Genomic DNA, 57,671 nt, shown 5'->3' with positions numbered 1-57,671 from the left:
TGTTGAGGAAGTAGCTGGTGTAGGAGGTCCAGCAGGAGTTGACGTCGCGGCAAGTGGTCATGGAGACGGTGTTGCCGCGGGCGTCCTGGCCGCTGACGGTGGAGTGGCCGTTGGGGTCGGTGACGGTGTGGACGAAGCCGCCGGTGTCGTAGGTGTAGCTGGTGGTGTTGCCGGCCTCGTCGGTGCGCGAGATGAGGCGGTTTCCGCGGGTGGCGTCGTAGATGTCGGTGCTGGTGCTGCCGGCCGGGTCGGTGAGGGTGACGCGGGAGGCGAGCTCGGTGGCCGAGGAGGCGGAGCGCGCCTGGTAGTGGGCGGCGACACGCTCGGCACTCAACGGGTGCTGGTAGAACGCGACTTCGTCGATCTGGCCGTTCAGCCAGGACCACCCGCCTTTGCCCGCGGGCCAGTTGCCGAGGTAGCCGCCGCCTACGGTGACGCGGTCCATGTCGAGGTGGTTGACGGTGCCGGAGACGGTGCCCACCAGGGTGCCGTCGAGGTACAGCGACTGGGTGCCCTGGGACGCGCTGATCACGACGTGGTGCCAGGAGCCGTCGGTGACGGTGCTGGTCGTGGTGATCGGGCCTCCGCTGGCGCCGAAGAACATGCCGCGCAGCTTGCCGTCGGTGCCGACGTACAGGTCGGGCACCGTGTTGCCGCTGGTGTTGTTGGACTGGTCCAGGAGGACGCCGGTTCCGCCGGTGCGGAACCACAGTTCGGCGGCGAGGTCGGTCTGGCTGCGCAGGATCTGGGCGGGGACGTCGATGTAGGAGGTGTTGGTGCCGTTGAACTGGGCGGCGTGTCCGTCGCCGGGGCCGAACACGCCGGTGGTGCCGGGCTTGACGGCGGGGGCGTAGGTGCCGTTGCCCTTGACCGCGGCGACCTCGCTGGCGGCGGTGGTGCCGCCGGTCTCGTCCAGGCGCCAGTAGCCGCCGGGGGAGTCGGCGACGACGGAGCCGCGGTAGCCGGTGCCCTGGCCGCTGACCTGGGCGCTGCGGGCGCGGTAGTGGGCGACGACATCGCGGTCGCTCAGCGGGTGCTGGTAGAGGGCGACTTCGTCGATCGTTCCGGTGAAGTGGCTGATGTCGCCGGGAGATCCGGGCCAGGAGCGGGCGAATCCGGCGCCGATGTAGGTGTGGCTGTTCTGCTGGAAATCGACGGTGCCGTTCTGGACGCCGACGACCTGGCCGTCGAGGTAGATGGTCTGGGTGGTGCCCTGGACGGAGAAGACGGCGTGGTGCCAGGTGCCGTCGGTGACGGCGTTCGGGGAGGCAATGGTGGTGTCGGCGCTGCCGTAGAAGCGGTTGCGCAGCTTGCCGTCGGTACCGATGTACATCACGGGTGTCCAGGTGCCGCCGACGCCGTTGGGGTCGTCGATGGTGCGGCTCTGGTCTCCGATCAGCACGCCGGGGGTGGTGGTGTTGAACCACAGTTCGACGGCGAGGTCGGTCTTGGCGTGCAGGACGTCCTGAGGTATCTCGATCTGGGACTTGGCGGAGCCGTCGAAGCGGGCGGCGGTGTCGTCGGTGGGGGCGAAGACGCCGGGGGCCTTCTTGGTGACGGCGTCGCCGTAGGTGCCGGCCAGTCCGTTGCCGACCTCGCTGGTGGCACTGGCGCCGTCGCGTTCACCCAGGCGCCAGTAGGCGGCTGGGTCGGAGGCCTTGACGGCGTTGGTGTAGAGGAAGGAGCCGCCGCTGTAGGTGGGTTCGGCGATCTTCCACTCCCCGAGGGCGGCGTCGGTGACCTTGGTGACGCGTTCGGTGGTGGCGTCGTAGGTCACCTGGGCGCTGACGCGGCCGCTGGGCAGGGTGGTCTTGGTGAGCTGGGCGCTGCCGGTGCGCAGGGCGTAGTGCTCGGCGACGGTCTGCTCGGTGAGCGGGTAGTCGTAGACCGCGGCCTCGTCGATCTGGCCGGTGAACCAGGACCATCCGCCGTTGCTGGCGGGCCAGTTGCCGGCCCAGTTGCCGGTGTAGCCGCCGCCGAGGTAGGCGCGGTCCATGTTGAGGTGATCGATGACGCCTGGGGTGGTGCCGACCAGGGCGCCGTCGAGGAACATCGCGGTGTTGTCGCGGGCACCGGCCAGCACGACGTGGTGCCATGCGTTGTCGGTGACGTCCGTGGTGCTGGTGACGGGGGCGCCGGGGCTGTTGAACTTGCCGCGCAGTTTGTTGTCGGTGCCGACGTACAGGGCCGGGACGACGTTGTAGGGGTCCTCGCCCATGGCGCGGTTCTGGTAGGTGAGGATGACGCCGGGCCCGGCGGTGCGGAACCAGAGCTCGACGCTGCGGTTGACGGAGGAGCTGATGGCGCGGTTCGGCAGTTCGACGTAGCTGGTGGAGCGGCCGTTGAAGGTGACGGCCCGGCTGCCGCTGGCGCTCAGTGCGCCGTCCGCGCCCCAGGTGACGTCCTGGGCCTCGGCCGGGGAGCGGTCGCTGACCTGGGCGTCGTTGGTGAGGGAGCTGCCGTCGGCCTGGCCGAGGCGCCAATAGGCGGAGGGGCCGGCGTCGCGGACGGCGGTGCGGTAGCGCGAGCCGGTGCCGTACTCGTATTGGGTGCAGCCGGTGGTGGCGGTGAGGGCGACGCCGGGCGGGCAGACTTTGGTGAGCCGGTCACCGTCGTACTGGTAGGCCCACCCGCCCGTGGAGCCGGCGGCGGCGACGGCGGTGACGTGGTTGCCGGTCCAGTTGAGATTGAGGTAGCGGCCGGAGGCGGTGTCCTCGACCTGGACGAGGCGGCCGGAGGCGTACACGAGGTCCTGGGTGTGGCCGGCGGTGTCGGTGACGCGGGTGAGCTTGCCATCGGCGCCGAAGGTGTGGACGGTGCCGCTGCGGTCGGTGAGAGTCCAGCCGCCGCCGTCGTTCTTGCGCAGGTCGGCAGCCATGCCGCTGCCGGGTACGTAGGCGTTCTTGCCCGGGTCCCAGCCGAACCTGGCGCGCGAGCCGTTGGCGGCGGTGAGCAGCACGTTGCCGGGCAGGGTGAGCCAGTTGCTGGATTCGACCTGGATGCGCATGTCCCAGGGGGTGGACCAGCCGGAGCCGAAGGCGCCGTCGGTGCGCGGGTCGAGGGAGTTGTAGCTGCGGGTGACGGAGAGTTCGGGGCCTACGGCGGGCAGGGCGGCATCGGTGGCGGCCGTGGTGTAGTTGCCGACCGCGGTGTTGACGCTGCGCCCGGTGTCAGCGGTGGTGGTGTACTGGTTGGGCTGGGGAAGGACGGTGCGGATGTAGGAGGCTTGGGTCTGCGGGCTGGAGGCGGCTCCGTCGCCGACCTCCGCATACCAGGCGTACTGCTCGTTCCAGGTCAGCCATCCCTGGGGCACGACGAATCTGGACGGCTGGTGCCAGGAGGACTTGTGGCAGTCCACGCGTGCGTCCCCGCCCACGACCCGGCAGACCTCGAACCGGTAGTCCACGTCGGATGCCGGGGCCCGGTCGGGGTCGACGCCTTCGGCGGTGAGGGTGGGCTGGAGCTGGTAGACGATCGCGCCCGAGGGCGGGGCGAGGCGGGTGATGTACGGGGGGACGTTGACGGAGGAGATCTGGATGTTGATCGTCGGCACGCCTGCGTCGGCGTAGAAGTTGCTGACCTGGTACTGGTCCATGGTGAACGCGACGGTGTACGCGCCCTGCGGGAGGGAGCGGATGTGCGCGTCGACCACGGCGCTGCCGCCCGGCGGGACGTCGTTCGGCATCGACGTCCAGGCGATGTTGGTGCCGTAGTTGGTGATGTTGTTGCCCCACTGGTCGAACAGCAGGTAGGACATCTTGTAGTTGTTGGTGGGGGTCCAGGTGTCCATGCCGCGGTTCCACACGCGCAGGCGGACGATGCCTTCCTGGGTGGCAGTCACCGGCTGCTGGAGGCCCCAGAGTTCGTAGTCGGCGCCGTAGCGGGACCAGGTGACGTCCAGGGACGGCTGGCCGCCGGACATGTTGGCGCTGCCGAACTGCTTCCAGGAGTAGTTATCCCAGGCGTCCGTCTTGATGGCCAGGCCGTAGTTCGCGGTCCAGTGGTGGGTCCAGGAGTTGACCAGGTTGCGTCCGTCTGCGCCCAGGTCGATCGACTCCCAGGCCTCCGGGCAGGCCCAGGGGCTGGTGGAGCTGGGCCGCCAGCCGTGGGCGAAGGAGGGGGCGGCCAGCGCGGGCCCCGTGGACGGCGCGGACGAAGCCCGCAGGGAGCCGGGCGACCACCAGGAGGTGACCTGGTGGATGGTGATGGTGCGCGGGGTGCAGCTGTAGGACCACCCGTTGTACAGGCTCAGGCGGGCGCCGAGGACGGTCGCGTTGCTGAGGGAGTCCTCGATGCCGGTGAACTTGACGAACGACGTGGCCTGGTTCTTGCCGCCGTTGTTGGTACCGACCTTGAGAACGGTGTCGCCGGAGAAGTCCTGCTCGTGACCGGAGTAGGCGTAGGTGGTCTCCAGGGCTTGAACGGAGGAGACCGACGGGTCGACCTTGACCGGGTAGACACGCTCGGGAGCATGCAGCCAGGCCTCGTCGAGCTTGACCTTGAGGGCCTGGCCTGCGCCGGGCAGCTGGACGAGCTCGTAGGTGACGCCGCCGGTGATCACGCCTTCCTCGGTGTTGGGCGCGGAGTTGGAGTCCTGCATCCAGCCGGCGGGCATGCGCCCGCGCAGGGTGCCGGAAGCGTCGGTGAAGTGGACGGATCCGTCGGCGTCCAGGGAGGCGCTCACACCCTGCAGGCGCAGCGGGAAGACCCACTCGGTGGGGGCGGTGGCGTCCTTGAGGACCAGGTTCTCCTTGAAGGAGGAGTTTCCGGCCTGGATCGTCAGGTCGGCCTTGGGGCGGGCCTCGGGGTAGGTGACGGTGCTGTTCTGCGCGGTGCCCTGGGCGGCGGCTGCGTCCTGGAGGGTGTAGCCGACGGAGATGCCGTCGGCGAGTTGGAGCTGGACCAGGGGGTCGGCGTCGGCGGTGAGGCCGAGCTTGAGCTGCTGCTCGGTGGAGGTGGTGGTCCAGCCGTTCTGGACGGGGGCGGCGCGGCCTGCGGTGGCGGTGCCGGAGGGTATCAGGGTGGTGTCGATGGAGGCCCAGGAGCCGTCGCGGCGGCGGAAGTTGACGGGCTCGACGTAATTGCGGGTCGTGAAGGTCCCGTCGGTGTTCTGGAAGGTCCGCTGCTGTGCGGTGCGCTTTTCGGGGAGTCGGGACGACGTCGGTCTCGCTGCGGTAGGAGTTGGCCTGGCGCGGCGGTGGAGAGGTTCCTTGCCGGGGTGGGGTTGAGGCTCTTGTCGGGGTCGATTCTGCCGGCGGGCTGGGTCGCCGGCTTGTCGGCGGCCTTGGCGTCGGTGGGGGCAGCTCGGTGCTCCGGGGTGGCGCCACGGCCTGGGCGGGCGCGTCGGCGGTCTTGTCCTCGGGCAGCTCGCCTGGAGCGGGGGCCGTGACGGGGTGGCCGGAGCCCTCGTTCGCGCCGGCGGCGGCCGTGGCGGCGTGACCGCGGCCGCCGCCGTTGCCCTGGTGGCATGCGGGCGCGGGCCGGGATCGGCGCGGCGCCGCGGCGTTGCCGTGCCGGGGGTGCGGTCGCGGACTCGCCGGGTGATGGCCGCTCGGCGCGCGGTGGTGCTCGCTAGGCTCGGCGGGGACGGGTTCTGCTGTGGAAGGGCGGGGTGGCGCATGCTCGGGTACGACGCGGACGGGTTCGTGCGAGGCGGGGTGGCGCACCGGGTGGTGGCGGGGGCGGTGCACTACTTCCGGGTGCATCCGCAGCTGTGGGAGGACCGGCTGCGGCGGGTGCGGGCGCTGGGGGTGAACACGGTGGACACGTACGTGCCGTGGAACTTCCACGAACTGCGGCCCGGGCAGGCGGACTTCACCGGGTGGCGCGATGTGGGGCGGTTCGTGCGGCTGGCCGGGGAGCTGGGCATGGACGTGATCCTGCGCCCGGGCCCCTACATCTGCGCGGAGTGGGAGTTCGGCGGCCTGCCCGCCCGGCTGCTGGCGGTGGAGGGGCTGCGGCTGCGGTGCGCGGACCCGGCGTACCTGGCCGAGGTGGACGGCTGGTTCGACGCGCTGGTGCCCGAGGTGCTGCCGCTGCTGGCCAGCCGGGGCGGGCCGGTGGTGGCGGTGCAGGTGGAGAACGAGTACGGCAGTTACGGCGACGACGCGGCGTACCTGCGCCACCTGCGCGACGGCCTGGTGCGGCGCGGTGTGGACTGCCTGCTGTTCACCACCGACGGCGCCCACGACACCATGCAGCAGGGCGGCTCGATCCCCGGGCACCTGGCCACCGCGACGTTCGGCTCCCGCGCGCCCGAACGCCTGGCGCTGCTGCGCCGCCACCAGGCGGACGGGCCGCTGGCGGCGATGGAGTTCTGGATCGGCTGGTTCGACCAGTGGGGGCAGCCGCACCACGTCCGCGATCCGAAGGAGACGGCCGCCTCGCTGGACGAACTGCTGGCCACCGGCGCCTCCGTGAACCTGTACATGGCGCACGGCGGCACCAACTTCGGCCTGTGGGCGGGCGCCAACCACTCCGGCGCCCACCCGTACGACGCCGGGTACGAGCCGACCGTCACCAGCTACGACTACGACGCGCCGATCGGCGAGGCGGGCGAGCTGACCGACAAGTTCCACGCGCTGCGCGAGGTCATCGGCCGCTACCTGGACCTGCCCGAGGACGAACTGCCGCCCCTACTGCCCCGGGTGGCGCCGCAGCGGCTGGAGCGCGCCGAGGGGCGGGCGGCGCTGCTGGCGGCCCTGGACGCGCTGTCGCAGCCGGTGCAGCGGGCGGCGCCGCTGCCGATGGAGGCCCTCGGGCAGGACCTGGGCTTGATCCACTACCGCACCCGCGTGCCCGGCCCGCGTCCCGAACTGCCTTTGCGCATCGACGGATTGGCCGACCGGGCGCAGGTGTTCGCGGACGGGCGCCCGCTGGGGACGCTGGAGCGCAACGACCCCGGTGCCACGCTGGCGCTGGCCACCGGCGAGGACGGGGTGCAGCTGGACATCCTGGTCGAGGCGCTGGGCCGGGTGAACTACGGGCCGCAGATGGACGACCGCAAGGGCATCACCCGCGGCGTCTCGCACGGGGACCAGCGGCTGTTCGGCTGGCAGATCCATCCGCTGCCGCTGACCGAAGCCGCCCTCGCCGCCCTCGACTTCACCGACGACGTGGCCCCCGCGGACGGCGAGCCGGTGTTCCACCGCTTCACGGCCCGGCTCGACTCCCCCGCCGACGCGTTCCTCGCCCTGCCCGGCTGGGGCCGCGGCCTGCTGTGGGTCAACGGGTTCCTCCTCGGCCGCTACCGCGCCGACGGCCCCCAGCGCACCCTCTACGCCCCCGCGCCGCTGTGGCGTGCCGGGGACAACGAGGTGCTGGTGCTCGAACTCGAACTCCACGGCGAGGCGTTGGAGTTGCGCGACGAGCCGGACCTGGGCCCGACCACGGCGGCGCCCAGCGCCGAGTACTGACGGACGGGGGCAGGGCACGGCCCCGCCGCGGAGCCGGCTGGCTCCGGGGCGGGGCGGTGGTCAGGCGCAGGTGCAGGCCGGTCTCGCAGACCGAGGTCCTCGACGACGGAGGCGGCCTCGCGCCGCTGCTCTGCGGTGTCGCGGGAAAGGGCGGAGGACATCACTGCTCCCCCGGTTCGCGGGCCGGCCCGCCTGCGTGCTCGCCGAGGACGGCCCCGGCGAGGCAGCGCGGGTGGAAGCAGGTCCTGGTGTCCGCCGCCGGCCGGGCCGCCTGGAGTTCCGCTGGAGCCGACGCTCTCCGTTCGATCGGCGGGGTTGACTGGACCGGGGACGGTGCTGCGTTGACCGCATGGAGCCCGCTGCCCCGAACGCGTCGGCCAGGACCGACCCCGGAGACACCCCGTTGTCAGCGGCGCGAGTTGAGCGACTGCACCGGTCCTGGGTCCACCTCCCGCCGCACGCCGGCCGGCCTCCGTCACGCCCGGCGGACGGCCCGGCAGCACCCCACCCAGCAGCGGGGCGCACCGGGCCGCCCACCTCGCGAACCGGTGGGTGCGGCGGTCGAGGACGGTCTCGACGATCCCGTTCGGTCCCGACGGCGAACGGTCGTGTTCCCGCCAGCCGCCGCAGCGGTGCGGGTCGGGGGCCGTCGGCTCGGGACGCTGCCGGCCGGCGCGTTCACACGGCGCGGCGTGCGCGCACCCCGCTGCCTCGTTCCAGTTGCTCGGCGAAGTTCAGCCAGCGTTCTCCGCAGGTCCGGGCCGCGCGGGCGATGTCGGCGTAGCGGTGGGCCGGCACCCCGCTCATCATCCACCTCCACCGCGTGTCGTCGACCCCGTTCGCCGCGAGGAGCTGCAACAGCGCCCGACCCGACTCGGAGAAGCGCAGCGAGGGATCCTTGCGCAGGCTCGCGAACTGGTCGGGCCCGGCGACCACGACGGCCTCCACCCGGGCGCCGCGCCCCGCGGTCTCCGCGACGACCTTTTCGCGCCCCCTGCGCCCGCCCGCCTCGCCGTCGGCCTGCGCGGCGTTGCGGAGCTTGGCCGGAACCGGGTCCTTGCCCTCGCGGATGCGCTGGCGGACGTCCCTGGCCGTCGCCGGGGCTATCCCCGCCTCCTGTGCGATCTCACGCAACGAGGCGTCCGGGCGGGCCGCGATGACCTGGACGGCGCGACGCCGGCCGACCTCGCTGTTGACCGGTCTGGAACGCCCGTCGCGGCCGGTGCGGACCTTCGCCTGGTCGGTGTCGGCGGTCGTTCGTTTGCGCAGCGCGGAGATCGTGACCGGCGAGAGACCCGTCACCTCAGCGATGCGGCGGTCCGACCACTGGCCATGGCTGCCGATGATGCGTTCGGCCGCCGCTACCCGGTCCCGGCGCGACAGCGGCATGCCGTGTTCGGCGTTGAGTCGGACGGCCAGCACGAAGGCGTCGTCGGCCGTGCCGTCCACGAATTGAACCCGGACGTAGTCCTCTCCTCGGAGCACCGCCGCCTGAACCCGGTGCATGCCATCGACGATCCGCATGGTCGGCCGGTGGACGACGATGGGCGGCAGCGGGGTCTGCACTTCGGCCAGCATTTCGGCGTGAGCTGCGCTCTCGCCGGCCGTTCGCGGTGAGTCGGACGCTACCAGTGAGTTGATGGGGACCAGTTCCGTGACTGGCTGCTGCTGAGACATGTCCGGCGCTGGCGGCGTGGCCCCGTCTGCCGTTGACGCGTCGAGCATCAACGCCTCCCTCAGGCATCGTCGGTTCAACGTTTGGCGCACTGACGCTACCAAGAAACTAAACCGACTGTCCCAGATTCTTCTGAACCGATCCCCGGGGCGAGAACCGCACAACCATGCGACGTGGCAAAGCGGTTGACGGTCGGCGGGGCATGACCAGCGGACGCGGCTGAGTGGGGGTCAGGTGCGGCGATCCCCCGTCGCACCGCCCGGAGGACGCGGTTCCGGCTGCCGCTGCGAGGGCCCCGCCCGTCCGGTGCATCGGACGGGCGACCGGGCGGGCCCCGACCCGACCGACGCCAGCCGGCGAGGCGGGCTGCCCCGAGCCGGACCGCGGCCGCGTCGATCACTTGGTGCGGTCCCGTGCCCGACGCCCCGCGCCGCCGATCGCGCGGGGCGTCGACATCGGCCGCGGCGGCAACCATGCGCACGGCAATGAGCCTTGACACTCAGTCAGCGACCGGAGCCATCATGGGTCCGCTATCCACCGAATTCCTTCCGCGGAGATTTCCATGCCGAAGAAGAGAAAAGCGATCCCGCTGAGCGGGCTCGTCGAACGGCATTCCATCGATTTCATCCCCGATAACGAGCGGCACGGCAGACCGTTCACCCTGTTCACCCTGTGGTTCCCCGCCAATCTGCAAATCAGCGCGGTGGTCACCGGATCGCTCGCCGTGGTGTTCGGACTCGATGCGCTGTGGTCGCTGGTGGCGCTCCTGGCCGGAAACCTTCTGGGCGGAGCGGTCATGGCCCTGCACGCCGCCCAGGGCCCGCGACTCGGGCTGCCGCAAATGGTCTCCTCCCGGGCCCAGTTCGGGGTCAAAGGGGCGGCGGTCCCGTTGGTCTGCTCGATCGTGATGTACATCGGGTTCTTCGCGAGCGGCAGCGTGCTGGCCGGGCAGGCCGTCGGGCACCTCGCGCACACGGGCGAGAGCGCCGGCATCGTGATCTTCGCGCTCGCCACCGCGGTGACGGCCGCGGTCGGCTACCGGCTGATCCATCGCGTCGGGAAGCTCGCCGCAGCGGTCGGCGCTCTCGCCTTCCTCTACCTGAGCGTCGAGCTGGTGCGCACCGCGCCGCTCGGATCGCTCCTCGGACACCACCACTTCTCGGTGCCGCTGTTCCTGCTCGCGATGTCCCTGTCCGCTTCCTGGCAGCTGGGGTTCGGCCCGTACGTCGCGGACTCCTCCCGCTATCTGCCGCGCGACACCGCGCCGCGCTCGGTGTTCTGGGCGACCATGGGCGGCAGCGTGCTCGGCGCGCAGTGGGCGATGGGTTTCGGAGCGCTCACGGCGGCCTGGCACGGAGGCGGGCAGGGCGACGAGGTCGGGAACATCGTCGGCATGAGCGGCTCGGCCGCCGTCACGGTGCTGCTGTATTTCTCCATCGCCTTCGGGAAACTGACGGTCAACGTACTGAACACCTACGGCGGATTCATGTCCGTCGTCACCGGGATCAGCGGATTCCGTCCGATCGGCCCGGTCGGGCCGCTCGCCCGCAGCCTTTATGTCGGTGGCATCATGCTCGCCGGAACAACACTCGCACTACTCGGCCGGGGGAACTTCCTCGAGTCCTTCTCGACCTTCCTGCTGTGCCTCCTGACGTTCTTCACGCCATGGAGCGCGATCAACCTGGTCGACTTCTACCTGCTGTCCGACGAGCGTTACGACATCGAGGCCCTGGCCGACCCCCGCGGCCGCTACGGCGCCTGGAACCTACCGGCGCTGACGACGTACGCGGTCGGCATCCTCGTCCAGCTGCCCTTCCTGTCCACCGAGTTGTACACCGGACCGCTGGTCGCCCGGCTCGGCGGCGCCGACATCTCGTGGATCGTCGGCCTGGTCCTGCCCGCGGTCATGTACTGGCTGCTCGCCCGCCGGGGCCAGGGCGCCGTCTCCGGGGGTGAGGACGGCGCCCTGGGGTCCGGTGTGCCGACCCCCGTCGAGCTCAGGAGTCGGTAGGGGTGTACCGGGTGCGCAGCCAGGCGGCGAGCACGGTCAGGGGCACCGCGGTGACCGCCGCGAGGGCGAACAGCTCCTGGTAGTGCCCGTGCTCGGTCAGCGGACCGCCGAGGCCCGAACCGATCGAGCTGCCGACGAACAGGGCGGACACGAACAGCGCGACGGCGGTGCCGCGGGCGGCCGGCACCAAGGTGGTGGCCCAGGTCTGGAGCGAGGAGTGGAAGAAGGACCAGCCGCCTCCCAGCAGGACCGCGGCCACCCCGATGCCCACCACGGACAGGCTCAGGGAGGCGATCAGGAAGCCACCCGCCATCATCACGCCGCCCGCGGCCAGCAGCGTCCACGGGGGCCGCGTCGCCACCGTCTTGAGCAGGCGCGAGAAGCCCAGGGTGCCGACCCCGTAGAGGGCGGTCACCCCGCCCGCGCCGATCGTGCCGACCCCGTGGTCCTGCAGGGCCGGGGCCAGGAAGGTGAAGCAGCCGAGCAGCACCGCTCCCTCGACCAGGCCGAAGGCCATGACCACCCAGGACCACCTCAGCCGCAGCACCGAGCCGAGCTGTTCGGTGGGACGCCGCAGGGTGGTCGAGGTCCGGGACTCCGACAGGCCGCGCGTGGCGACCACCGTGATCGCCGCCAGCACCGCGGAGAGCGCGAGCATCGCCCGCCAGCTGAGCAGCTCGGCCACCCCGCCGGCGACCAGGGTGGCCGCTGCGGTGCCGATGGCGAGGGCCACCTGGAGGTCCGACAGGGCGCGCTGGCGCACCGCGGGGGAGACGGTGTCCCCGACGTACGTCAGCGAGGTGGGGACCACGGCCCCGAAGAAGGCTCCGGTGGCGATCCGCAGCACCACCAGGACGGTCAGGTTCGGCGCGATCGCGGAAGCCAGCCCGCACACCGCCGCGGCGGCGAGCGAGAAGCGGATGATGCGCATGCGCCCGTACCGGTCGGACAGCATGCCCCACACCGGCTGGGCGCACCCGTACGCGAAGAAGTAGCCGCTCGCGACCAGCACGACCTCGTCGAGCCGGACGTGGAATCCGGCGGCGACGGCCACCAGGAGGGGCGTGATCGCGAACCGGTCGAAGTTGCTGAGGAAGCAGGCCACTCGCAGGACCGGCGGCACACTCCCGGCCTCCGCCGGCCGCGGTACCGACCCGGTCTGCACGCTCGACGGCGGTTCGGGGCCGGTCCTGCCGAGCCGGGTGTCTTGGGACATCTGACGGCCTTTCTGCGACGCGCTGATGCTGGTCGCTCCAGCGTCCGACGGGTGCGTGGTGGGAGCCAGGAGACAAGAAGTCCTAGCATCAGCGCTCCCCCTCACGAGGTGGCGGACCGCGCGGGCTGCCGGGATATGTTGGTGGAGTTCGATGGGCGGAGATCCCAGGAGTTCCCCGGCGACGGCGACGTGCCGGGAACGGCTGGAGAGCGATTGCGGACAGGAAAGAGAAGGCTGTGTTCGAGGACGTCGAGCTCTCATCGTTGACCCGCCGCCCGGGGGTGAAGTGGAACCGGGCCGAACCGGATGTGCTTCCGGCGTGGATCGCGGAGATGGATTTCGCGCCGGCGCCCGCCGTACGGGAGGCGCTCGTCCGCTGTGCGCAGGAGGACGTGGGATACCCCGCATGGGACGGGCGCCCCGAGGAGATCCCGCTGCGCGCCGCGTTCGCCGAGCGCATGCGCGAACGCTACGGCTGGGTGCTCGACCCCGCTCACGTACGGGAGTTCACCGACATCAACCAGGGCCTCCAGGCCGTCCTGGCGGTCACCACCGGGCCGGGTGACGGCGTCGCCGTGCACACTCCGACGTATCCGCCCTTCCTGGCGACGGTGACGGGCATGGAACGGCGTCTGATCTCCGTCCCGTACGTCCGCCGGGACGACGGCTGGGTCTTCGACGCCGACCGGCTCGAGCGCGAGCTCGCCGACCGCGGCTGCCGGGTGTTGCTGCTGGTCAATCCGCACAACCCGACCGGACGGGTGCTCAGCCGGCCCGAGCTGGAAGGGCTCGCCGAACTCGCCTGCCGGTACGACCTCCTGGTGATCGCCGACGAGATCCACGCCGACCTCGTGCACGGCTCGCACCGGCACATTCCGTTCGGCTCCCTCTCGCCGGAGGTGGCGGCGCGGACGGTGACGCTGACGTCGGCGACCAAGGCGTTCAACGTGCCGGGGGTCCGCTGCGCGGTCGCCCACGTCGGTGCGGCCGAGGTGCGCGCGGCGCTGGCCTCCCCGACCCACCTGTACGGGGAGCCCAACACCTTCGGTGTGGCCGCCACCCTGGCGGCGTGGCGGGAGGGTGACTCCTGGTTGGCCCAGCTGCGGCCGGTCCTGGAGCGCAACGCCGAGCTGGTCCGGGCGGAGCTGCCCTCCGGCATCGGGTACACGCCCCCGCAGGGCTCGTTCCTGGCCTGGCTGGACTGCCGGTCCCTGGACCTGCCCACCGACCCGTACACCTTCTTCCTGGAGAAGGCCCGTGTCCTCCTGAACGACGGCCGCACCTTCGGGCCCGGTGGCGAGGGCTTCGTCCGGCTCAACTTCGGCACGTCCCCCACTGTGCTGCGGGAGATCCTGGAGCGGATGCGCTCCGCCGTGGGCTGACCCCGCGGCCACCCCTTCCGCCCGGCGGCCGCCCCGGCTACCCCGCGCCGGCCGGGCGACGGCCGCCCGGGAGGGACGGCTCGACCTCCAGCCGTCGCCGGTTCGCGACGGCGGACGGTACGGTCCGCGTCGGAACGGGCGCGGCCACCAGGTCCGGGTCCACGATCAGCCGGGTCACCCCCAGCGGCTCCACCAGCTCCCGCAGGATCGGCTCGGCGAGCTCGACGCAGGCCTGGTCGTCGCCCAGCGCCGTGGCCAGCCGTGCCCGCGAGGTGAAACCGACGACGGTGCGGGTGCCCAGCGGGGTGCGGAAGAGCCTGATGAGATGGACGCGCCCGCGCTCGCGGACCGGGACGAACAGGCCCTTGGCAGCGGGGCTTTGACCGCCTGAGGCGTCTGTGGGTTCCATGGGTTCCTCCATAGGGTGGCCGGTGAGCACCTCGTGGGCACGTCGTCCGGAGTCACTGGTGCGAGCGCGGACCCTCGGGGCGGCCGCTCAGTGCGCGACGCCGGCCAGGCATCTGGTCGTCGGTGTGTCGGCGGGCGCGGGACGCGACGGCGGCTGGGCCGGCGCCAGCCGGCTCAGCCGGTCGAGGGCCTCCTGGCGGCGGGCCGCCGGCTCGTGCTCGGCGCACTCGGCGGCGTAGAGGCCCACGAGGGTGTGGAAGCGGTACAGGTGGTCCGGCCTCTCCTCCAGCAGGTGGTTGGCGACCAGGACCGAGAGCAGGCGGCGGGCGGTGGCCCGGTCCGTTCCCGCGAGCGCGGCGGCGATCTCCTCCGTGAACGTCCCGCTGTGCAGGCCCAGGTGACGGAACATCCGGGCCGCGTCCGCAGGCAGCGCCTGGTACGACGCGTCGAACGCGCCGCGCATGCTGGCCGCGGCGTCACCGTTCACCATCAGCCAGTCGAGTCGGCCGCGCTCCGCCGCGAAGGGCTCGATCAGGGCGTCCAGCGGCATCCCGGGGTTGGCCGCCAGGCGCTCGGCGACGATGCGCAAGGCCAACGGCAGTCCGCCGCACTGCGCCACCAGGCGCGCGGTGACCGGGCCCTGCCCGCGCAGTCGGCCCCCGCTGAGGTCGGTCAGGAGCCGCGCCGACTCCTCCTCGTGCAGGGGGCCGATCGTGACCAGGTGCGCACCGTCGCGCGCCGCGAGCCCGCTGAACCGCTGCCGGCTCGTCGCCAGGACGCAGGAGGATCCGCGCGGTATCAACGGACGCAGCTGGTGGGGGCTGTGCGCGTCGTCGAGCACCACCAGCATCTTCCGGCCGTGCAGCAGGCTGCGGTAGAGGGCGGCTCGGGCGGCCAGGCCCGGGGGCATCCGCGCGCCGTCCACGCCCAGGCTCCCCAGCAGTTGCCCCAGGGCGTCGACGGCGCTGACGGTGCGGCCCTCCGGTCCGGTTCCGCGCAGGTCCACGTACAACTGCCCGTCGGGGAAGTGGTCGAGGAGTCGGTGCGCCAGTTGCAGGACGAACGCCGACTTGCCCACCCCGGCCGGTCCGTCGACCACCGCCACGGGTGTCGTCGCGCCGCCGCTGCTCTCGCCGGTGACGACCCCCTCCAGCCACCCCAGCTCTCTGTCCCGGCCTACGAATCCCCTTGCCAGTGGCGGGAGTTGGGCTGGCTTGGGGATGCCCTGGAGCATCGGCCGCGGGCTCGTGGACGGGAGGGGCCCGGTGTCCGCGCCGGGCGAGCGCGGCTGCGGGCGCCCGGACAGGATCTGCTGGTAGAGCCGGCGCAGGTCGGCGCCCGGCTCGATGCCCAGGTCCCGGCGCAGCAGTTCCCGGGTCTGTTCGTACACCTGCAGCGCGTGGGCCTGCCGGCCCCCGCGGTACAGCGCCGAGATCAGGAGCCAGCGCAGCTTCTCGCGCAGCGGCTCCTCGGCAACCGCGCCGGTCAGCTCGGTGACCAGTTCGGCGTGTCGCCCCGCCGCCAGCATGTCCAGGGCCCATTCCTCGACGGCCGTCAACCGCAGGTCCCGCAGCCGGTCCCGCTCCAGTACGGCGAAGGGCCCGGGAACCGAGTAGAGCGCCTCGCCCTGCCACAGGGACAGGGCCTTCTCGTACAACCGCGCGGTCACCTCGGAGGGGGCCTCGCCCCGTGACTTCCGCGCCTCGCCGAGGCGTCGGACGAAGAGCGTGGCGTCCACGTCCGCGGGGTCCACGCGCAGGCAGTACCCGCCGGACTGGAAGCCGAGCACCGCGCTCGCCGCTCTGCGGCCGCGATACGGATCCAGGACGCGACGCAGTCCGGCCACGTACGTGTGCACGCCGTTGGCGGCCGTGCGCGGGACGACGCTGCCCCACACCGCGTCCGCGATGTCCTCGACGCCCACGACGTCGCCGGCGCGGCAGGCGAGCAGGGCGAGGACGGCTCGTTGCTTGGGCGGGCCCAGCGCCACCTCCACCCCGCCGCGCCACGCGCGCACCGGCCCCAGGAGCTGTATGCGCAGGGATGCCTCAGCGGTCGCCATGGGTGATTCGCCTCCTGAAGTACTATTCCGGCCGCTTCTCGGCCGGCTCACCCCGCAGGGGGGACGGCCTTCGCAGGAAGGGTCTGCACCAACAAGAAGAAGAGGGGGAAGCAGCGTCGCGTCTCGGCATTGAGACGGCGTCCCGGGAGATCGCTCCTGCGAAGGCGTGCCAACGAACCGGAGATATTCGGCGGGCCGGGGATCCGCTCGTCCGACCCGAATCGTCTTCGGCGGGAGGGATTCACCGAATGAACGCCTCACGGGCCGCCGAGCACGTTTCCGTCTCTTCATTACCGAAAGACGTACGCGAAAATTACGGTAACGGAGCCTCAGCTCGATGTCACCCCCGTCCCACCGGGGCGGAGTCCTCGGCGGAACGGGCGTCGGCCCGGATTCCGCCGACGGGTGCGGGGGGCGATCCGCCGGCCCGGGTGGCGGCCGCCGGCCGAGGCGTCGTCCGGGTCCCGCCCGGCCTCGGCGGGTGTTCAAGTGCTCCGTTCCGAACAGTTGAACACCGGCGGCGAACCGCCTTGCTCCGCCGCCCCTTGCGCCGCCGGGGCGGGCGAGGCCTGGCTGTTAGGGTTGCGCGGGTGGTAGCGAGGACACCTTCCGGCAACCCCGGCCGCCGTGCGCTCGGGGCCTTCCTGCGCTCGCGGCGCGAGCGCCTGTCCCCCGACGACATGGGGATCTGCGACTCGTCGCGCCGCCGCACTCCGGGGCTGCGCCGCGAGGAGGTGGCCGCGCTCTCCGGGGTGAGCCTCAGCTGGTACACGTGGCTGGAGCAGGGCCGCGACATCAAGGTCTCCCGCCAGGTTCTGGCCGCCCTCGCGCGGTCCCTCAGGCTCTCCCCGCCGGAAGTCCGGCACCTGTACCGGCTCTGCGACGAACTGCCCCCGGAGCTCGGGGACCCGCACAGCTGCCCCGGCTCCGACGGGCAGCTCGACGCCATGCTGCGGGCGCTGGAACCCAACCCGGCGGTGCTCCTCGACCAGCACTGGGACGTCCTGGCCTGGAACCGCGCCGAGGCCGCTCTCTTCACGGGCTACGCCGCGCTGCCCGTCGAGCGGCGCAACATGCTCTGGGTCATCTTCGGCTGGCCACCCGCGCGCTTCCTGATGGCGGATTGGGAGGCCCAGGCCAGCCAGGTGCTCGCCCAGTTCCGCGTGCGCGCCGACGAGGAGCCCGGCGACCCGCGGTTCGCGGCGGTCGTCGCCGATCTGCTGGCCGCCGTACCAGACTTCGCCCGCTTCTGGCAGCGGCACGAGGTGGCCGACTACCAGACCGTGGACAAGCACTTCACGCACCCGAGGGCGGGCCGGCTCGTCCTGCGGCAGTCGAAGCTGATCGCCGCGGACGACCCCCGCGTCCACCTGCTGGCCCGGTTCCCGGCCGACGAGTCGACGAAGGGCGCGCTCTCGCTGCTCATCGAGTGAGGTCGGCACGCGCCGGCCGGGTCCCGCCCGTCCCGTCAAACGTGTCGGCCCCCTCGACCGGGCGCGGTCGAGGGGGCCGAGGAAGGACGGACGGGATCACTGCTCGTGCAGGAACTCCCGGATCGGGTAACCGACGTGCCGCTGGTCGGTGAGCGCGTAGCCGAGGATGACGTCGCCGGGCTTCAGCTCGGTGATGTTGTGGACGCTGCCACCGGGGCCGAGCACCCGCACGTGCCAGTCGTCCTGGGCGATCACGTTCACCTTGCCGCCCGAGGGCGACTGCGCCTCGATCAGGAGCATCGGGCGGCTCTCCATCTTGATGCGGCCGACCACGATGCGCCGGGTGTTGCCGTCGGTGTCGACGGCCAGCAGCTCGGATCCGGAGCGCAGCTCGGCGAGGTAGCGGGTCCGGTTCGCCGGCGTGAGGCTGTAGGAGTGCAGCGCGGCCGCGTTCACCCGGAACGGGCGGGTCGGCATGTACGGCAGCGGGTGCGTCTCGCTGCTCACGAGGATCATGCCCGTGGCGTGCGAGCCGACCAGGATGCCCTCGTTCTGCTTGAAGTGGGAGCAGGTGTCGACGCACACCCGGTCGCCCAGGCCCACGTGGGCGAGCCTGGTGACGGTCAGCTCCTCCAGCTCCAGCCGCTCGGTGCCCTCCCGGCAGATCTCGGTGAGCGTGGTCGCCTCGCCCACCGCCTCGGGCCGCAGCAGGACGCCCTCGGGACCGCGCTCGAGGACGGTGAGGGTGATCTCGGCGTCCTGCAGGTCGGTGACCACGGTGATCAGCTTGCCCTCGGCCTTGTCCGTGGCACCCAGCAGGATCTCCAGCGGGATCTTGCTCGGGTCCTGCTGGAACTCCACCAGCGTCCAGGCGGCCGTGGACGCGACCGTGCAGGCGACGGCCAACGACTCCTCGCCGGTGACGGTGACGAAGACGCCCTTCTCCGCGCTGGGCAGCGCGGGCTCGTACTTCCCGGCCAGGGCGTGGTCGACCACCAGGATGTCGGCGATCTCCGCCAGCTTCACGGCTGCGGACTCCGGAGTGTCCGGAAGGATGAGGCCGACCTTCTTCTTGTTCGGCGGGATCGTGGCCAGCAGCTCCGGGTCGTCGGAGACGAACCCGTCGATGCCGACGTGCACGGCCTCCTCGATCACGGGGGCGGTGAGGTCCTTCAGCCCGCGGACGTCGATCCAGGTGAGCTTCACTGCGAACTCCTCGTTGATGTGCGGTTCAGGTCTGGGCGGGTGCGGGGTGGACCGCCGCGAGCTCGCGGTCGGGGTTCGAGGGGACACCGGCGGTGATGTCGCCGACGGTGGGGTCGAGGGCGGGCATGTGCAGGGCGTCGGCGACCAGGCGCACGGTGCCCGCGACGTCGGGCGAAGCCCAGACGTTGCGGCCCATGGCCACGCCGAGCGCGCCGGACGCCACGACGTCGCCGACGGTCCGGGCCAGCTGCTGGCCGCCCACCGGGGCGCCGCCGGCGGTGATGATGCCGATCGGGCAACTGCGCACCACCTCGGCCATGGTGGCCGGCGAGCCGGTGTAGGGCACCTTCGCGATGTCGGCACCGAGGTCGGCGGCGAGGTTCGCGGCGTGTGCCACCAGCTCGGGGTCGGTCGGGTCGCTCACCCGCGGTCCGCGCGGATAGACCATGGCGATGAGCGGCAGGCCCCAGCGGGCGCAGCCGTCAGCGGCCCTGGCCAGGTCGCTCAGTTGCTCGGCCTCGGTGTCGGAGCCCATGTTGATGTGGATGCTGACCGCGTCGGCCCCCAGCTCCAGGGCTTCCTCGACCTCGGCGAGGCGCACCTTGGCGTTGGCGTCGGGGGCGTGCCGCGTGATCCCGTTCAGGTGGAGCACCACGGCCGTGCCGCGCAGGGCTTCCGCCGGCAGGAACCGCATGCGGCCCTTGTGGACCAGCAGGGCGTCCCCGCCGTTGCGCGACACGGCGAGAGCGATGTCACGAACGGCCGCGGCGGAGGCGATCGGGCCGTCCGCGACCGAATGGTCAAGGGGTACCACGAAGGTCCTGCCGGACACCGGATTTATGAGGCGGCTCAGCCGCAGACCCTTTCCCGGGGAATGGTGGAACAATTCCATGGAGATTCCTCTCACGCCGGACGCAACCACGCATCCCGGCCGTTCCGCTCCGTCAGATGGGTGGGAGATCGTCCCGGAACTGCGACAGAAAGCCTGATCGACGGGACTCGCCACATCGAAGTCGGAACGATCCTGTCATGTCAAGGGACCATTCGCGGCGACGAGTTGAGTGCCGGATCGAGATTGACACGGCGTTCGACGAACGTATCGTTGAGCCTTGTCGAATCGCGCTGCACCAACGGTCCCCTTCGCCGGCGGGCGGGTCACGGCAACGCGTCCGCCGCTCGCGAGCGGGCTCTGCCGGCCATCGTTTCGGCAACGAATTGCGCGCGACTCCCACAGATATCTACAGGAGAGCTCAATGAGTGCTTTTCCGCAGAACTATTGGTATGTCGCTGCATGGAGCAAGGAAGTGGGCAGGGAGCTCCTCAGCCGGACGATCTGCGGCGAACCGATCGTGTTCTACCGCCGCCGCGACGGCCGGCCCGTGGCCCTCGCGGACCGCTGTGTGCACCGCCGCTACCCGCTCTCGCTCGGCCGGCTCGAGGACGACTCCATCGAGTGCGGCTACCACGGCTTCGTCTTCGACTGCTCCGGGGCCTGCACCTTCGTGCCGGGTCAGGACCGCATCCCGCGCACCGCCCGGGTACCCGCCTACCAGGTGGTGGAGCGGGACAGGTGGATCTGGGTCTGGATCGGCGACCAGAGCAAGGCGGACCCGGCCCTGGTGCCGGACGCCCACTGGCTGGACGACCCGAACTGGGCGTCGGTCGAGGACATGGCGCACTCGCCGTTCCGGTACAGCCTCCTGATGGACAACCTCATGGACCTGTCCCACGAGACGTACCTGCACGCCGGCCTGATCGGGACGCCGGAGATCGCCCGCACGCCCTTCACCACCCGGGTCGACGACGTGCGGAACCGGGTCACCTTCTCGCGCCACATGGAAGCCGTGGAGTGCCCGCCCTTCTATGAGAAGACCACCGGCTACACCACGCCGATCGACCGCTGGCAGGACGTGGCGTTCCAGCCGCCCGCGTTCTGGGTGAACAACGTGCGGGTCGCGCCGCACGGCACGCCGGTCGGCCCGAACGGGGACGAGGGCGGCGCCCACGTGAAGATCCTTCACGGGCTCACCCCGGAGACCGAGAACAGCACCTGGGACTTCTGGGCCGTGGTCCGCGACTTCGCACTGGACGACGAGGCCGTCAGCCACGCGCTGCTGACGATGAACCAGGAAGTGGTCCAGCAGGACCTGGATGCCCTGACCGTCCTCGAGCAGGTCGTGGCCAGCGAGCCGCCGGGGACCCAGGAGCTGAGCGTCGAGATCGACGCCGGCGGCCTGGCCGCCCGCGCGATGCTGCGCAAGATCAACCAGTAACCGTCCGGACCGACCCCCGAAGGGCGGAAGACATGGCTCCCGACACGCTGGAGGTCCTGGTCCGTGAGCGGACCGAACTCGCGCAGGGCGTGCTGGGCCTGGAGCTGGTGGCGCCCGACGGCGGCGCGCTGCCCGCCTGGGCCCCCGGGGCGCACATCGACCTGGTCCTGCCGTCGGGGCTCGTACGGCAGTTCTCGCTGTGCGGCCCCGCCGACCGGGCCGGAAGCTGGCACATCGCCGTCCTGCGCGAGCCGAACGGGCGCGGCGGGTCGATCGAGGTGCACGACGAGCTCGCGGTGCACACACGCCTGCGCGCCGTCGGCCCGCGCAACCGCTTCCCGCTGCTGCCCGCCGACGACCTGCTGTTCATCGCGGGCGGCATCGGCATCACCCCGTTGCTGCCGATGCTCGCCGAGGCCGAACGCAGCGGAAGCCGTTGGCGGCTGCTCTACGGGGGCCGGACCAGGACGTCCATGGCGTTCCTGCCCGAACTGGCCGGCTACGGCGACCGCGTCAGGATCGTCCCGCAGGACGAGTTCGGGCTGCTCGACCTCGACGGGCCGCTGTCCCGGGTTCCGGCCGGCGGGCGGGTCTACTGCTGCGGGCCCGAGCCGCTGCTCGACGCGGTGCGGGAGCGCTGCGCCGGTCGGCCCGAACTGACGCTGCACACCGAGCGGTTCGCCGCCGCGCCGTCCACCGCCGGCCCCAGGGGGACGGACACCGGCTTCGAGGCCGTGCTCAAGCGCAGCGGCAGGTCGGTCCCCGTGCCCGCCGGGACCTCGGTGCTCGCGGCGCTGCGCGAGGCGGGGGTGGCGGTGCTCGCCTCGTGCGAGGAGGGCACCTGCGGGACCTGCGAGACCACCGTCCTGGAGGGCGCGGTGGAGCACCGCGACAGCCTCCTGACCGAGGAGGAGCGCGCCGCCGGCGACCTGATGCTGATCTGCGTCTCGCGCTCCCGCAGCCCGCGCCTGGTCCTCGACCTCTGAGGCCCCCCGGGGTCCCGGAGGTCCCGGAGGTCTCCGGACCGCTGACTTCCCACGTCCGTCACACCCCGTGGGGCCCGCCGCCCCCGGTCGCACCTGGAGAACACCGATGACGCACCCCCCGTCCTGGGACGGCCTCATCGAGGACGCCTTCCTCGAACAGGTCCGGGCCCGCCCGTCGGCCACCGCCCTGGTCGCGGGCTCCCGCGTGCTGACCTACCAGGAGCTGTACGACCGGGCGGCCGGCGTCGCCGCCGGGCTGCGCCGGCTCGGCGTGCGGCGCGAGACCCTGGTCGGCCTCGCCTTCGACCGCTCGGCCGACTCGATCGTGGCCCTGCTCGCCGTCGTCCTGGCGGGCGGTGCGTACGTGCCGATCGATCCCGCCTACCCCGCGCACCGCGTCCGCCAGATCACCGAGCAGGCCGAGCTGCGCCTGGTGGTGTGCCCGGAGACGGTGCGCGAGCGGTTCACCGTGCCCGAGCCCGCGCGCACCTGCGGACTCGAGGAGCTGCTGAGCCTCGGCGGGGCGGCGGACGAGCCGGCGGCGCCCCACGAGGCGCCCGGGGCCGGGCAGTCCCCGCTGGCCTACGTGATGTTCACCTCGGGCAGCACCGGCCGCCCCAAGGGAGTGATGGTCGAACACCGCGGCGTCCTGCGCCTGGTCAAGGACATCGGCTACCTGGACCTGTCCCCGGCCCAGCGGATGCTCCAGGCCGCGTCGCTCGCCTTCGACGCGGCGACGTTCGAGATCTGGGGCGCCTTGCTGAACGGCGCGTCGCTGCACGTCGTGGACCACGAGACGGCCGTCGTCCCGGGGCGCTTCGCGCAGGCGATCCGGGAGCAGGGCGTGACCATGGCCTTCGTCACCGCCCCGCTGTTCCACCGCATGGCCCAGGAGGACCCGGCGGCCTTCGCCTCGCTGGCCACCCTGCTGACCGGTGGTGACGTCGTCTCCCCCGCCCATGTGCGCCAGGTCCGCGAGACCAACCCCTCGCTCACCGTCGTCAACTGCTACGGCCCCACCGAGAACAGTGCCTTCACCACGGTCTTCCCCGTCCCCGGGCACACCGACGGCCCGCTGCCGATCGGCCGGCCCGTTCCCGGCACGAGCGTGCGGGTCTGCGACGAGCAGGGCCGCCCGGTACCCGCCGGAACCGTCGGCGAGCTGTACACGGCCGGCGCCGGGGTGGCGCGCGGCTACCTGGGCGAGCCCGAGCTGACGGCGCGCAAGTTCGTCCTGCTGGACGGCGAGCGCCACTACCGCACCGGCGACCTGGTGCGCGCCGACGAGGACGGGCTGCTGCACTTCCACGGCCGCCAGGACGACCAGGTCAAGATCCACGGCCATCTCGTGGAGCTCACCGAGGTCAACGCGGCGCTCCAGGCGCTGGAAGGCGTGAGCGACGCGTACACCAGCGTCATCGGCGAGCCGGGCGAGGAGCGCTCGCTGGCCGCCTACGTGGTGGCGCCGGGCCTCGACAGCGCGGCGCTGCGGCGCGCGCTGCGCGAGCGGCTGCCCGCGTACCTGTGCCCGGACCGCTTCGTGATGCTGGAGCGGCTGCCCCTGGCGCCGAACGGCAAGGTCGACCGGCACCGCCTGCCATCGGCCTCCCCCGCGCCCACGCCGCGGCGCGAGGGCCACGCGCTCACGCCCGCACAGGCCCGCCTGGCCGGGCTGTGGGCCGATGTCCTCGGCGTCGCCGCCGAGGACATCGGCCCGCAGGCGGACTTCTTCGAGCTCGGCGGCAACTCGCTCCTCCTCGGCGTCCTCATCGGCCGGCTCGCCCGGGAGGGCGTCACGGTCCGGTACGCCGAGGCGGTCGCCGCGCCTTCGCTCGCCGGGATGGCCCACACCCTGGCGGCCACCGACTCCGCCCCGGCGCCGGGATTGCCCCGCCCGGCGCCGGGTGCGGCCCCCCTCCACCCCCAGCAGCAGGGGCTGTTCGCGATCTGGCAGGCCGATCCGGAGTCGTTGGTGTACAACATCCCGGTGCGCCTGGAGCTGACCGGGCCGGTGGACCCGGAACGCCTCCGAGCGGCACTGGTCACCCTGGTGGCCCGGCACGAGGCACTGCGGATGCAGTTCACCGTCGGGTCCGACGGGGTCCGCCAGGAGCCGGCCCCGCCCACCGCACCGGAGTTCACGTACCTGCCCGCACCCGATGAGCGGGCCGTCGCCCGCTTCGTGCGTCCCTTCCGGCCTCACCGGCCCGACGGCGCTCCCCTGCTGCGTGCGCTGCTGGTGCGCGCGCCCGGCCCGGACCGGCACGACCTCCACCTCGACACCCACCACGTGGTCTTCGACGGGGTCTCGCTCCGGATCCTGGCCGAGGAACTGCTGGCCGCCTACGCGGGCGAGCCGCTTCCCGAGCGGGCCGCGGACTACCGCGCGGCGGCGTGGTGGGCCCACGACCGGGCCGCCGACGGGGCCGACTCGGCGGACGAGGACTACTGGCTGCGGCAGTTGGCGCAGGTGCCCACGGCGCCGGTGCTGCCGGTGGACCACCCGCGCGGGCCGGTGCGGGCCACCCGGGGAGCGGTGGTCAGCGCCGTGCTGGAGGCCGAGCGCTGCGCCGACATCCGCGCGGCGGCACGCCGGCACCGCACGACCGCGTTCGGGGTGCTGTTCGCCGCGTGGGCCGCGACGCTGGCCCGGATCTCCGGGCGGCGCGACTTCACCGTCGGCACTCCCACCAGCGGGCGGGTCCATCCCGATCTCGACTCGATGGTCGGCATGTTCGTGAACACGGCCTGCCTGCGCGTGCGGCTGGACGACGGCCCGGTGACCCTGGGCGACCTCGTGGCGCAGGCGGACCGGCTGGCCCGGGAGGCGCTCACCCACCAGGGTCCCCCGTTCCCCCAACTGGCACAGCGGCTCGGGCTGCTGCCCGAACCGGGGCGCAACCCGCTGTTCGACGTGCTGTTCGCGCTCCAGGACATCGACTTCCACGTGGTGCGCCGGGGCACGCTCACCGCCCGCACCGAACTGGTCAACCCGGGGACCACACGCTTCGACCTCAACCTCCAGGCCTACCTGCGGCCCGACGCGCTGAGGCTCGACCTGGAGTACGCGACCGACCTCTACGACCGGGCATCCGCGCAATGGCTGCTCGACGCCTATCGGGAGGCCGTGGCCGAGCTGCTCGACGATCCCGCGGTCCCCGTGATCCGGGCGAGCCGCACGACACCGGCCGCCGACCTGCCGGACTTCGACCTGTGAGGGCCGCCGACGTGGACACGAAAGAGACCATGAGCACCGCGTTCCAGCTCAGCCGAGACACCCATGCCTTCCCGGAGCAGACCGCGTACTGGACCTCGCTCCTGGCCGGCTGGGAGCAGCCCACCGTCCTGCCCCGCGACTTCCTGGCGCACCCGGGCGAGCCCTCCCACGACCAGGTCGCGGTGCCGCTGGCCGCGGACTGCGCAGCTCGCTGCCGCGCCCTGGTCAAGGACCGGCCCGCCCTGGGCCAGGTGCTGGTCACGGCCGTCGTGGCGGTGCTCGGCGCGCGCGCCACCGACACCGAGCAGGTGCAGGTGGTGACCTCGCACCGGCACTCCCCCGGCGCACCGGACGTCGCCTTCCCGCTCGGGCTGAGCGTCACCAGGCGGACCACGGGGCGCGAGCTGCTCGCCGCGGCCCGCTCCGCCTACCAGGAGGCGACCGCGCACCTGGACGTGCCCGTGACGCACCTGATGCGCTCCGAGGGGCACCTGCCCACCGACCTCGCGGCCGGCGTCGACGGGGAGCTCTCCGCGGCGCGGGCGGCGGACGCCGGGTGCGCCGTCCACGCCGACGTTCGGCTGCGCGACGCGCAGCCGCACCTCGTGCTGCGCTACCGCGCCGACCTGTTCACCGGCGACACCGCGCGGCGGCTGGCCGACGCCTGCGTCCACCTGCTCGACGCGGTCACCCGCGCCCCGGACGCTCCGATGGGCGACCTCCTGGACGCCTTCCCCGCCGAGCGCGCCGCCATCGCCGGATTCAACGCCACCGCTCGCGACTTCCCCGACGATGTCCCGCTCCACCGCTTCCTGGAGCGACAGGCCGCCCGGACCCCGCAGGCCGTCGCGATCCGCGACGACGGCACCACCTACGCGGAACTGGACCGGCGCGCCAACCAGCTCGCGCACCGGCTGCGCGCCGCCGGCGTCGGCCCCGGCGCGGTCGTCGGCGTGTGCCTCGCGCGCTCACCGCTCACCCTCACCGCGATCTACGCGATCCTCAAGGCGGGCGGCGCCTACCTTCCGATCGACCCGACCCTGCCGGCCAACCGCATCGCGTACATGCTGGAGCACAGCCGCACGGGCATCGTGGTCGGCGACGGCGCGACGCGGGACGTGCTGCCGGCCACCCGGACCTTCCTCGACGTGAGCGAGCCGGGCCTGCTCGACGGCGTCGCCCCGGCACCCGAAGGCGGCGCGGGACCCGACGACCTGTGCTACGTCATCTACACCTCCGGCTCCACCGGCCGCCCCAAGGGCGTCATGCTGGAACACCGGGCCGTCGTCAACCGGCTGGTGTGGATGCAGCGGGCCTACCCGCTGACGCCCGACGACGTGGTCCTGCACAAGACGCCGTTCACCTTCGACGTGTCCGTCTGGGAGATCTTCTGGTGGACGCTCGCCGGGGCATCGGTGTGCACCCTTGCCTCGGGTGCGGAGAAGGACCCCGCGGCGCTGGTCTCCCGGATCGCCGAGCACCGCGCCACCGTCATGCACTTCGTGCCGTCGATGCTCCAGGTGTTCCTGCAGTACGTGGAGCGCGACGCCGGCGCGCTGGCCTCGCTGCGACGGGTGTTCGCCAGCGGCGAGGCCCTGGGCACGGCTCATGCCGTCCGCTTCGCGGAGCTGTTGACCGGCCCGTCGGGCACCGAGCTCGTCAACCTGTACGGCCCGACCGAGGCCGCCGTCGACGTCACGCACTTCCCGTGCGCGGACCTCGACCCCCGGGCCGGCGTCCCGCTGGGGCGGCCGATCGACAACATCGTCCTCAGGGTGCGCACCCGGGCCGGCACCACCGCCCCGGTCGGCACCCCGGGCGAGCTGTGCATCGGCGGGGCGGGTCTGGCCCGCGGGTACCTGAACGCGCCGGAGCTCACCGCCGAGCGGTTCGTCGAGGACCCCGAACTCCCGGGCGGGCGCGGCTACCGCACCGGCGACCTGGCCCGCTGGTTGCCGGACGGGACGCTGGAGTACCTGGGTCGGATCGACACCCAGGTGAAGATCCGCGGCTACCGCATCGAGACGACGGAGATCGAGCACGTCGCCGAGTCCACCCCCGGTGTCGCCGCCTGTGCCGTCCTCGCCCTCGACGACGGCGGGGACCGCAGCCTGTGCGCGTACGTGGTGCCCGGCCCGGGCTACGACGAGGCGGCGGTGCGCGAGCGGCTGGCGGCCGAGCTGCCCGCCTACATGGTCCCGCAGTTCGTCGTCGCCCTGCCCGCCATCCCCACCACCCACAACGGCAAGCGCGACGTCAAGGCCTTCCCGCCGCCCCCGCGGCCCACCACCGGCGCCTCGGGCCCCGCACCGACGAGCCCGGTCGCGGTCCGGCTCGCGGAGATCTGGGCCCGGGTGCTGGGCGTGGCGACCATCGGGATGGAGGACAACTTCTTCGCCCTGGGCGGTGATTCGATCAAGATCGTGCGGGTGCTGGCCGAGGCGCAGCACAGCGGTCTCGACTTCACCTTCCAGGACCTGTTCGCCCATCCCACGCTGGCCGCCCTGGAGCCGCTCGTGCGCCAGGGCGCGCCCCGGGGCGAGGTGGCGGCGGAGGCGAGCGCGCTGACCCGCGAGGACGAGCTCCTGCTGCCGCCGGACGCCGTGGCCGCCTACCCGCTGTCCGCGCTCCAGGCCGGTCTGCTGTACGAGGTGGAGCTGACCGGGCACCGGCCCGGGCTCTACCACGACGTGGTGAGCTACCGCGTCGGCGAGCCCCTCGTGCTGGACGCCTTCCGCGCGGCCGCGGCCGCGGTCGCCGCCCGTCATCCGATGCTGCGCAGCTCGCTGCACGTGTCCGGCTACAGCGAGCCGCTGCAGATCGTCCACGCCGATGCGCCGGACCTCGTCGAGGTGACGGACCTGTCCGAGTTGGACGAGGCCGCGCAGGAACGGGAGCTGGCCGGCTTCTACGACCGTGAGCTGGCCCGCGGTTTCCGCCCGGAGGAGGGCGGCCTGGTGCGCGTCCGGCTGCACCTGCTGGGCGAGCGCGGCTACCAGTACAGCCTCAGCTACCACGCGGCGGCGCTGGACGGCTGGAGCGTCACCGTGGTCCACCACGACCTGTTCGCCGCCTATCTGGCCCTGCGCGCGGGCCGGGAGCCCGGATTCGCCCCGCTCGGCTCCGACTACGAGCGCTTCGTGCGCCTTGAGCGCGCCGCGGTGGCGTCGGCGGACAGCCGTGAGTTCTGGCAGGGCGTCCTCGACGACCACGACGGGGTCCGGCTGCCCCGGTACCCCTTCGACGCCGCGGCCCCCGCGCAGGCCCCCGGCGTGGTCATGCACGACGTCCCGCTGGCGGCCCCGGTCCCGGCCGCCGTCGAGCGCGTCGCCGAGCGGCTGAACGTCCCGGTGAAGTCGGTCCTGATGGCGGCGCACGTGGCCGTGCTCGCCTTCGTCACCGGCTCCGGCGACGTGCTGACCGGCTACGAGCACAGCGGCCGGCCGGAGGTCGTCGGCGGTGACCGGATCGCGGGCCTGTTCCTCAACACGGTGCCGTTCCGGGTCCGCATCGGCGACGGAAGCTGGGCCGACCTGGTGCGCGAGGTGTACCGCACGGAGACCGAACTGCTGCCGCACCGGCGCTACCCGATGGGTGAGATGAAGCGCGTGCGGCAGGTCCAGGAGCCCTTGTTCGAGGCCGTCTTCAACTTCACGCACTTCCACCTGCTCGACGACCTGCGCCGCGACCACGGGCTGCGTCTGGTGCGCAGCCAGGTCGCCAGCGAGACCGAGTTCCCCTTCCGCGCCGAGTTCTGGCAGGACGCCTTCAGCGGCGAGGTCGCGCTGTCGCTGCACTACTACCGCGACGTCTTCCCGGCCGAGCAGATCGAGCGGATCGCCGGCTACTACCGGCGCGCCCTGGAGCTGCTGACCGCCCGGCCCGAGTCCGGGGTCCGTGAGGTGACCCTGATGGGCGAGGAGGAGCTGGAGCTGCTCACCACGGGCCTGGCGGGCCCGGTGCGGGAGCTGCCGAAGGGCGGGACGCTCGGGCTGTTCGCGGCCCAGGTCGCGACCCGGCCCGACGGGATCGCCGTACGCCACCGGAGCAGCACGTTGACCTACCGGGAGCTGGACACCGCGTCCGCCCACCTCGCCGACCGGTTGCACGCGGCGGGGGTCCGGGCGGGTGACGTGGTCGCCACCCCGATGGACCGCGGCCTCGAGTGGGCGGTGAGCGTCCTGGCCGTGCTGCGGCTCGGCGCGGTGTACCTGCCGCAGGAGCCGGCCGATCCGCCCGCCCGGCTGCGCGCCATGCTGGCCCGCTCCGCGAGCCGGCACGTCCTCACCGGCGCCCGGCACCGGGAGGCGCTGGCGAAACGGCTGGCCGGTGACGGCGAGGGCCCCGCGGTGCTCTGCTACGAGGAGTTGATGGCCGAGCCGTCCGGGGACCGCGCGCCCGGCGCCGCTGCGGCTCCGGCCGATCCGGCCTACCTGATCTTCACGTCCGGTTCGACCGGCGAGCCCAAGGGCGCGCTGATCCACCACGAGGGCATGCTCAACCACCTGCTCGCCAAGGTCGACGCCCTGGGGATGACGGCCGAGGACGTCGTGGCGCAAGTGGCCACCCAGTGCTTCGACATCTCCGTGTGGCAGCTGCTGGCGGCCTGGCTGGTGGGCGGGACCACGGTCGTCCTCGACGCCGAACTCGTCACCGACCTGCCCGCGTTCGCCCGGGCCCTGGAGGAGGAGCGCGTCAGCGTGCTGGAGGTGGTGCCCTCGTTCCTGGACGCGTTGCTCGGCGAACTCGCCGACCGTCCGCGTGCGCTGCCGGCCCTGCGCTGGAACCTGGTGACCGGTGAAGCCTTCCCGCCCGCCCTGAGCCACGGCTGGTTCGAGCGCTACGACGTGCCGATGGTCAACGCGTACGGGCCGACCGAGACCTCCGACGACGTCACCCACCACGTGCTGACGGGCCCGGCGGCCGGCGAACGCCTGCCGGTGGGCCGCCCCATCGCCAACACCAACATCCACATCGTCGACTCGAGCGGCCGGCCCGTCCCGTTCGGCACCTACGGCGAGATCCTGGTGACGGGGACGGGCGTGGGGCTCGGGTACCTGAACGACCCGGAGCGCACCGCGCGGGCGTTCGTACCCAACACCCTGGACACGCTCCCGTCGGTGTCCGGACGGCTCTACCGCACCGGTGACATCGGACGCTGGCTGCCCGGCGGGGTCCTCGACTGCGCCGGCCGCCGCGACCACCAGACGAAGCTGCGGGGCTTCCGGATCGAGCTGAGCGAGGTCGAGGGGGCGCTGGCCGCGGTGCCCGGCGTGGACCACGCCGTTGCCCTGGTGCGCCGGGACGGCGGCCGGGACCGGCTCGCCGCCTGGTACACGGGCACGGCCGAGCCGTCGCCCGCAGCGCTGTCCGCGGCGCTCGCGCGCACGCTCCCCCGGTACATGGTGCCGGACGTCTTCGAACGGTTGGAGAGCTTCCCGGTGACCCGCAACGGGAAGGTCGACCGCGCCGCACTGAGCCGCCGCCCCCTCACCGACCGCCACCGGGAGGTGATCGAACCCCCGGCGAACGCCGCCGAGTCCGCGATGGTCGCGGCGTTCGGCGAGATCCTGGGCGTGCCCGCGGACACCGTCTCGGCCACCGCCGGCTTCTTCGACCTCGGCGGCCACTCGCTGGCCGCGATGCGGCTCGCGGCCAGGCTGCCCGGGGTGTCCCTGCGGGACGTGGTGGACCATCCGACGCCGCGGGCGCTGGCCGCGCTGGCCGCCCGGACGGCTCCGGGCGCGGCCGCCGAGCGGGCCGGGGACGGGTCGGCTGCGGGTCGTGGCGTCGACCCGCTCACCGATCTGACCGCGATCGCCGGGCTGGCGACCTCCGGCCCCCTGGCCACGGTCGTCTGCTTCCCCTTCGCGGGAGGCACGGCCGCCAGCTATCTCGCCTTCACCAGGGCACTGCACGAGGCGGGGGCGCCGGTGCGGGTGCTGGCCGCCGACTTCGGCCACGCCCTCGCCGACGGCGCCGACGTGCGGGACTTGGCCGCCGCGGTGGCCGACCGGGCCGAGGGACCGCTCGTGCTGCTGGGTCATTCGGCGGGCGCCGCGCCGGCCGTGGACACCGCGTTCGCGCTGCGCCGCCGGGGCCAGGAGCCCGCACACGTCTTCGTGGTGGCGTCCCTGCCCCGCTCCGACGACCCTGCGGATTACGACCCGGAGGAATCGCTGCGCCGTGGCGACGAGGAGGTGTGGCAGTGGCTCGGGCAGTACACCGGCCTGGACACGGCCGGGCTGCCGGCGGCCGCACTGCGCCGGATCGCCCGGGACTTCCGGCGGGACTCGGCCGCCGCGGCCCGCTCCTGGACACGGCTGCTGGCGCTGCCGGCGGGCAGCGCGCTGGACTGCCCGCTGTCGCTGCTGCTCGCCGCGGACGACCCGCTCACCCGGGACCACGAACAGCACGTGCACCGCTGGGCCCGGCTGACCCGCGAGCTCGACCTGAGCATCGTCGGCCACGGCGGTCACCACCTCAACTCGACCCGGCCGGACTTCCTGGCCGAGCAGGTCCGCAAGGCGGTCCGACGGTGAGGGCGCAGGCTGCCTACGAGCTGGGCGCGCCCCACGCCTTCCTCGAACTGCCCGATTTCGTCGGGGAGTTCTCGACCCACCTGAAACTGGAGGGACTCAACCCGGCCGGGTCCATCAAGCTCAAGGTGGCCCGGGCGATGGTGGAGAACGCCGAGGCCGACGGCGTGCTCAAGCGGGGGGCTCGGCTGATCGAGTCGACCTCCGGGAACCTCGGCATGGCGCTGGCCTCCGTGTGCGCCGCCAAGGGCTTCCACCTGATGGTGATCACCGATCCGAACGCCAACGAGCACAGCATCCGCTTCATGCGGGCGATGGGCGCGCATGTGACGGTCGTGACCGAGCAGGACGCCAACGGCGGGTTCCTGCAGACCCGGATCCGCCTGCTCCACCGTCTCCTGGCCGAGGACCCGTCGCTGGTGTGGCTCAACCAGTACACGAACCCGGCCAACCCCGGGGCCCACCGGGACGGCACCGCCGCGGAGATCTTCCAGGGCTTCGGGCAGCCCGACTGGCTGTTCGTCGGAACGGGCACCAGAGGCACCCTGATGGGCTGTGTGGAGTACGTGCGGACCACCGGGGCGGCCACCCGGATCGTGGCGGTGGACACGCTGGGGTCGGTGACCTTCGGCGGGCCCGCGGGGCGGCGGTGGATACCGGGGCTCGGAGCGAGCAGACGGCCGGAGATCTTCCACGACGACAGGTCCTTCGACAAGGTCCTGATCGAGGAGCGGGACACCGTCATGATGTGCCGCCACGTGGCCAGGACCTACGGTCTGCTGCTCGGCGGCTCCACCGGCACCGTGCTGGCCGCGGTGCGGTCCATGCGCGAGGAGATCGCGCCGGGCGCCACCGTGCTCGCGGTCTCCCCCGATCTGGGCGACCGCTACCTGAACACCGTGTACGACGACGACTGGGTGTACGAGCGCTTCGGCGTGACGGATCTGCTCGACATCGAAACCACCGACATGGCGAAGGCACAGGCATGACGACAGACAAGGGGGCACCGGTGGCGACGTTCTCGGTGCTGGGCGGCAGTGATGTCCAGGCGCTGCTGGAGGGCCGCGAGAAGGACGTCATCGAGCAGGTGCTCGCGGCGTACCTGACCCACCACACGGGCGGGAGCGTGAACCCGGACAGCTACTTCCTGCGTTTCCCGGAGAAGCCGGACGCCCGCATCATCGCGCTGCCCGCGTACCTCGGCGGCGAGGTCGGCGTCGCGGGCATCAAGTGGATCAGCAGCTTCCCGGGCAACGTCGCCAGGGGCGAGCCGCGCGCCTCGGCGGTGCTGGTCCTCAACGACTACGACACCGGCCGTCCGATCGCCCTGTTGGAGGCGGCGGGGATCAGCGCGGCCCGCACGGCGGCGTCGGCCGCGCTGGCGTGCACCGTGCTGAGCGACGCCAGGCCCGCCACCGTCGGCGTGGTGGGCGGCGGTGTGATCGCACGCACGCTCTGCCAGTACCTGCACGCGGCCGGCGTCCCGCTCGAGCAGGTCCGCTGCCACGACCTCGACCCGGTGTCGGCCGGAGCCCTGACCCGCCACCTGCGCGAGCGGTACGGTTCCGACGCCCGTGAGGGCGACCTCGCGGCCGCCCTGGACTGCGACCTGGTCCTCCTGGCGACCACGGCACCGGTCCCGTACGTGCCGGCCGACCTCCGCTTCCGGGCCGGCCAGTTGGTGCTGAACATCTCGTTGCGGGACCTGGCGCCCGAGACGCTGCTGGCGGCCGACAACATCCTGGACGACGTCGAGCACTGCCTGAAGGCCAACACGTCCCCGCACCTCGCCGAACAGCTCACCGGCGGGCGGGAGTTCGTCACCGGCACGCTGGCCGGTGTGCTGCGCGGCGAGGTGGTGTGCCGCCCGGACCGGCCCGTTGTGTTCTCGCCGTTCGGCCTCGGCGTCCTCGACCTGGCGGTCGGCCACTGGCTGTACCGGCGGGGGCTGGAGGAGGGCCGGCTGATGCCGCTGCCCGGTTTCTTCGGGGAGATGCGACGGTGGTGAGCGGGCAGCGGCCCGCGGCGGCCGATGCCGGACGTCCGATGGCCACCCGGCAGCTGGCCGCGGTGGTGGTGGCACGGGCCACGAGCTGTGCGGGCTTCTTCTCCTTCCTGCCCTACCTGGGGCTGTGGCTGGTGGACACCCAGGGCCTGTCCGGCGGCAGTGCCGGCCTCGTCGTGGGCTCCTCCATCCTGGCCAACCGGGCCGGTGCGGTGCTGCTGGTCCCGCTGATCAACCGGTTGGGGCTCAAGGCCTCGGTCGTCCTCGGCTACGTGGGGGCCGTTGCGGTCTTCGTCGCACTCGGTTCGGGGCTGGGGCTTCCGGCCATCGGCTGGCTGGTGCTCGCCACGCTGGTCGGCCTGTTCCTGGCGATGGCGACGACCGCGATGAAGGCCTCCGTCGCGGCCCTCCCGGCGGACCAGCGGCTGCGGGGGTTCAGCTACCTCAACATGGCGGTCAACGCGGGATCCGCGGTCGGCCCGGCCCTCGGGGGGCAGCTCCTGCACTGGCGCGCGGGCTGGTTGCCGCTGGCGGCGGCGGCGCTCCACCTGGTGGCGCTGGTGACGGCGACGGCGCTGCCCGGCACCTGGCGGCGGTCCGAGCGTCCGGTGCCACCGGCCGGGGGCGGCGGGCGCCGGTGGCGCGTGCAGCGCCCGTTCGTGGTGTTCTCGCTGCTGGCGTGCGGTACCTGGGTGGCGTACGCCCAGACGTCCGACGTGCTGCCGGCCTACCTGGGCGACACCGTCGACGCCCGCGACCTGGGCCTGGTGTTCACCCTGAACGCCGTGATGGTGGTGGCCCTGCAGGTGCCGATGTCCTGGCTGATCCGCCGGTTGCTGGACGCGCCGCGCGGCGGCTTCGGCGCTCTGTGGGCCGCGGCCTGCGCGGTCCTGGCCGCGTCCGTGCTGCTGTTCGCGCTCGGCCGGTCGACCGGCCTGGGCGTGGTCCTCGTGGCGATGGTGCTCTTCACCCTGGCCGAGCTGATCTGGAGTCCGCTCTACGACGCCCAGATCAGCGAGCGCCGCGGGACGCTGTCCCTACCGGCCGCCTACGCCCTGGCGGGTGTGGCCTCGGGCGCCGCGGAGTCGGTCGGCGCGTGGCTCGGGACCTTCCTGGTGGTCGGCCGCTCCGGGTCGGGACTGCTGTCGCCGGCGGCGTCACCGTACTGGGGCGCGGCCGTCCTCGCCCTGCTCACCGGCCTGGCCATGGCCTGGGACGGGCGCTCATCGTCCGCCGATCTACCGGACGCGCACGAAGGAGAAGGAGTTGACCATGAACTGGATGTGTCTGCTCGGACCTAGCCCCGGCGGGGCCAGGGCGATCACCCTGCACGGCCACCGGCCGGTGGTCCTGGTGGCCCCGGGCGTGGCGGTGCCTCGCGAAGTGGCGGCGCACGCGGAGCGCGTCGTCTTCTGCCCCATCACCGACCACGACGCGGTGCGGGCGGCGGTGGACCGCCTCATCGCCGAACTCGGTCCTCCGCGCCTGGTCCTGTCCTTCACCGAGTACGCCCAGGAGGTCTGCGCCCGCATCGCGACCGACCTCGGGCTGCCGTCCGTCTCCCCCGCCGCCGCGGCCCGTGCCCGCGACAAGGCGGCCATGCGCCGCCTGCTCGCGGACACGCCCTACGCCTGGCGGTACGCCGCCGGCACCGCCGACGAGGTCGCCGCCGCCGTGCGGGACGAGCCGGACGGTGTCCCGTGGGTCGTCAAACCGGCCGACGGTGCGGGCAGCATCGGGGTGTCGGCGCTGCGGTCGCACGCCGAGCTGGCCCGGTGGCAGGCCGAGGTGGCGGCCGCCGGGGCGCACGGGACGGCGGCCCAAGGGCCGGGCACCTCGCGGTACATCGCCGAACACATGGCGCAGGGGCCGGAGTTCAGCGTCGAGGCGGTCAGCGCGGCAGGTCGGCACACCGTGCTGGCGATCACCGCGAAGCAGACCACGGGCAGCCCCGGCTTCGTGGAGACGGGACACATGGTCCCCGCTGCGCTGCCCGAGAGCGACGCCGAGCGGCTGCGCGAGGCGGTGCGCTGCGTCCTGGACCGGCTGGAGATCCGTTACGGCGCAAGCCACACCGAGCTGCGGCTGGACCCGGTGCACGGGCCCGTGGTCATCGAGACCCACACCCGGGTCGGCGGCGACTGCATCCCGGAACTCGTCGAACTGGCCACCGGCCAGGACCAGTACGAGCGTGCGGTGGCGGCCTTGCTGGGTACGGCTCCGGTGCTGACCGCGGGCCCCGTGGCGCCGGGGGCGGCGATCAGCTTCGTGTTGCCGCCCGCCTGCGGCACCCTCACCGGCATCGCCCTCGTCCCCGCTGACGGCGTCCTGCGGTGGGACTTCGACCGCCGGCCCGGCGACGGCCTTTCGGACCTGAGCAGCTCCGAGGACCGGGTGGGCTACGCGATCGCCCTGGGCGAGACGGCGGTGGAGGCCATGGAGAGCGCCATGAAGGCGACGGCCGGCGTCCACCTCCAGGTCGTCGCCCCCTGATCCGGAGCCGGGCCACCGGCTCCAGGACGTCCTGCGCCCGCCGCCCCGGTACCTGGCCCGAGCCAGGTACCGGGGCGGCGGGCGTTTCGGTGCGGACCCCCTCAGATCCAGCGCGACTCCCGGGCAATGCGCAGCGCGTCGATCCGGTTGCGCGCACCCATCTTCGCCACCATCGATGCGAGGTAGTTGCGCACCGTTCCCTCCGAGAGGTGCATCCGGGCCGCTATCTCGGGGACCGTGTCGCCCCGGGCGACCCGTTCGAGCACCGAGAACTCGCGCGCGCTGAGCGGGCAGTCGCTGTTGCTCAGCGCCGCCACCGTCAGTTCCGCGTCGAAGACCCGCTCTCCTTGGTGCACGCGGTGGATGGCCTCGACGAACTGGCTCGGTGACACGCTGCGTTCCACGATGCCGGAGATGCCGGCGGCGAATGCCTGACGAACGAGGGAACGCGTCACCGCGGTGGAGAGCAGAATGCTCCGGCAGCCCAGGTTCGCGATTTTCTCGGCGACGTCGATCGCGTCGCTGTCCTCGCCCTCGAAGCTGATGACCGCGACATCGGGCCGGTGCGTCTCGGCGAATTGCAGCGCAGCGGAGGTGCTTTCCGCGGGTCCGACGACACGGACTTCCTCGCGTCGCTCCAGCAGTGCGGCCAGCGCGACGCGGGACAGATGCAGGTCATCGGATACCAGGACATCGATTCCCATGCAGTCCCCCTGACTAGTGACTCGGACAACTAGCTAGTCATTGTGGGGATCACGACTGGGTGAGGTCTGGACGCCGTCTATAGACGGGCCCGGGAGAGGAGTGTCGCCCGGTGGTTCGTCAGGTCACGGCTTGTGCGCTCCGTCATCGGTGGCGGGGGCGGGCCGGGGCAGGACGAAGAGCGCGATGAGGACGCCGCAGGCGAGGAGTCCGGCGCCGACCAGCATGCCGAGCGCGTATCCGTCGTTGAGCGTGGCGGGCGTGAGCACACTGCCGGTGCGGTTCGCGGCGACGGTGCCGAGAGCGGCGAGGCCGAGCGAGGCGCCGATCTGGCGCGTGCTGTTGAGCACACCGGAGGCGGCGCCCGCCTCGTGCGGTTGGACGCCTCCGGTGGCGATGGAGACGGCCGGCGCGAGGCACAGGCCGATGCCGATGCTGGCGAGGACGGACGGGCCGAGGACGTCGGCCAGGAACGAGCCGTCGGAGCGCATCAGGCCGAACCAGGCGTAGCCGAGCGCGGCCAGCGTGCCGCCGGTGATCAGCATGTTCCGGGGGGCGAACTTGTAGCCGAACTTGACGGCGAGGGTGGAGCCGACGACGACGCCCAGCATGAACGGCAGGAACTCGGCCCCCGCGCGGGCCGGGCTGCCGCCGAGCACCCGCTGGAGGTAGAGGGAGACGAAGTACAGGGCCGAGGCCATGGCGCCGCCGAACAGCAGGATGAAGAGGTTGGCGCCGGCGACCGAGCGGTTGGTGAACAGACCGAGGCGGATCAGCGGGTCGCGCTTGGTGGTCCGCTCGACCTGGATGAACGCGGCGAGCAGGGCGACGGAGACCACCAGCGTGAGCAGGGTGGTCGGCGAGGTCCACGCGTACTGGTCGGTGCGGACGATGCCGAACACGAGCAGGGCCGCGCCCGCCGTGGCCAGCACGGCACCCAGCACGTCCGGCCGGCCGCGGCGCGCGGCCGTGGCGTCCGGGGCGATGCCGTGCCAGGCGAGGGCCAGCGCGAGGGCGGCCATCGGCAGGTTCACGTACATGACCCACTGCCAGCCCGCGTACTGGGTGAGCAGGCCGCCGACCAGGACGCCGACGGCGCCTCCGGAGGCGTTCATCGCGCTCCAGATGCCGAAGGCCTTCACGCGCTCCTTGCCCCCGGGGAACGTCGAGGAGAGCAGCGCCAGCGCGGCCGGCGCGAGCGCCGCGGCGCCGATGCCCTGTGCGGCGCGCGCGGCCACTAACTGACCGGGCGCCTGCGCGAGGCCGCCGAGGAGTGAGGAGAGGCCGAACAGGCCGAGCCCGAACAGCATCACGCGCTTGTGCCCGTAACGGTCGGCGATCTTGCCGCCCAGCAGGAGCAGGCCGCCGAAGGTGAGGGCGTAGGCGTGGATCACCCAGGTCAGACCCACCTGGCTGAAGCCCAGGCCGCTGGCGATCTGGGGCAGTCCGACGTTCACCACCGTCAGGTCCAGCGACACCATGAACTGCACCACGGAGACCGCCGCGAGGGTGGTCCCGGGTCGTGCGCCGCGCGCGACGACCGTCGTGTTCTCACTTGCCACTTGCGTACTCGTCACCGCATCCAGCCCCTCTGCTTCTGGTCGTGCCGATGGAGTTTCCGACCGTGTTCCGAAATTAGCAGCGGGGACCGCGAGGTGTCGACCGTGCAGGTCAACACCCCTGCGAACCATGGGTGTCGGCGCAAGGCATGATGGGGCGATGCAGCGAACGAACGCACCGCGGCGACCTGTCGGACGCCCTCCCGTGACCTCTCGCGAACAGATCCTGACCGCGGCTCGCGCCCTCATCGACGAGTACGGGTGGGAGAAGCTCACGGTCCGCCGGCTGGCCTCCGAGATCGGCGTCGGGACGACGACCCTGTACTCGCACCTGCGGGACAAGGAAGACCTGCTGTTCCTGCTGATCTACGAGTACGCGGAGCAGATCCCGCACCCCGAGCTGCCGAGCGAGCCGCGGGAGCGGATCGTCACGGCCGCCGTCGCGATCCACGACGGCCTGGCGGCGTGGCCCTGGGCGGCGGAGGTCCTCACCACCGACGGGTTCATCGCCCGGCTCGGCGACTCGTTCCTCTGGCTGGTCGAGACGATCCTGGCCGGGGTCGTCGATGCCGGATGCCCCCAGGAGCAGACCGTCCGGATCTTCCGCAGCATCTGGTACTACACGGTCGGCGAGATCCTCGTTCGCGCGCACACCCGCCACCGCAAGATGGACGAGGAGGACCCCACCTGCCTCAACCCCTACTTCGGCAACGCCGACGGCCCGCTGCGGCACCCGACCCTGGCCGCCGTCGCCGGCCGGTGGGCGGCCCTGGCCGGGCAGGACACCTTCGAGCAGGGGCTGCGCGCCTTCGTCGACGGTCTGCTCGCGCAGTGCCTGGCGCACACCTCCGGGACCCCGGGCGCGGGGCCGAGCTGACCGTTCAACTGTCTACCGCAGGCAGTTGAACGGCGCGCGCCGGGCGCGGCTTTCCGTGGATCCTTCACCCATTCTCGTGGGTATTTCCTTTTCGCCCGCCCGCGCCTAACCTCGGTCGACGGTGGCGGCGGGCCCGGAAACGGGCGGACACCCGGCGAAGTCATGAGGAATGCACCTATGCGGGACCGGGCCCGGCATTTTAGCGTGACCGCATCCCGAGGAAACCTCTCCGCGATCCGGGCCCCGCGATCCGGGGCCCGGATCGCGGGGCGTGACCGTGCTCACCGTGAACCGCTCACCGCAATCCCGTGCCAGACGGGCATCGAACTCGGAAGAAGAGTCGGACCATGAACATCCCTGTCTACATCGCGTCGGCTGCGGCCTGGATTCCGTCCGCGGAATCGGCAGCGGAAGCGGTGGCCGCCGGTCAATACCCCGCTGACGACAATGCCACCAACAAAATACCCTGCCTGCCGGTGGCACCGGATGACATCTCGGTCCCGGACATGGGAGCGATCGCCGGGCGGAAGGCCCTGGAACGGGCCGAGGAGATCGTCGGCGGCCAGGTCGACCTGATCCTGCACGCGTCGATCTACCACCAGGGCCGCGACCACCACTGGAACTCGGCTCCGTACATCCAGCGCGAGCTGGGCGTCGCCGACGCCTTCTCCCTGAACCTGGAGGGGATGTCGAACGGCGGAATGGCGGCGATCGACCTGGCGATGGCCCGGCTCGAGGCCGGCCGGGGCACGAGCGCGCTGATCACCACGGCGGACCGGTTCTGTCCGCCCGGGTTCGACCGGTGGCGGGGCTCGTACGGCATCCTCTTCGGCGACGGCGCCACGGCGATGGTCCTCTCCACGACCGGCGGTTTCGCCCGCATCCAGGCCATCGCGTCGATCACTGACAGCTCCCTGGAACCGCTGCACCGGGGCACCGCCCCGTTCACCAACGCGTACGGCGTGGTCGAGAACGAGAACCTGCGCACTCCCAAGAAGTCGTACCTGGAGGAGGTCGGGACGGAGTCGGTGCTGCGGCGCGCCGAGGAGGCGCTGATGAGCGTCCTCGCCAAGGTGCTCAGCCGCACCGGGACCACGCTCGACGACTTCGCCAGGATCCTGCTGCCCAACATGGGGCACGGGCTGATGGAGGCCCAGTTCTTCAAGCCGCTGGACATCCCCGCCGAACGCACGCTGTGGAACTGGGGGCGCTACGCGGGGCACTTGGGCGCGGGCGACCTGACCGCGGCGGTGGCCCGCCTGGTGGAGAAGAAGGAAGTGAGCCCGGGCGACCGCGTGCTGCTGATCGGCACCGGCGGCGGCTACTCGGTGACCGTGGCCGCGGTGGAGATCGAGTCGGTGCCGCAGTGGCCCGAGACCACGACCGACTTCACCCTGCCCGCCGACGTCACGGCCTGAGTCCCGAACGGCTGCTCGCGCCGTAGCCCGACCCCGTTGAACAGCCGGCCGCGCGGATCCGGACCGCCGGATCCGCCGTCGGTGCGACTCGAGGAGAGCCCTCTTGGCCATGGACCGTTTCGTCCGCGCCTTGATCCAGTGGCAGGCCGGCAGCCGACCCGAACCGGCGCGCACGCTCACCGTGGCGCAGCAGCGCGAGCGCTACGCCGCCCAGGCGGCCCAGTTCAGCGCGGGCGCCCGGGACGCGGGCGTCGAGACGAAGGACCAGCTGATCGACGGCGGTGACGGCGAGTTCGGCGTCCGGACGTATCTGCCGCCCACCGACCGGGGGCGTCTGGTGACGTACCTGCACGGGGGCGGCTGGGCCGTCGGTGACGTCGACACGCACGACCCGGTCTGCCGTCGCCTCGCCTCCGAACTCGGCGCGGTCGTCGTCTCCGTCGACTACCGCCGTGCGCCGGAGCATCCGTACCCCGGCCCGCTGCGGGACGGCATCGCCGCGTCCGACTGGGCGGACCGCACCTTCCCGGGCCGCCGGCACGTGATCGCCGGGGACAGCGCGGGCGGGGCGCTGGCGGTGGGGATCGCGATGCACTACCGCGACCACGGCGGCGTGGAGTTCGCCGCGCAGCTGCTGGTGTACCCGGTGGCCGATCCGCAGCTGCGGTTCCCGTCCGCGCGCACCTACGGTTCGGGGTACCTGCTGGAGGTCGACGACCTGCGCTGGCACTACGAGCAGTACGTACCGGATCCGGCGCGCCGGAAGGACCCGGCGGTCGACTTGCTGGGCGCCGATCACCGCGGACTGCCGCCTGCGGTGGTCGGCACGGCCGAGTTCGATCCGCTGCACGACGAGGGCGTCGAGCTCGCGGTGCGGTTGGCCCGAGCCGGCGTCGAGGTGCAGCACGTGCCCGCTCCCGGCCTGGTGCACGGGTATCTCCTCATGGCCGGCGTCCTGCCGGCCGCCGCGGTGGCGATGGGCAACGTGCTGGCCGCCGTGGAACGGATGCTGACCTCGGCTCCTGCGGCGCAGTAGGGCTTGTCCGACCATTCGCGTCGTGTCGGCGGGAATGGTCGGGCAAGCCCTGGCGCCGGCCGCATCCCCTCTCCGGCAGCCCTGGTCCGTGCCTTCGCCCCTGCGGCGTGGAGCACGGACCAGGGCTGCGGTGCATGCCCGGGGGGAGGAGGCCGGCCCGTGGCCGCCGCAGGCCGGCCGCGGCAATCGCGTGTCGGCCTCAAGCGCTGGTGGGCGCGCCGTCGTTGCGGCGGCGGAAGACGTGGCCGGCGGTGGTGCTCACGGCGATGCGGTTGTGTCCGAAGCGGTCCTCGCCGCTGACCAGGACCGCTCCGTACCGCTCCAGGCTCGACCGGGCGCCGAACTCCTCGACCGCCGAAGCTCCGGGGTAGATCCGCACGAACGCGGGCACGTAGCGGGCCGAGAAGCCCATGCGCATCCGCTTGGTCCGACCGGCGTGCGGGTGCGAGGCGTGCAGGAGGCGCGACCAGAACATGACGAACTGCCCGGCCCTCAGCTCCACGGACACGGCCCGCGACTCGTCCGGCTGCCAGTGCGGGTCGATCTGGAGTTCGCGGTAGTCGTAGCCGAAGAAGCCGCGCCGGACGCCGTTCTTCACCACGGAGGTGTTCCGGTCGGGGTCGTAGAGCATGTGCTTGGTCTCGTCGTAGTGCATGGTGCGGTGGGTGCCGGGGATGAACTGCAGGCCGCCCATGTCGGCGGGGGCGTCGGTGAAGGCGCACCACACGGTGAGGCAGCCGCCCGGGCCCGATCCCGGCGGCCACTGGATCTGGGGCCGGCCGGAGGCGTTGGCGAAGGTGTCGGACTGGTGCCAGTCCGTGCCTTCGTTGCCCGGGTACTTGGGGAAGAAGTCCGAGCGCCAGCACAGCACGTCAGGCCCGAGTACGGAGACGACCCGGTCCACGATGCCCGGCTGGGTGATGTGGTCGGCGAGGAAGGCGTTGTCGAGGTGCCGGTCGTGGTTGGACAGGTTCGCCGCCTCCGATCCGTCGGTGGCGTCCTGGTACACCGCGCCGCTGCAGTCCGTGAGGTCCTGGCGGGTCCGGGCCCACTGCCGTGCGATCTCGTCGGGCTCGTAGAGCGTGAAGGGGCCCGCGTACCCGGTCCGGTGGAACTGCTCCAGCTCGTCGGCGGTGAGCCGGAAGTCGTGCTGTGGGGCGGACATGCCTCTCCTCGGTCGTGGCTCGGGACCTCTGGGCAGACGTGGACCGGCCCGGGAAAGCGAAGGGGCCCACGTGCCCGGGGAGCACGTGGGCCGGCCCGCGTCCGCGGCGGCCTTCTCGAGCGGCCCGCGGGCCGCGTCCGTCACCTCAGAGGTCATTGCGGTGTGGGTTCGGGTCAGCCCGCCATCGCGTCGGCCACCGGTTCGACCGGTCGGGCCGCTCGCGCCCCGCCGGCGGTGGTGCCGGTGGGCGGGTCCGGGGTGAAGGCGCCCGGCTGTCGCAGCTCGTCCAGGAGCTCGTCGACGCGCTCCGCGGTGAGGTGGCGCATCACGTACAGGTGGACGTACGCGCGGGCGGTGCCGTCGACGTGCACGGACTCGCTGGCCAGGGAGTAGCGGCGGACGATGTCCGCGCGGGGCTGGCGGAAGCGGATGCTCAGCGACTGCGGGCTGCGGGCGACCCACAGGTCGTGGCCCAGTCGCTCCTGCAGTGCGAGGAGTTGGCGGTGGGTGTAGGCCGCGAGGTGGTCGCACTCGGCCGCCAGCCGGGCCTGGTCGTCGTAGGAGTGACGGGCCAGGTAGTCCCACATCAGGAGCGAGGAGAAGCCGTTGCGGGAGCCCGCGAAGGTGGTGTCGGCGGCGCCGATGTACTCCGAGGCCCCGGGCGGGGCCATCTGCAGTCCGGTGCGGGTCATGAACACTCCGCACGCCCACGGCGTGCCCATCCACTTGTGCCCGCTCATGGTCAGTGAGTGCAGGTCGCCGAGCCGGAAGTCGAAGACCGGCGGTGCCTGCTCCACCATGCCCGCGTTCCGGGCCATCTCCAGGAAGGGCGCGTAGCCGGCGCCGAGGGCCCCGTCGACGTGCAGCCAGAATCCCGACCGTTCGTCCTGGCCGCCCTCCTCGCCGCGGCCGTGGTGGACGTTCCGCTTGTCCAGGCCGTACTCGGCGCAGATGGCGCGCACCGTGCGGGCGACCGCTTCGACGTCGTCGTAGGCGCCCTTGAAGGTGGACCCGTAGTTGAGGCTGACCAGGATGGGGTAGCCGCGGCTGGCGAAGAACCTGACCAGGACGGCGAGTTGTTCGACGTCGATGGCGCCGTCCTCGGTGGAGGGCACCTTCCGCGGCCAGGGGGTGCCCGGTGCGAGCGGGTTGTCGTCGGGGTAGCGCGTGGAGCCCAGGTCGTGGAAGGTGTCGATGGCCAGCGCCCGTACGGCCTTGGTCAGCGAGTAGTGGGTGTCCTCGGAGAAGAACGCCACCGGATGGAAGGCGTTCGGGCCGTCGCCCTGCGGGGCCTGCTCGACGCCGGCCTGGCCGGGCTCGCGGTGGCGGGTGCGCAGGGGCTTGCCCGACAGGTAGTCCCGTGCGTTCCACAGGCCGTACAGGTTGCCTTCGCTGGAGCCCATGGTCAGGACGTAGCCCCAGTACGACTCGGGGTCCTGCGGGTCGTGCGGCCACTTCGCGTGCCACAGTGACGCGAAGTAGTCGAGGACGACGCGTTCGAGCACCTTGGAGTTGAGTGTGTACGAGCTGGACTGGTACGGGTCGCCGACGTTGTTGAGGTGGCGGTTGAGGTAGTGCCCCAGGCGTTGTTCGTAGTCGAGGTCGCTGGTGACCTGGTAGCCGGCGAAGTTGCGGGTCTGGGTGTCCACGTGGCGGCGGAACAGTGCCTCGGCCTCGCCGTACTGCTGCGCGTCGAGCCCGGTCGGCGGCAACTGCACCTTGTAGTGGGGTACTTCGGGGACGTGGAGGTAGGCCGCCCTGGGGTCGCTGGACGGCGGGGTGCCGTAGGGGCGTCCGCCGACGACCCCCAGGCTGCTGAAGGTCTTCTGCCACGGTGTGTCTTCGGGACCGAACGGTATGTCCGCATGGGTTTCGGCTTCACGAACCATTGGAGCTGATCCTTTCCGGTGCGCGGCTTCCCGCTCGAGGCGGAGTCACTGCGCTGCTTGGGAGAGGCTGCCGGCGGGGTCTGCGAGCGGGGCGGTGGGCGGCGGCACCGGCATGGATGCGCCGCCGAGGCGGGTGTACCGGTCCGGACGGGCCGAGCGCAGCCAGGAGGCGAAGGCGATGCCGAGGCCGACGGCCGCCAGCAGGAGCCACGGCAACGCGGTGACGACGGGATTCGTGGTCCCGGTCAACACGTCGAAGTTCGACACCACCAGAACCGCCGCGGTGATCAGTCCCAGCGCGCCCAGCGCGGGCGCGATGACGGTCTGCCAGCGTTCCTCGCGCCGGTTCCGGAAGTAGCCGATCACCGCCACCGAGGCCAGGGCCTGGAGCAGGATGATGCCGAGGGTGCCCAGGCCCAGCATGCTGGTCGACATGTTCACGTACGGGTCGAGGCCCGCGGCCGCGAACAGGGCGACCGTCACCGTGCTGAAGACGGACTGGGTCACACTGGCCCGGTGCACGGAGCTGTGGCCGGCGTGGGTGGCGTTGAGGCGGGCCGGCAGCAGCCCGTCGCGGCTCAGGGCGTACATGTACCGGTTGGCGGCGTTGTGCAGCGCCAGCCAGGAGGCGAAGAGGCTGGTGCACAGCAGCACTTGCATGGTGACGGTGGCGGCGTGGCCCAGGTATCCGTCGCTGAGCAGGAAGAACAGGTCGCCGAGGTGGTTCGCGGCTTGCGTCTGGATCCGCTCGGGGCCCACCGCACCGACGGCGACCCAGCTGGTCAGGGCGTAGAACGAGGCGACGACCAGGACGGCGATGACGGTGGCGCGGGGCACGCTGCGGTGCGGCGCCTTGGCCTCCTCGCCGTACAGGGCGGCCGACTCGAAGCCGAGGAAGGAGGCGAAACCGAACATCACGGCGACGCCGAGTCCGGGGGCGAGGACCTGGTGGGGGGCGAAGGAGGCGGACGGCAGGGCCGCGGCGCCGTGACGGGCCAGGACCGCGATGTCCAGTGCGACCAGGATGGCGATCTCGCACACCATGCAGACGGACAGCAGCCGGGCGCTGAGGTTGGCCTCCCGGTAGCCGAGCAAGGCGACCAGCAGCAGGCCGAGTCCCGCCCACACCTGCCAGGGCAGGTTCAGCCCGTGGTCCGCGGCCACGTTCTGGGTGAAGTAGGCGAACGCGCCGAGGACGCCGACCGTGGCGGCGTTGTAGGCGAGCACCGCGAGCAGTCCCGCCCCGGCCGCCACGCGGCGGCCGAGACCGTGCGCGATGTGGGCGTAGAAACCGCCCATGTCGCTGATCCGCCGTGAGATGGCGGCGTAGCCGGCGGAGAAGCACAGCAGGGTCAGGCCGGCGAAGAGGAACATGGCCGGTACGCCGGGGCCGGTGCCGATGGCGAAGGCGAGCGGGACGGTGAACACCATCGCGGCCAGGGGGGCGGCTGCGGCGATGATGATGAACACGATCTTCGGGGTGGTCAGCGTGCGCTGGAAGCGTGCGCTCCCCCCGGACGGGGATGTACCGGTCATGAGGGTCTCCAGATGAGGGGCAAGGGCCCGGAACCGAGCGGCGGATCAGGCTCGTGGGACGGCGGGTGGGCGAGAGGGTCGGCTTCAGCGGCGGATCGCCACGGCGAACGACAGATCCGTCCGCGCGTGGATCCACACCGGCACCGATTCGCCGCGGTACGTCGCGGTCAACGCGCCCTCGGCGTGACCGAGGTTGATCTGCCAGAACAGGAACTCCCCCAGCGTGCCGAGGGAGTTCAGAGCCTTGAAGGCGGCCTCCTTGGCGGCGAACAGGTCCCGCGCGGTGTGGGGCCCGCCCGGGGGGAGCAGCAGGCGCCGCTCCTGTTCCCGCAGGACGAACGCGGCCGTGCGGGGGGGCACGGCCGCGGGCTCGATGTCGACGCCGACCGCCTCGGCGCCGGGGACCACCACGGCGACCGCGAGCCGGCCGGTGTGGGAGATGGAACCGGCGAACCCGCGGGGGAACAGCGGCCGGCCGTCCCGGGCCCGCGGCACCGTCCGCTCGGCGGAGCCGGCTGCGGCCAGCGCGGCGGCGGCCGCCCGGCGGCCGGCGGTGAACTGCTCCGCCGGTCCGTGGGGCGGCGCCACCCACGACGTTTCCAGTGACATCCGCGGCACCGTGCCCCGGAACGGGGCCGGTTCGACGATCACCGTGCGAGCCCTCAGTTGCGCAGCGCCACGACGTGGCCTGCCAGTGAGTCGATCGAGCGCAGCACTTCCGGCCGGATGTCGTCGTCCCACTCGAAGCCGAACGCGTCCTCCATCGCGACCAGCAGGGCGACCAGCGCGGTGGAGGGGACTCCGGCCTCGCGGAGCGAGGCGGTGTCCTGCACCTGGCTGACGAAGGAGGGGCCGCCGAACACGCCGACCAGCAGCTCGCGGATCCGCTGCCGCACCTCCACCGCGGTGTCAGGCATCGGCTTCCACTTCTTCGATGAACTTGCGCGTGATCTCCTGGAAGGCGACCGGCTCGTCGAGGAAGGGCACGTGGCCGGCCTTGGGCATGATCACGCAGCGGCCCTTGGGGAACAGGGCGGCCAGCTCGTGCCCCGCGGTCGGGCCGAGCAGGATGTCGTCGTCGCCCAGGGCGATCAGCGTCGGCGCCTGGATCCGGGTCAGCAGCTCGGAGCTGGGGTCGCCCTGCTGCGCCAGCGCCAGGCCGTTGTTGAGCTCCTCGGGCGTCGACATGGCCAGGAAGCTCTCCCGGAGGCCGAGGTAGCCCGGCACGCGGTACTCCTCGATCATCTGGGTGCTGACGAACTCGGGGTACATGTGGGCGAACAGCGTGGGGATGTCGTGGCTGTTCAGCGTCTGGAGCCAGGCGCGCTGGAGCATCCGGTGCCGGCGGATCTGCGGGCCGACGACCGGTCCGGCCAGGATGAGGCCGCGGACCCGGTCGGGGTGGGCGAGGGCCATGTCGCGGGCGAGCTGGGTGGAGGCCGAGGAGGCGAGGAGGTAGGTCGAGTCGATCTCCAGGGCGTCGAGCAGCCTGGCCAGGTCCTCGACGTGCTCCTCCCAGGTGGGCTCCTGCTCCAGGCGGGTGGAGTGGCCGTGGTTGGCCAGGTCGTAGCTGACGATGCGGTGGTGCTTGGCGAGCTCGTCGGTGTAGTCCCGCCAGAACGGGGCGGTGAAGAAGAAGTTGTTGAGCGTCGTGATGGCAATGCCTTCACCGGTGGACTCGCAGTAGAGCTGGACGCCCTCCCTGGTCGGGATCAGCGGCAGGTCCTCGCGGTAGCTCAGGTCGTGGTAGTACTCGTCGTGCACTGCCTCAGTGGACATGGTGTTCCGGCCTTTCGTTGCTCTTGACTGTTTCGGGGCCCGGAAGGACCCGTGCGAACGCGGCGACGATGTCTGCCGCCGGGGCTTCCTCGGTGATCTCGCCGCAGGACTGGCCGCAGTACAGCGCCATCTCCTCGATGCGGCCGCTGGTCGCGTCGGTGGGGACCGCCGCGCTGAACCGCGGCACCAGGTACGGCTTGCCTTCGACCACCGTCTTGCCGATGAACTTCGCGGGCAGGCTCGGGTCGGCGGTGACGGCCGTGGCGAGCACGCGGTGCCGCCGGCCCGGCCAGCCGATCTCGTACACGTCGCTGATCACGGTGTCGGCCTGGTCCGCGGCGGTGACCGCGGACTTGAAGCGGGCGTGGGCGCGCGCCTGGTGGGCGACGACGAAGGCGGTGCCGAGCAGCACCCCGTCGGCGCCGGCGGCCAGCGCCCGTGCGGCCTCCTCGGGCGAGCCGATTCCGCCCGAGGCGACCAGGCAGGCGTCGGGCAGCAGTGCCCGCAGTGCTCCCACCAGGTCGTCGCGGCGCTGCGTGCCGAGGAGGTGGCCGCCCGCCTCGATGCCCTGGGCCACCACCACGGCGCCGCGGTCGGCCGCGTGGACGCCGTCTGGGACCGACCCGACCTGCACCACCAGCTGCCGGCCCGCCGCGGTGACCCGGTCGAAGACCGCGTCGTCGGGCATGCCGAAGAAGGACAGGTGCACGCGGTGCGGTGTCTCGTCGAGCACCTGGGCCACTTGCCGGTCGAGTTCGTCGGGCCCGACCACTTCCGGGATGAGGTTCACGCCGACGGGCCGGTCGGTGCCGGAGACCAGCCGGGCGAGGATGGCCGACAGCGCGCTGCCGGCCAACTTGTAGCCGCCCACGCAGCCCGCGGCGCCCGCGTTGGACACCGCGCAGGCCAGCTCCGAGCCGGCGACCCCGCCCATGCCCGACTGGAGCAGGCTCACCCGGAGGCCGAGCACGCTCGCTGCGGACGGCATCAGTGCAGGCTCTCGACCGCGGCGGCGGCGGCGTCCGCGCTGCCGAACCGGTCGGTCAGGACGTGCACCCAGCGCTCCAGGCCGAAGGCCAGGCAGCTGGTGTGCGCCGTGTCCTCGCCGGCCAGGATGCCGCACCGCTCGCCGAAGAAGTTGCGGTGGTAGTTGACCGAGCCGATGGCCAGGCCGCCCACCACGAACTCCTCCTTGACCGGGAACAGGCGCTGCATCTTCGCCTTGCCGCTGTTCTTGTCGAAGAAGGGGTCGGTGGCGACCTCGAGGCGGACGTCGAGGCCGAGTTCGGCGCACAGGGCGGTCACGGCGTTCTTGGCGCGCAGCAGGTGGTTCTTGGCCACGTCCTCCGCCGCCACGCAGACGATCTCCCGCATGGAGAAGCCGAGCAACCGCTGGAGGCCCTGGTAGTGGGTCTCGTTGCGGAAGCAGGTGCCGACCGTGGTGCGCATCGTCCCCTCGGCGGGCAGCGTGGAGCCCGCCAGGTTGACGTAGATGGAGTAGCAGGCCGCCGAGGGCAGCGCGAACGCGGTCGGCTCCATCACGTCGGCGGGGATCCGCTCCACCGGCCGCTGGGACTGCTTGAGCAGGCCGCCGAGGCGCTCGGGGTCGAGCCGGGTCGCCGCGAGACCCAGGTGCGGGAAGTTGTCGTAGTAGTCGAAGCGGTCGAGGTCCTCGCAGCGCATCAGGAAGGGGAACCGGAACTCCGGGGCGTCCCAGCCGTCGGCCAGGCGCCGGAACACCGCGTCGATCGCCCGCAGCACCCGCAGCTGGCTGCCGTCCAGAACTCCGAGGCCGTTGTCGGTCACTGTGGTCATCAGGCTGCTTCCTTCGTGAAGAATCGGGCGTTCACCGCGCTGAGGGTGCGGAAGTCGTTGAGGTCCAGGTCCTCCGGGTCGATCGACTCGCCGGTCAGCTCTTCCAGCAGGAAGATGAACTCGACGAAGGCCAGGGAGTTGATGGCGCGGCTGTCGATGAGGTCCAGGTCGTCGGGCAGCTGGTCGAGCTTGGGGTTGCGGGCCAGGATGAAGTCGCGCACCGCCTGCATGGGCTCGGTGGTCACTTGATCAGCTCCCTGCCGACGCCCGCCTTCGACAGGAACTTGCGCGTGCGCTTCAGCACCTGCTCGTGCGCCTCGATGCGGGCGGGGTGCTCCAGCGCCCGCCGGCGCAGCGCGAGGGCGTCGGGGATGCCCGCGTCGCGGTAGGCGGCCGGGTTGTAGAGGGTGGCGATGCTGTACTGCAGGTAGCTCTCCAGGTACTCGGCGACCACCGGTACCTCGTTCGGGTCGCGCTTGGCCACCTGGGCGAGCAGGTTGGTGAAGATCATCCGACCGAAGGCGACGTGCCGGCTCTCGTCCTGGTGGTGCACCCGGTTGATCTCGCGGGCGATCGCCGGCAGGGACTGGTCGGTCGCCATGTGCGCGTTGTAGTAGTCGACGATCTCCTCGAAGATCAGGATGCGGGCGAACACGATCAGCTCGCGGGCCACGGTGGACAGGTGCTCGACCGAGTCGGCCTTGAGCGCCGGCTGGGCCGGGTACAGCCGGCCGCCGTAGCGCAGGCAGAACTGCGCGAAGAACCACATGTGCTCGTTTTCCTCACCGATGAAGTGGTGCAGGAATTCCGAGACGTCCGCGTAGGTCCGCTCGTGAATGCGCATCACGACGTCGTTGAGCAGTTCGCGGATGCCGTGGATGTTCAGGCTGAAGAAGTTGATCGCCTCGTACTTGGTGAGTGCGATCTGCTGTTCGCGGGTCAGCTCGTCCCACATCTCGGTGCCGGCCAGCGTGGTCAGGCTCTCGCTCATCCACGGCATGCCGGGTTCGATGGCGTCGGGCCAGTCGAACATCGAGTAGGGGTTGTAGTAGCCGGATTCGGCCAGGTTCTCCAGCCGTTCGAGGTCCAGCACGATCGGCTCGATTTCACGTACCGCCATGTTTCACTCACCCTTCCGAAGGCAGTGGTGCGGGATTTTCAGCTTCAGCTCGTCGATCGGATGTCCGCGCGCACCTGGACCGGCTCGGGGGAGCCGCACTCGTGGTGTCCGAAGGGCGCGTTGCCGGAAGCCGTGGACGGGATCACCTTGTTGTAGATCGACCCGAGGCACAGCTCCTGGAAGTCGGCGGTGTTCGGCGACAGGCGGGCGGCCAGCTGCGACTTGGCGATGTCGACGGTCTTGAGCGCGCCGTCGTCGTCCACGACTTCCACGCAGGCGTGCGGCAGGTCGAGGGCGCCGCCCAGCACGCCGCAGAACCAGCCCCGCTTCGCCTCGGCCCGGTATCCGGCCGCCCGGAACCGCTCGGCGAGCAGCAGGCTGGCCGCGATGCAGCTGGTGGCACCGAGCGCGTGCACCAGGTCGTAGTCGGCCTGCATCGCGACGGGGATCATCTGCCAGCGGTAGCCGGAGTCGAGGTAGTCCCGGGTGATGCCGCGCAGCCGGGTGGAGAGCAGTGGGGTCCTGGCGCCGACGGTGGTGACCGTCGCCTCGTAGGAGGCCGAGCGCGCGCTCGGCTGCGGCGCCGCTCCCCCGGCCACCCGCCCGCCGAAGCGGGCGGCGTCGGGCGCGGCGAAACGCCAGGGCGCCTGCCCCTCGCACGCGGTGCATTCCAGCGTGACCCTGAAGTCCCAGGACTTCTCGCGCAACAGGTCGTCGACCGGACGGCCGGCGAAGCGGAACAGCATGCGGAACGCGAGTTCCGGCTGGGTGTTCCCCCGGCCCGAGTACATGCCGAGGTTGTAGAGGTCGTTCACGTCGAAGTGGCGCACGCCCGCCCGGTCTTCGAACGGAAGGCCCGCGTCCACGAGTCTGTCGATGTCCGCCGAATCGCACCTCAGCATTTCCTGCGCCGTCGATTCGGAATGGGTCTTGTGGGAGTACTTGGCGGGTATGAACTCGATCGATTTCGCCACCGTTTCCCACGGCTGCTCAGGGGTGACGTCTTGACGCAGCACAGCCTGTTCCTCCAGGAAATAGATCGGGCCGACGAATCGGCGCCCTTCACTGCCACAACGCCAAGGCAACGCGACTGGACCGACTTTAGGTGTCGGGGGTTGCCGCGCGGAATAGTGGTTCCGCATGCCCGTTCATGCGTTTTGCACACGCGGACCGGAAGAATGAATACGGGCGTACCCGGGGGGCGGCGGCCAGGGGCTCGACGTTTCCCGGGGGGGGTGCGGAAGGTTGCCGGCGGCGGCCTGACGGGCGTGCGCGGCAGTCCGACGGGCCGTGCGCGGCGGTCCGACGGGCCGTGCGCGGGGTCTGACGGGCCGTGTGCGGCGGTCTGCGGGGCCGGCCGGTCGGGGGGACCCGCGCCCGGTCGGCGCCGACGCCCGGTGGGGACGTACCGGGGCGCCGAACCGGCGCCGGCGGTCCGGCAGGCGGCGCGCGGCGGCGGGGTGCGTCAGGAGGGCCCGTGCGGCTGGATCCGCCAGGACCAGGTGGGCCAGGACCAGGTGGGCCAGGGCCTGTGCCGGGCCGGACGGGGTCCTCGGCGAGCGGGGCACGACCTGGTGGCCGGCGGTGCGACGAGGTCGCGCCGCCGGCCGGCGGCATCACGCGACGACGGGCTTCAGGAAACCGGGGACAGGAACACCGGCAGTTCCCGGTAGGTGTTCATCAGGAAGCTCTGCGCGGGCTGGAGTTCCTCCGGGCGGCACGCCAGCCGCATGCGGGGAAAGCGTTCGAAGAGGGCGGCGAAGGCCGTGGTCGCCTCCAACTCGGCGAGCGGAGCGCCCAGGCAATGGTGCGTTCCGTGCCCGAAGCCGAGCAGATCACGGTCCTGGCGCAGCACGTCGAAGCGGTCGGCGTGGGGTCCGTAGCGCTCGGGATCCAGGCCGGCTGCCGCGAACGAGACCAGGATGGGGTCTCCCTTGCGGATCGTCACGCCGTCCAGGTCGATGTCCTCGACGGCGAACCTCATCGGCGAGTACGCGCCGGGCGTGTGCACCCGCATGGTCTCGTCGGACACGTCCTGCCAGGTCGCGCGGCCCGCCAGGACGTACTCCAGCTGGTCGGGGTGGCTCAGCAACGCGCCCACGGCGTTGGTGATCAGCGCGGCGGTGGTGTCCTGCCCGCCGGCGATCATGAGGAAGAGAGTGCCGAGCAGTTCCTCCTCGCTCAGGCGGTCCTCCTGGTCCCGCGCCTCGATCAGGGACGTGGTCAGGTCGTTCCCGGGCTCGGCCCGTTTGGCCCGCACCAGGTCCGACAGCAGCGTGAACGCCTGCACCCGCGCCGCCTCGACCTCCCGTGCCGAGATGGTGGTGCTGAAGACCTTGTGCAGTGCGACGCACAGCGCGTCCGTGGCCTCGCCCTGCGGGACGCCGAACAGTTCGCAGATGACCCGCATCGGCAGCACCTCGGCGAAGGCGCGCCGAAGGTCGAGCCGGGTTCCGGCCGGAAGGGCGTCCATCCGGTCGAGGAGTTCCGAGGTGATCCCGGCGACTCGGGGACGCAGCATCTCGGTGCGCCGCATGGTGAACGCCCCGGCGACCAGCCGGCGCAGCCGGGCGTGGCTCTCCCCGTAGGCGAAGAGCATGTTCTCGTTCGCCACCCACGGGTACAGCGGCCACTCCTCGGTGATCCGCCCTTCGACGAACGCCGGCCAGTGCCGATGGGCGTCCTTCGACACCCGCCAGTCGGTCAGGAGCTGCTCGACGTGCCGTTGCCCGACCACGGCCCAGGCCACGACGCCCCCGGGCAGCTCCACCTGCACGGCCGGGCCCCGGGCCCGCAGCACCGCCGCCTCTCCGGCCAGGTCACGCCCCGTCACGTCCAGGACGTAAGGGCAGCCGGCAACGTCCATCTTCATTCCCTCCCCCGGTCGTTCCCCGCGGCGCACAATCTACTGCGCCTCGCGCCGGGTGGGGACGTTGCGCCCGGCACATGTGCCGGGCCGGCTCCACCACCGGCCCCGGTCCCCCTCTCCGGCGGGCCGGACGCGTCGGGCGGGACGATGACTCGTCGCCGTGGTGCCGGGCGGTGCCGCGGGTGAACGTCCCTGCGGGTCGAGACACCTATACGGCGGCGCGGGACTCCTCACGCTGCTTCAGCGCCGCCTCGTACACCCGGGCCCCCCGATCGGCGGCCAGGTCGAGTCGGGCGAACACCGGCGGCACCGCGATGGTCTCCATCAGGTGGCGCTGCAACTCCGACACCCGTTCCGGCATGTCGGCGTGATCGGTCATGATCTTGGAAAGTATCTGCACCCCGGTGAACGCTCCGAGGAACATCCGCGCCGCGACCGCCACGTCGACGTGCGGCAGCAGTTCGCCGTTCTCCCTGGCCTTTTCGAGCAGGACTTGGTTGCGCTCGATCCACCCGCTCATCGGCACGCGCCGGTCCAGGCCGTCGTTCGGCGTCCCCTGATCCATCGTCAGTCGAATGCTGCCCTGCACGACCGGATCCCGCTTGGAGAGCATGTGGGCGAGGACGAACGCCTCGTCCAGGCCCTGCTGGAGCATCAGCTGCTGCGGCGGCAGCTCCGGCACCGAGGTGAGCTGGTCGGCCAGGACCGCCTGGGCCAGATCGGCCTTCGAGCCGAAGTGGAAGTACAGGGACCCCTTGGCCGCCTGGGCCCGGTGGAGGATCTCGGCGATCGTCGCCGCTTCGTATCCCACCTCGGCAAAGACTGCGGCCGCCGCGACGAGGATGGCCCGCCTCGTCCTGATGGCCCGTTCCTGCACCGCCACGCCTTACCTCCGCCTTGCTCCATCAGCGATTGGACAAAACAAACCGATGGCCCATAGTGCCACGCCCTGCTGCTCGCACGGCCGGCCGCGCCAGGAGCAGTCGTGACGAGCGACCTGACGGACACATAAGATACCCATTAACAGACTTTGAGCAAGACGGAACGATCGGATTTTTTCGCGGACCCGCCCTACCGGGCAGTAGCCTGATATCCCGCAATGAATAGGCTAATCCGCTGCGGAGGCGCCGGACGTGAACGGCAGGTGCCTCTCTTCGATGCGTTTCGGTGAGCACGGCGACGGCCGGCCCGGGCCCGTCGGTCCACTCGGAATTCCGGCCGATCAGCCCTTCGGCCGTACTCTCCGCGACCTACCGGCAGCGTTCGGTGCGGCGGCCGAGAGGACGCCTGACGCGGCCGCTTAGGGCAAATCAACAGAAAACGCAACACCGTGTCCGGTAATGTTTTAGTTGCTTGAAGAAAAAAACGATGTCCCCGTATCTTCTGGGTCGCTCCATGTCCTGACCGAGTTGGATCACCCGGGGGAGACTCATGGCACTCGTGGCAACCGAACCTGGCGTGCGCGCCGCAGTCGAGGGCATTCGCCGTCCGACCGACGGCTGCCCGCCCCACGACATGCGCGCCGTCGAGACCTTTTCGGCCGCACGACCGGAAGCGACGGGCACCTCGCCGGTGCGGCAACTGTCCCGGCTGCTGTTCGGACACGGCGGCGAACGGGACAGGATCCACGGCACCTGGCGCCGGCTGATCAGTCATCCGACGTTCCGCCACCGCCCCGGCCGCTCCGCCGCCGAACAGGAAGCCCTGGCCTACACGTGGCTGCGGCTGGTGAACGACACCGTCGACGGAGCCGAAAGCCTCGCCGCAGACCCCGACCTGCTGGCGAGTCTGCACGAATGGGCCGCGATCGTGGACGGCGGAGGGAGCCTGTGCACGGTGGCGGGGATCCACTACAACCTGTTCCTGGGCAGCATCCTGGACCACGACCCGGACGCCCGGCGGGACCTGTCCGAGTTCACCGCCATGCGCCGCATCGGAACATTCCTGTGCACCGAGCTCGACCACGGCAACGACAGCTTCAACATCGAGACCACCGCCGAACTCGACCGGGACTCGGGCGGGTTCGTCCTCCACACCCCCCATGCCGGCGCGCAGAAGTTCATGCCCAACACCAGCACCACCGGCGGCCCCAAGACCGCGGTGGTCGCCGCCCGCCTCCTGGTGGACGGCCAGGACCAGGGCGTCTTCCTCTTCCTGACCCCGCTCAGCGACGAGCAGGGGCTGCTGCCCGGCATCCAGGTGCGCCGGCTTCCCCGGCGGCCGGCCGCCCCCGTCGACCACTGCCTCACCTCCTTCCACCACGTTCGGCTGCCGCGCGAGGCCCTGCTGGAAGCGGACCACGGCCGGCTCGGCCACGACGGCACCCTGACCAGCGCCCTCGGCAGCCGCCGCAAGAGGTTCCTGCGGTCCATCGGCCGGGTCACCGTGGGCAAGCTGTGCATGAGCGGGGCAGCCGTCGGTGCCTCACGGGCGGCACTGGCCATCGCCGTGCGCTACGGCCAGCACCGCCACGTCACCGGGCCCAAGCCCGGCCAGCGCCTCGCCCTCAACGTTCACCGCAGCCACCACAGCCGTCTGCTGACATCGCTGGCCAGCGCCTACGCGATGACCTTCCTGCACCGCTCGGTACTCTCCCGCTGGAACCACCACACCGCCGAGGACCGCAGCGAGGCCGAACGCCTGGTGGCGATCGCCAAGGGTTGGATCACCTGGCAGGCTCGCGCCATCCTCGTGGAATGCCGCGAACGCTGCGGCGCTCAGGGCCTGTTCGCCGTCAACGGCCTGGTGGGGTACGCCCAGTATGCCGAAGGAACCGTGACCGCCGAAGGCGACAATCTGGTCATCTGGAGCAAAGCCGCAGCGGAACTGCTGTTCAGCCACCAGGACGATGCCGTTGCGGCGACCACCCCACCGGCCTGCGGTGAGCTGACCGACCCGCACGTCCTGCGCGCCCTGCTCGCCCGGGCCCAAGCCATCTGGCAGGCACGCGCCCGCACCGCCCTGCGCCGCGGCCCCGTCAACGACCCCGTCGCACGCTGGAACGCCGCCTCCCCGGCAGCCCTGCGCATGGTTTCCGTCCACGCCGCCCTGCAAGCCGCCGACGCCTTCATCGACGCGGTCCACCGGGCCGCGGAACCCCGGGCCCGGCATCTGCTGCGCCGGCTGTGCACGCTCTTCCTGCTCGACCAGCTCGGCCAGCACACCGGCGACCTGCTGGCCGAATCCCACCTCACCCCGGACCAGGTCCGGCAACTGCCCACCGTCACCGACTCGGTCTTCGCGGATCTCGCACCGCACATGACCACCCTCGTCGACGCCTTCGATCTGCCCGGTCAGTTCCTCGACGCCATACCCATCGCCAACGGCGCCGGCATCGACCTCGCCGACTACGCAGACCTCGCCGACGACGCACCCGTCGCCGGGGAGCACGTCCAAGAGATCGTCTGAGCCGCTGGTTCGACGGCCGGTCCCGGGCCGGATCGCCTCGACCGGGACCGAAACGCGTCGCCGCGCGGGCGCGGCCGGGGGGGGGGGGGGGGGGGGGGGGCGGGCGGGGCGCGGCGGGGGGACCACCCCGAAATGTTGAGAAAAAAAAAGCCGGTGAAAAACCCCCCCCCCCGCCCG

General features: G+C 72.0%; 38 protein-coding genes (1 of these 38 running past the window's edge). 16 read left to right on the top strand and 22 right to left on the bottom strand.

Annotation, left to right across the window (positions count from 1 at the left end):
* A protein-coding gene (locus tag ACGF07_RS04375; RefSeq protein ID WP_392895317.1) for a LamG-like jellyroll fold domain-containing protein crosses the window boundary here: on the bottom strand, window positions 1–5,620 show its 5' portion. Its footprint begins 4,826 nt before the window's first position; 5,620 of the gene's 10,446 nt are visible here — the first part of the coding sequence; it begins with the start codon at window positions 5,618–5,620; its stop codon lies beyond the left edge, outside the window.
* On the opposite strand from ACGF07_RS04375, the gene ACGF07_RS04370 reads away from it, so the two are divergent.
* On the top strand, window positions 5,619–7,415 hold the full coding sequence (locus ACGF07_RS04370) for a beta-galactosidase family protein (protein WP_392895315.1): 1,797 nt from the start codon (window positions 5,619–5,621) through the stop codon (window positions 7,413–7,415). The two genes, ACGF07_RS04375 and ACGF07_RS04370, sit on opposite strands and share 2 nt — an antisense overlap.
* 678 nt (window positions 7,416–8,093) lie before the next feature.
* Here the strand turns inward: ACGF07_RS04370 and ACGF07_RS04365 are convergent.
* Window positions 8,094–9,140: a ParB N-terminal domain-containing protein gene (locus ACGF07_RS04365; protein WP_392895313.1), complete on the bottom strand. Its 1,047-nt coding sequence runs from the start codon at window positions 9,138–9,140 to the stop codon at window positions 8,094–8,096.
* Between the two features lie 512 nt (window positions 9,141–9,652).
* On the opposite strand from ACGF07_RS04365, the gene ACGF07_RS04360 reads away from it, so the two are divergent.
* Entirely contained in the window at window positions 9,653–11,101 is a 1,449-nt protein-coding gene (locus tag ACGF07_RS04360) for a purine-cytosine permease family protein (protein ID WP_392895311.1), read from the top strand.
* Here the strand turns inward: ACGF07_RS04360 and ACGF07_RS04355 are convergent.
* Window positions 11,088–12,317, bottom strand: coding sequence for an MFS transporter (locus ACGF07_RS04355; RefSeq protein ID WP_350741365.1), 1,230 nt, complete (start codon window positions 12,315–12,317; stop codon window positions 11,088–11,090). The two genes, ACGF07_RS04360 and ACGF07_RS04355, sit on opposite strands and share 14 nt — an antisense overlap.
* A 332-nt stretch (window positions 12,318–12,649) precedes the next feature.
* Between ACGF07_RS04355 and ACGF07_RS04350 the strand changes: the two genes are divergently transcribed.
* Window positions 12,650–13,699, top strand: a complete 1,050-nt coding sequence (locus ACGF07_RS04350; protein WP_392895309.1) for a MalY/PatB family protein — start codon at window positions 12,650–12,652, stop codon at window positions 13,697–13,699.
* 37 nt (window positions 13,700–13,736) lie between these two features.
* On the opposite strand, the gene ACGF07_RS04345 is transcribed toward ACGF07_RS04350, so the two are convergent.
* Both ACGF07_RS04345 and ACGF07_RS04340 read right to left on the bottom strand, forming a co-directional pair.
* On the bottom strand, window positions 13,737–14,108 hold the full coding sequence (locus tag ACGF07_RS04345) for an SAV_915 family protein (protein WP_350741370.1): 372 nt from the start codon (window positions 14,106–14,108) through the stop codon (window positions 13,737–13,739).
* An 87-nt stretch (window positions 14,109–14,195) separates the two neighbouring features.
* Entirely contained in the window at window positions 14,196–16,169 is a 1,974-nt protein-coding gene (locus ACGF07_RS04340; RefSeq protein ID WP_392895306.1) for a BTAD domain-containing putative transcriptional regulator, read from the bottom strand.
* Window positions 16,170–16,759: 590 nt separating this feature from the next.
* Here ACGF07_RS04340 and ACGF07_RS04335 point away from each other — a divergent pair.
* Complete coding sequence (locus tag ACGF07_RS04335; RefSeq protein ID WP_350741374.1) at window positions 16,760–17,602, top strand: helix-turn-helix transcriptional regulator; 843 nt, start codon at window positions 16,760–16,762, stop codon at window positions 17,600–17,602.
* A 96-nt stretch (window positions 17,603–17,698) separates the two neighbouring features.
* Here ACGF07_RS04335 and ACGF07_RS04330 read toward each other — a convergent pair whose 3' ends face one another.
* On the bottom strand, window positions 17,699–18,808 hold the full coding sequence (locus tag ACGF07_RS04330) for a 3-dehydroquinate synthase II family protein (RefSeq protein ID WP_350741376.1): 1,110 nt from the start codon (window positions 18,806–18,808) through the stop codon (window positions 17,699–17,701).
* Between the two features lie 25 nt (window positions 18,809–18,833).
* The gene (locus ACGF07_RS04325; protein ID WP_392895304.1) at window positions 18,834–19,700 is read right to left on the bottom strand and encodes a 2-amino-3,7-dideoxy-D-threo-hept-6-ulosonate synthase; all 867 of its coding nucleotides are present in this window, start codon (window positions 19,698–19,700) and stop codon (window positions 18,834–18,836) included.
* Window positions 19,701–20,061: 361 nt separating this feature from the next.
* Between ACGF07_RS04325 and ACGF07_RS04320 the strand changes: the two genes are divergently transcribed.
* From ACGF07_RS04320 to ACGF07_RS04285, 8 genes are all read left to right on the top strand, one after another.
* Window positions 20,062–21,081, top strand: coding sequence for a Rieske 2Fe-2S domain-containing protein (locus ACGF07_RS04320; RefSeq protein ID WP_392895301.1), 1,020 nt, complete (start codon window positions 20,062–20,064; stop codon window positions 21,079–21,081).
* Between the two features lie 32 nt (window positions 21,082–21,113).
* The gene (locus ACGF07_RS04315; protein ID WP_392895298.1) at window positions 21,114–22,067 is read left to right on the top strand and encodes a PDR/VanB family oxidoreductase; all 954 of its coding nucleotides are present in this window, start codon (window positions 21,114–21,116) and stop codon (window positions 22,065–22,067) included.
* Window positions 22,068–22,173: 106 nt separating this feature from the next.
* On the top strand, window positions 22,174–25,284 hold the full coding sequence (locus ACGF07_RS04310; protein ID WP_392895295.1) for an amino acid adenylation domain-containing protein: 3,111 nt from the start codon (window positions 22,174–22,176) through the stop codon (window positions 25,282–25,284).
* A 29-nt stretch (window positions 25,285–25,313) separates the two neighbouring features.
* Window positions 25,314–31,826, top strand: a complete 6,513-nt coding sequence (locus tag ACGF07_RS04305) for an amino acid adenylation domain-containing protein (protein WP_392895292.1) — start codon at window positions 25,314–25,316, stop codon at window positions 31,824–31,826.
* Window positions 31,823–32,812 carry a 2,3-diaminopropionate biosynthesis protein SbnA gene (sbnA, locus tag ACGF07_RS04300; protein ID WP_392895290.1) on the top strand — a complete coding sequence of 330 codons (990 nt, stop codon included), beginning with the start codon at window positions 31,823–31,825 and terminating at the stop codon, window positions 32,810–32,812. The genes ACGF07_RS04305 and sbnA overlap by 4 nt, the downstream gene beginning before the upstream one ends.
* Window positions 32,809–33,831, top strand: a complete 1,023-nt coding sequence (gene sbnB / locus ACGF07_RS04295; RefSeq protein WP_392895287.1) for a 2,3-diaminopropionate biosynthesis protein SbnB — start codon at window positions 32,809–32,811, stop codon at window positions 33,829–33,831. Before sbnA ends, sbnB begins: the two co-directional genes overlap by 4 nt.
* A gap of 38 nt (window positions 33,832–33,869) precedes the next feature.
* Complete coding sequence (locus tag ACGF07_RS04290) at window positions 33,870–35,129, top strand: MFS transporter (protein ID WP_392895284.1); 1,260 nt, start codon at window positions 33,870–33,872, stop codon at window positions 35,127–35,129.
* A complete protein-coding gene (locus ACGF07_RS04285; protein ID WP_392895282.1) occupies window positions 35,101–36,321 on the top strand; it encodes an ATP-grasp domain-containing protein in 1,221 nt (406 codons plus the stop codon). The genes ACGF07_RS04290 and ACGF07_RS04285 overlap by 29 nt, the downstream gene beginning before the upstream one ends.
* A gap of 101 nt (window positions 36,322–36,422) precedes the next feature.
* On the opposite strand, the gene ACGF07_RS04280 is transcribed toward ACGF07_RS04285, so the two are convergent.
* Window positions 36,423–37,025, bottom strand: coding sequence for a response regulator transcription factor (locus tag ACGF07_RS04280; RefSeq protein WP_350744109.1), 603 nt, complete (start codon window positions 37,023–37,025; stop codon window positions 36,423–36,425).
* A 123-nt stretch (window positions 37,026–37,148) separates the two neighbouring features.
* Window positions 37,149–38,585 carry an MFS transporter gene (locus ACGF07_RS04275; protein ID WP_392895280.1) on the bottom strand — a complete coding sequence of 479 codons (1,437 nt, stop codon included), beginning with the start codon at window positions 38,583–38,585 and terminating at the stop codon, window positions 37,149–37,151.
* A gap of 202 nt (window positions 38,586–38,787) precedes the next feature.
* Here ACGF07_RS04275 and ACGF07_RS04270 point away from each other — a divergent pair, with 202 nt between their 5' ends.
* From ACGF07_RS04270 to ACGF07_RS04260, 3 genes are all read left to right on the top strand, one after another.
* Complete coding sequence (locus ACGF07_RS04270; protein ID WP_392895277.1) at window positions 38,788–39,459, top strand: TetR/AcrR family transcriptional regulator; 672 nt, start codon at window positions 38,788–38,790, stop codon at window positions 39,457–39,459.
* Window positions 39,460–39,935: 476 nt separating this feature from the next.
* Window positions 39,936–40,877, top strand: a complete 942-nt coding sequence (locus tag ACGF07_RS04265) for a ketoacyl-ACP synthase III family protein (protein ID WP_350744106.1) — start codon at window positions 39,936–39,938, stop codon at window positions 40,875–40,877.
* A 109-nt stretch (window positions 40,878–40,986) separates the two neighbouring features.
* Window positions 40,987–41,913, top strand: coding sequence for an alpha/beta hydrolase (locus ACGF07_RS04260; protein WP_392895275.1), 927 nt, complete (start codon window positions 40,987–40,989; stop codon window positions 41,911–41,913).
* A gap of 199 nt (window positions 41,914–42,112) precedes the next feature.
* On the opposite strand, the gene ACGF07_RS04255 is transcribed toward ACGF07_RS04260, so the two are convergent.
* From ACGF07_RS04255 to ACGF07_RS04195, 13 genes are all read right to left on the bottom strand, one after another.
* On the bottom strand, window positions 42,113–43,078 hold the full coding sequence (locus ACGF07_RS04255; protein WP_392895272.1) for a chlorinating enzyme: 966 nt from the start codon (window positions 43,076–43,078) through the stop codon (window positions 42,113–42,115).
* 173 nt (window positions 43,079–43,251) lie between these two features.
* Complete coding sequence (locus ACGF07_RS04250; protein WP_392895270.1) at window positions 43,252–44,967, bottom strand: pyridoxal-dependent decarboxylase; 1,716 nt, start codon at window positions 44,965–44,967, stop codon at window positions 43,252–43,254.
* 45 nt (window positions 44,968–45,012) lie between these two features.
* Window positions 45,013–46,503, bottom strand: a complete 1,491-nt coding sequence (locus ACGF07_RS04245; RefSeq protein WP_392895268.1) for an APC family permease — start codon at window positions 46,501–46,503, stop codon at window positions 45,013–45,015.
* An 84-nt stretch (window positions 46,504–46,587) separates the two neighbouring features.
* Window positions 46,588–47,112, bottom strand: a complete 525-nt coding sequence (locus ACGF07_RS04240; protein WP_392895266.1) for a 4'-phosphopantetheinyl transferase superfamily protein — start codon at window positions 47,110–47,112, stop codon at window positions 46,588–46,590.
* Window positions 47,113–47,165: 53 nt separating this feature from the next.
* Complete coding sequence (locus ACGF07_RS04235; RefSeq protein WP_350744100.1) at window positions 47,166–47,420, bottom strand: hypothetical protein; 255 nt, start codon at window positions 47,418–47,420, stop codon at window positions 47,166–47,168.
* Window positions 47,413–48,282, bottom strand: coding sequence for an alpha/beta hydrolase (locus ACGF07_RS04230; protein WP_350744099.1), 870 nt, complete (start codon window positions 48,280–48,282; stop codon window positions 47,413–47,415). Before ACGF07_RS04230 ends, ACGF07_RS04235 begins: the two co-directional genes overlap by 8 nt.
* The gene (locus ACGF07_RS04225) at window positions 48,272–49,270 is read right to left on the bottom strand and encodes an NAD(P)H-dependent flavin oxidoreductase (RefSeq protein ID WP_392895264.1); all 999 of its coding nucleotides are present in this window, start codon (window positions 49,268–49,270) and stop codon (window positions 48,272–48,274) included. The genes ACGF07_RS04230 and ACGF07_RS04225 overlap by 11 nt, the downstream gene beginning before the upstream one ends.
* Window positions 49,270–50,097: a hypothetical protein gene (locus ACGF07_RS04220; RefSeq protein ID WP_350744097.1), complete on the bottom strand. Its 828-nt coding sequence runs from the start codon at window positions 50,095–50,097 to the stop codon at window positions 49,270–49,272. The genes ACGF07_RS04225 and ACGF07_RS04220 overlap by 1 nt, the downstream gene beginning before the upstream one ends.
* Window positions 50,097–50,342 carry an acyl carrier protein gene (locus ACGF07_RS04215; RefSeq protein ID WP_392895260.1) on the bottom strand — a complete coding sequence of 82 codons (246 nt, stop codon included), beginning with the start codon at window positions 50,340–50,342 and terminating at the stop codon, window positions 50,097–50,099. The genes ACGF07_RS04220 and ACGF07_RS04215 overlap by 1 nt, the downstream gene beginning before the upstream one ends.
* Window positions 50,339–51,217 (bottom strand): diiron oxygenase, encoded by an 879-nt coding sequence (locus ACGF07_RS04210; protein ID WP_350744096.1) that lies wholly within the window; start codon window positions 51,215–51,217, stop codon window positions 50,339–50,341. The genes ACGF07_RS04215 and ACGF07_RS04210 overlap by 4 nt, the downstream gene beginning before the upstream one ends.
* A 44-nt stretch (window positions 51,218–51,261) precedes the next feature.
* The gene (locus ACGF07_RS04205; RefSeq protein WP_392895257.1) at window positions 51,262–52,233 is read right to left on the bottom strand and encodes a hypothetical protein; all 972 of its coding nucleotides are present in this window, start codon (window positions 52,231–52,233) and stop codon (window positions 51,262–51,264) included.
* Between the two features lie 617 nt (window positions 52,234–52,850).
* A complete protein-coding gene (locus ACGF07_RS04200) occupies window positions 52,851–54,089 on the bottom strand; it encodes a cytochrome P450 (RefSeq protein ID WP_392895255.1) in 1,239 nt (412 codons plus the stop codon).
* Between the two features lie 205 nt (window positions 54,090–54,294).
* Complete coding sequence (locus ACGF07_RS04195) at window positions 54,295–54,969, bottom strand: ScbR family autoregulator-binding transcription factor (protein ID WP_350744093.1); 675 nt, start codon at window positions 54,967–54,969, stop codon at window positions 54,295–54,297.
* Window positions 54,970–55,517: 548 nt separating this feature from the next.
* Here ACGF07_RS04195 and ACGF07_RS04190 point away from each other — a divergent pair.
* The gene (locus ACGF07_RS04190) at window positions 55,518–57,494 is read left to right on the top strand and encodes an acyl-CoA dehydrogenase (RefSeq protein WP_392895252.1); all 1,977 of its coding nucleotides are present in this window, start codon (window positions 55,518–55,520) and stop codon (window positions 57,492–57,494) included.
* Window positions 57,495–57,671: the final 177 nt, after the last annotated feature.

This window comes from Kitasatospora sp. NPDC048194 (genome assembly GCF_043202455.1).
Lineage (GTDB): Bacteria > Actinomycetota > Actinomycetes > Streptomycetales > Streptomycetaceae > Kitasatospora.
This window is presented reverse-complemented; position numbering and strand designations above follow the sequence as displayed.

What these genes read in the sequence shown, in the direction of transcription:
- ACGF07_RS04370 (WP_392895315.1), top strand. Translation starts at nt 5,619, where the DNA reads ATGCTCGGGTACGACGCGGACGGGTTCGTGCGAGGCGGGGTGGCGCAC.
- ACGF07_RS04365 (WP_392895313.1), bottom strand. Translation starts at nt 9,140, where the DNA reads ATGCTCGACGCGTCAACGGCAGACGGGGCCACGCCGCCAGCGCCGGAC.
- ACGF07_RS04360 (WP_392895311.1), top strand. Translation starts at nt 9,653, where the DNA reads ATGCCGAAGAAGAGAAAAGCGATCCCGCTGAGCGGGCTCGTCGAACGG.
- ACGF07_RS04355 (WP_350741365.1), bottom strand. Translation starts at nt 12,317, where the DNA reads ATGTCCCAAGACACCCGGCTCGGCAGGACCGGCCCCGAACCGCCGTCG.
- ACGF07_RS04350 (WP_392895309.1), top strand. Translation starts at nt 12,650, where the DNA reads ATGGATTTCGCGCCGGCGCCCGCCGTACGGGAGGCGCTCGTCCGCTGT.
- ACGF07_RS04345 (WP_350741370.1), bottom strand. Translation starts at nt 14,108, where the DNA reads ATGGAACCCACAGACGCCTCAGGCGGTCAAAGCCCCGCTGCCAAGGGC.
- ACGF07_RS04340 (WP_392895306.1), bottom strand. Translation starts at nt 16,169, where the DNA reads ATGGCGACCGCTGAGGCATCCCTGCGCATACAGCTCCTGGGGCCGGTG.
- ACGF07_RS04325 (WP_392895304.1), bottom strand. Translation starts at nt 19,700, where the DNA reads ATGGAATTGTTCCACCATTCCCCGGGAAAGGGTCTGCGGCTGAGCCGC.
- ACGF07_RS04320 (WP_392895301.1), top strand. Translation starts at nt 20,062, where the DNA reads ATGAGTGCTTTTCCGCAGAACTATTGGTATGTCGCTGCATGGAGCAAG.
- ACGF07_RS04315 (WP_392895298.1), top strand. Translation starts at nt 21,114, where the DNA reads ATGGCTCCCGACACGCTGGAGGTCCTGGTCCGTGAGCGGACCGAACTC.
- ACGF07_RS04310 (WP_392895295.1), top strand. Translation starts at nt 22,174, where the DNA reads ATGACGCACCCCCCGTCCTGGGACGGCCTCATCGAGGACGCCTTCCTC.
- ACGF07_RS04305 (WP_392895292.1), top strand. Translation starts at nt 25,314, where the DNA reads ATGAGCACCGCGTTCCAGCTCAGCCGAGACACCCATGCCTTCCCGGAG.
- sbnB (WP_392895287.1), top strand. Translation starts at nt 32,809, where the DNA reads ATGACGACAGACAAGGGGGCACCGGTGGCGACGTTCTCGGTGCTGGGC.
- ACGF07_RS04290 (WP_392895284.1), top strand. Translation starts at nt 33,870, where the DNA reads ATGGCCACCCGGCAGCTGGCCGCGGTGGTGGTGGCACGGGCCACGAGC.
- ACGF07_RS04285 (WP_392895282.1), top strand. Translation starts at nt 35,101, where the DNA reads ATGAACTGGATGTGTCTGCTCGGACCTAGCCCCGGCGGGGCCAGGGCG.
- ACGF07_RS04280 (WP_350744109.1), bottom strand. Translation starts at nt 37,025, where the DNA reads ATGGGAATCGATGTCCTGGTATCCGATGACCTGCATCTGTCCCGCGTC.
- ACGF07_RS04260 (WP_392895275.1), top strand. Translation starts at nt 40,987, where the DNA reads ATGGACCGTTTCGTCCGCGCCTTGATCCAGTGGCAGGCCGGCAGCCGA.
- ACGF07_RS04255 (WP_392895272.1), bottom strand. Translation starts at nt 43,078, where the DNA reads ATGTCCGCCCCACAGCACGACTTCCGGCTCACCGCCGACGAGCTGGAG.
- ACGF07_RS04250 (WP_392895270.1), bottom strand. Translation starts at nt 44,967, where the DNA reads ATGGTTCGTGAAGCCGAAACCCATGCGGACATACCGTTCGGTCCCGAA.
- ACGF07_RS04245 (WP_392895268.1), bottom strand. Translation starts at nt 46,503, where the DNA reads ATGACCGGTACATCCCCGTCCGGGGGGAGCGCACGCTTCCAGCGCACG.
- ACGF07_RS04240 (WP_392895266.1), bottom strand. Translation starts at nt 47,112, where the DNA reads ATGTCACTGGAAACGTCGTGGGTGGCGCCGCCCCACGGACCGGCGGAG.
- ACGF07_RS04235 (WP_350744100.1), bottom strand. Translation starts at nt 47,420, where the DNA reads ATGCCTGACACCGCGGTGGAGGTGCGGCAGCGGATCCGCGAGCTGCTG.
- ACGF07_RS04230 (WP_350744099.1), bottom strand. Translation starts at nt 48,282, where the DNA reads ATGTCCACTGAGGCAGTGCACGACGAGTACTACCACGACCTGAGCTAC.
- ACGF07_RS04225 (WP_392895264.1), bottom strand. Translation starts at nt 49,270, where the DNA reads ATGCCGTCCGCAGCGAGCGTGCTCGGCCTCCGGGTGAGCCTGCTCCAG.
- ACGF07_RS04220 (WP_350744097.1), bottom strand. Translation starts at nt 50,097, where the DNA reads ATGACCACAGTGACCGACAACGGCCTCGGAGTTCTGGACGGCAGCCAG.
- ACGF07_RS04210 (WP_350744096.1), bottom strand. Translation starts at nt 51,217, where the DNA reads ATGGCGGTACGTGAAATCGAGCCGATCGTGCTGGACCTCGAACGGCTG.
- ACGF07_RS04200 (WP_392895255.1), bottom strand. Translation starts at nt 54,089, where the DNA reads ATGAAGATGGACGTTGCCGGCTGCCCTTACGTCCTGGACGTGACGGGG.
- ACGF07_RS04190 (WP_392895252.1), top strand. Translation starts at nt 55,518, where the DNA reads ATGGCACTCGTGGCAACCGAACCTGGCGTGCGCGCCGCAGTCGAGGGC.